A 57,671-nucleotide genomic window follows, 5' to 3' on the forward strand; every position below is an offset into this window, starting at 1 on the left:
AACGAAGAGCTGTCAGAGGTGTGCGCGATTAAATCCTCTGCAATATCCTTCGTTATCGTTCCCTCTTCACCAACATACATTGCTATTTTCTTCAGTTCGCTTTCCAAAAGCTGAAGATTTGTTGATAGTTCTGTTTCAAAAATCTCATATGCATCATTCGCAATGGAAATATTTAACTGATCTGCCAGGTTATTAATCCATTTTGTCAATTCATACTCTTTAATCGGATTGCACACGGCAACAGTTGCATTTTTTTTAAGCAATTTGCTTATTTTTTTCCGTTCATCAATTTTTTCATATGGTGCAATAATGACGAGTATCGAATACTCCACAGGTGATTCCAAATAACGCTCCAGCGAAGCCAAATCATGCTCAAAGGATAGTTTATCCGGTTTCGCCTTCAGAAAACCTGGATTACTGGCCAAAATCAGTTTCTTTTCTCCAAAAAAAGGATATGTTTCCGCATCCGCAATCACCTCTTGAATAGGCGATTCTTCAAGATCATATGTAGATAAGTTCTCCTCATCCTCTGTCAATACCGCTTTCGAAATGTATTTTTTTAAATTATTAATAAAGTACGATTCTGATCCGTACAGTAAAAAAACCGGGGAAATCTGCTTCCTTTTAACTTGTTTCAATACTTCCATATATGACATGCTATCCACTCCAATATTTATAATAATAATGGTAAAACGGATCCCATGGAATAGCAAGAAATTTTATAAGGGGGAATTTTTTTATTCAACTCCCCCTTCAATCTATATAAACGTTTTAATTACAGCCCTAGAAACTGAAATCAAAACGATATTTGTCTACCTATAGATTTTCCCGTCTAAGTAAAAGTATAGATGTTAAGTCTTTCTAAATATGGAGAAAAAGAATTATGGAACAAATATCATCCATCGGTGGATTTTTTTTATTATTTAATTTATACTAATGATGATATAGGAGGGGTTAAGTATGAACGAATTCGAAAAAAATACACAGTCTAAAAATCATGATGTGGCCGATTCTATTATGGGCTTTACTGGCTCGTTTATTTTCTTTTTCCTGATTTTTGCTATCGGTGTTGTTATTAGTATCGTTACCCGCTAAAAACAAGTTGCTCCTTTAGAGACGATTAAATGAATAACGAAAGAGACTGAATAATTGCAGTCTCTTTTTGTATTTCTTCATTTCTAGATTAGCCTATGGTAAATATTTAAAAAAGGTTCCATTATTATATTTAAACCGGTATTGAACAGCACCGTGTTCATCCGTTCTCAATATAATCACTTCCTCTTTATCCAATATCTCCAGCACTTGAGCTGTCGGATGTCCAAATGAATTATTTTCTCCCACAGAAATGAGAGCATATTCGGGATTAATATGTGATATAAAATCCTCGTCTGTTGACGTATTGCTTCCATGGTGGGCCACTTTCAACACATCTGTTTGTAAATATGGATACGTACGGCTTAGCTCTTTTTCTTCATTTATTCCTATATCCCCTGTAAAAAGCCAATTCTTCCCGCCAAGCTCTGTATATAACACAAGTGAATTTTCATTCGGGGATAAATTATTTTTATATGGTGCAAGTACATGAAAAAGTTGTTCTCCTATTCGAATTGTATCATCGCGTGTAACCTGCGATACTTCGATATCATTGCTTTCCCATGATTGAGCTGTTTCATTTGTTAATTCATAAAACTTACTGAGTATAACCTTCTCGACATCAATTTCCTCAATTATATACGAAAGCGAACCGTTATGATCTATATCTTCATGCGTTAAAAAAACTGCATCGATTTTACTGATTCCCCGTGAATATAAATATGGTTTAATCATTTGTTTATATACATTTTCGGTCGGCTTCATGTCTTCAAATGAAAATGTTGAGCCTGCATCAATTAAAATAACACCTTCACGATAAGGCAATTCAATAATAAATGCATCACCCTGTCCAATATCCAACATTGTAACTGTTCCTGACGGCGAAAAATATGGCTTGATAGCGATACATATAATCAATATTACAATCCCAATACCATATTGGAATGCATGTTTTAAATTTCCCGGCTGCAGGTTTTTCATCAAGGCGAAAAACAGGATGTAGTATACCAAAACAAATAAAAGTGGCAACGGTCCCATTATCCAAGGAAAATCAGCGTGGGCATCAACAAATTCAATAAAACCTATAACCTCTTTGTTAAGCAGAACGAATATCGTATCAAAAACACTGGTAAAGTAGGATGGGAGTGGTGTTAACAGCAGTAATATGAACATTAAAGGAATAACAAAAAGCGAAAAATATGGAACGATTAACCAATTTAAAATAATTGACAATGGTTGAAATAAGGAAAAATACGCAAATAAAAGTGGTAATATCATCATTTGGGATACAAATCCTATTTGCAGGATCTGAAAAAAGGAGGAGTCAGTTTCAGTTATCCATTTTCGGGATAAAATTAATGCTAGAGTTACAAGAAATGATAACTGAAACCCAACATGATATACGATATATTCATCGAGTAAAATAAGAATTAGAAATGAGATGCTTAAAACATCTGTTACACTGAATTTCAATTTTACTTTGTTTATTATGATAAATATCAAAACCATTGCGCTCGCCCTTAGGACAGAGGGTTCTCCTCCGGCAATTAAAGCATAAACAGGCAGAAATACAAGCATCACCAATTGTGCTTTTTCTTTCGTCAACAAATTAAGTTTTATGAGTAAAAAATAGATTAAAGCGACTATCAAACCGATATGCAGGCCTGATATTGCCAATATATGTGATAAACTCCATTTTTGAAACAATTCGATGGTATCTTCGCTTATTTGAGAATCTTCTCCTAATACCAAGGCAATTAACCATGCAGATGTATATTGGCTTACATTTTTGTTTACATTGGCCATTAAATCAGTACGAAGTTTGAAGATCCGATGAAGAAATGTGGAGCCTTCACATTGAATTTCATCCAGTGACTGGACAACAAGCTGGTATGAAATTCCTTGTGTCAATAAGTAATTACCATAATCGAACTGACCGGGGTTCCTGCCTTCAGGTGGCATTTCCATTTTTCCAATGATCTTACATGCAGCTCCATATTTAATATCTGAAGGAATGATAGGAGGAGAGTTTTTCGTATCTTCATCAGGAAAGTAGATGATAGATACCTTATTCTCTGATTGGTCTTCAAATAGGAATTCAAGCTTTTCGTTTGTTGAAGTAACCGGACCGGTAATGTGTCCGGAATGCTGAATGCTTTGGGGAGGTGATGGTATATTAGTTTCATCAATCGAAGGGATATACAATATAAAAAAAAGAAAGAAGGTCAGGGAGATGGTGATAGGGATTTTCCCTAACCGTTCCTTAAAATATAAATAGAATAACCATAAGAGTAGTCCTGCTATAAACCAGTAATTATCAGAGATGACAGTGAGAATACTAATTGCTACCGAAATTGCAGTAAAATGCCAATATCCTTTCACTTATTTACTCACCTTTTATCATTAAAATTTAAACAGCTTTTCTGCTTCACTTTTTACAACAGATAATTGCGCCTCATCATTTGTTTCTGTATCAAGTTTCTCTATCAACGCTTTTACAAACGCTGTTTTCTCCTTGTAATTGGTATCCACTGCCAAGTAATCCAGTTGCACTTTCTTTGTCTGTACTCCAGCCTCCTGGAATAATTCAATGGCATACGGATGATTATGGTAGTCTTCTGCATAATATACTGTATTAATGCCACTTTGAATCAACTGCTTACAACACTGAAGACATGGAAAGTGTGTAACGTAAATATCAGCATTTTCAGTCGGAACACCAAATTTTGCACATTGCAAGAGTGCATTTGCTTCCGCATGTACAGTACGAACACAATGACCGTCAATGACGTAACATCCATCATCGATGCAGTGCACACTTCCGGAAACACTGCCATTGTAACCGCCGGCAATTATTCGTTTTTCCCTAACGATTGTTGCTCCCACCATAAGTCTTGTACATGTACTCCTAAGTGCTAATAAATGGCTTTGTGCCATAAAATATTGGTCCCATGATATTCTTTCCATATCGTATTCCCCTTTTACTGTCGTTTTTTTATCTAGTTTACATTTTTCTCATAATACTCGTCAATCAACTAAGGCACTTGTATATCTTCCCGAAGGTTTTCCAATGTTTTCTCTCCAATTCCGGAAACCTCCAACAGATCTTCTATTGATTGAAAGTGTCCATTCTCATCCCTGTATTCTATGATAGCCTGTGCTTTCGAAGGGCCTATTCCACTTAAATTTTCTATTTCTGTTTGCGTTGCATGATTTATCCGTATCTTATCTGAATTATTACTGTTAATGCTCTCTCCTCCCTCCTCCGACATTTCTCCTTTTTCTGGTATAATAATAATCATTTCGTCCTGAACTTTCTGGGCAAGATTCACTTGTGACTGATCAGCATCTGAAGTGAATCCTTCTGCTTTTTGGATTACATCATTGACCCGTGAATCTATGTCCATTTCATAAACTCCCGGATTGCCTACAGCACCCTTCACATCGACGATGGCTATCATTTCCCCTGAAGTATTGTCTTCTTCCTTTTTCATTATATTCTGAGAAGGTACTACAGCATTTGAAGCCGCATTGCTATCTTCCATTTCCTTATCGTTTGTAATAAACAAAAATGCAATAATCACAATTGCCAATACGATGAAAAATGAATATTTTTTGAGTGGTTTGATCAATGGGGGGTCACATCCTTAGATAGTTTTCGGGGAATTCAAGAGGAAAAGAGAGGTTATTATATATAATACCACAATTTGACAAGAAATCCTTCTATTAGAAACTTGGCTTTTCACTAGGTACTTGTGGCAAAAGGCCAAAGTCCACGAGTAACGCAGTCTCAAATCTTTTAGAAAACAATTTTCTAGTTAAATTAGCTGTTTTTATTAAAGATGGTGACTGCATGCTCTTAACCGCCATGTTGGTTTCTTAACTGCTAAAAAAGATCGGAAATATTTTGTTATTCCGACCTTTTTTCTGTAATAAAAAAAATCCTCTCTGCATTTTCAAGTGAATTATTATCCAGCTGAAAATCAGCGTAAATTCGTGTATTTTGAAAACCTGATTCATTCAATAACCTTTGAAAAAATTCAACAGGATATGTTCGCTGGTGATGATATTCATCAAACCTTTCATAATTTTCTCCGGATAAGGTAAAAAATGTAAGGTCATGATACATCTCACCAGTATTTTCTCCCTCTGTGCAAAACCAGATATAGGAAGCATCATCCGTCACATCGGCGAACGTGTGATTTTTCAGTTTCTCTTCTACATAATTCATGGAGTGTACATCAAATAAAAACATACCGCCCTCTTTTAAAGCACTCGCTACGCTTTTAAAAACCGCTTTTAATTCATCTTGGGCTGTAATATAATTTATAACATCACAATAACTTACGGCCGCATCTAAATTAGTCAGTCCTTGAATTTCTCTCAAATCCTGACAAATCCACTGAATGGAATAATTCGTTTCACTTGCTTTCTGTTGGGCATATGTGAGCATCTCTTCAGAATAGTCAACCCCGGTCATATTGTATCCGGCTTCAGCCAATTTCATGGTTATTTCACCAGTACCACATCCCAGGTCGGCTATTTTTTTTATGTGCTTGCCTGATCGCTCAAAAGCTTTTTGGGTAAATGCAGCCCATTCATCATACGGTGCATGATCCATTAATTTGTCATATAAATAAGCCATCTGCTGATATACCATGGTTCACCCTTCTTGACCTACATGTAATTCAATGTGTGATGAATCACCCCAAAGGCGTTCCAGATTATAATAATACCGCTCGTCTTTATGGAAAACATGGCATACAATGTCACCAATATCAACTAGAACCCAGCGCGCCTGATCAATACCTTCTATACGTTCCACATGAATATCTTGTTCATCCATCGTCTCTTTAATGGCTCTTGCGATTGCCTGAACCTGACGTTCATTATTACCATGACAAATCAAAAAATAATCTGCAACAAGCGATACCTGATTCATATCTAATGCAATAATATCCTCAGCTCTTTTATCATCACAGGCATCCGCAGCAGCTTGAAGAATTTCTTCACTTTTCATTAATTAATGACCCCCATTTAATTTTTTTGTTAAATCATTATATGCATGGAATGTATCCGGATAGACAGGTACATTTTTTTTCATTAAATATTGTATCGTATTTTTGGATGTCATCCAACATGCTTGTATTAGATCTTGCTCCGCCATTTCCCTTACTTCATCGATTCCTGGAAAACTTCTTCCTGGTTCAATATAATCCGCTAAAAAAATAATCAATTCCAATTTGCTCATGTTTGCTCTTCCAGTAGTATGGTAGTGAACGGAATTTTGTATGGATTTGTCATTTATTCCCAATTCTTTTTCTAACAAAAGAGCCCCGACTGGGCCATGCCATAATTCATGATGAAATTGAAGTAAATCCTTTGGTAAAGAACTTTCCAAAATCTGCTTTTTCATTTTTTCCAGAGGGCGGTATTTACAATAATCATGACAAACCCCAGCAAGCTCAGCTTTCTCCTCTGATTCATCATATAATTTTGCAAGTTTGACTGCTGTTTCAGCAACCCTCAGTGAATGTTCAAATCGTTCTTTTGTTAATAAAGGTTTTACATAGTTTATGGCTTCATCTATTTTCATACAAATGATTCTCCTTAATATAGGCATTAACCTTGTCCGGAATTAGATAATTAACTGATGTTCGATCTGCTAAACGCTCCCTTATAAAGGTAGATGAAATATCAATCACTGGTACTTCTACTTCAGTAACAGGATAAGGTGAATCCAGTTGATGCCCTTTTCGCTTAACACCTACGAACTGAACAAGGTTAGTGAGTTTGTCAATTCGATCCCAATGCGGCAGATATTCAACCATATCTGCTCCAATAATAAACCGGAAATCAATATCGGGATGATCATTGACCAGTGCTGACATGGTGTCAAAAGTATACGATTTTCCTAAGCGCTCTATTTCTATTGTATTCATTTTAAACGAAGGATTACCATCAATCGCTTTTTTCAACATATTCATTCTGTCTTTTGCACTGGACTTCGCTTTATCTTTATGCGGAGGGGTGTAGGATGGAATGAACCATATTTCATCCAGTTCCAGTGCCAGCCTTGTTTCTTCAGCAATGATCAGATGTCCAGTGTGCGGCGGATCAAAAGTCCCTCCTAAAATACCTACGCTACGCATGATTGTCTCCTTTAAGGTAACTCGATTTGTTTGTTTTCCTCTGATTCTTTATACAACACAATATTATTCCCGATAATCTGAACGATTTCAGCTTCCGTTCCTTCACTTAACTGATCTGCAACTGTATTTTTGTCGTCCATACAATTTTGCAGAATACTAACTTTAATTAACTCACGTTTTTCCAAAGCCTCGTTTATTTGTTGCACCATATTTTCATTCACACCTGTTTTTCCAACTTGAAAAATTGGTTTTAAATGATGTGCTTCCGAACGTAAAAATCTTTTTTGTTTACCTGTTAACATATTATCTTCCTTCCAAAATAAGTTGTAGTTGCTCGTCCATATTGCCAATTGGCACTCTCTTACCTGTCCAGATTTCAAATGCGTACTGGGCCTGGTACAAAAGCATAGTATGCCCAAAGTGTACCTGAGCTCCTGCTGCTTTTGCCTGTTTCAAAAATGTTGTATCGATAGGCTGATAAATGATATCACTGACGATACTGGAAGTTTTCAGCTCTGAGATTGGAAAAATAATTTTCTCATATGCTGGTTTCATACCAACAGAAGTTGTCTGGATAATGACATCATAGTTTATTATTTGTTTCTGGACCTCTTCCAATGAATAAACAGTTGTTTTTGTATTCTCTTTTTTCAGATTGACCAACCCTTCAGCTTTTTCAGGCGTTCGGTTGGAGATATCAATATTCAAGAAGCCCGCTTCTGAGAGTGCATAGTAAATTCCTCGTGTCGCCCCTCCCGAACCAATCAACAGAATATGCTTTGTTTTATCTGTAAAAAAATCCGGAAATTTACTATCCAATGATCGTAAATACCCTATTCCATCTGTATTATAACCTACCCATTTCCCATGATTATTAACGACTGTATTGACCGCTCCAATTTTGCTCGCACCCTCATCAATTTCATCCAACAAAGGAATGATTTTTTCTTTATAGGGAACGGTTACGTTAAAGCCATCTACACCCTCTCTTTTCAACTGTTCCACTTTTTCTGTAAAAGAATCTTCAGGTTTAATTTCATTAAGTTTGTACTCTCCGGAAAGATTCGCTTGTTTTATGAATTTTTCATGAATCCATGGCGACAGTGAATGCTGGATAGGATAACCAATTAGTGCAAAACGATAATCCATTAAAAAACGCCTCCTAAAGCAGTGATTTTCTGACAGAGACTGCTACATTTTTCGGACTGTGTGCAGCTACAGTGACATCTCGTCCAGTAATACTTACCCAACCAAGCCCAGGAAAAACAATGTCCATCTTATTCTCTGTTATTCTAAACGTACTCTCTGTTAAATCCGGCAGTTTGTCCATTGTTTCATCATCTGGGGGTGATAAAAGTTCCCCAATATGGTTTTCATAAAGTGTGTCAGCATTATCCAACTTTGTCCGATGGATTGGAAGCTGGTTGGAAAAATAACATACAAATGACTGTTTTTCTCCTTTAATAAAATCCAGCCGTGCCAATCCGCCAAAAAATAATGTCTGATGTTCATCCAACTGGTATATCCTCGGTTTGATTTCCTTATTTGGTGTAATTAATTTTAAATCCTGATTCGAAACATAGTGAGCCATTTGTTGCTTATTAACAATACCGGGTGTATCAATTAATGCAGTGTCGTCATCTAACGGGATTTCAATAAAGCCCAAAGTCGTCCCTGGAAAATAGGATGTTGTAATAACATCCTCGATGCCATTTGATTGTTTAATCAAACGGTTAATAAATGTTGATTTCCCGACATTTGTAGTACCTACTATATAAACATCTTTATTTTCTCGGTAATGTTCAATTTCAGTAGTCAGTTCTTCTATTCCGAAACCTTTTGAAGATGAAATGAGGAAGACATCCTTCACCTTAATTCCGGCTTCCTTTGCAGAGGATCTGAGCCATTGAATAAGTTTTCTGTTATTGGTTGATTTTGGTAGTAAGTCAATTTTATTACCGACCAGAATAATTGGATTGTTACCGATAATACGAGGCAGACTCTTTATTAAACTTCCATCAACATCAAATATATCAATCACATGAACGACCAGGCCTTGCGCATCCCTGATACTGCTTACCATTTTCAGAAAGTCATCGTCCGTAATGGAAACATCCTGTATTTCATTATAATGTTTCAATCGGAAGCATCTTTTACATAACAGGTTTTCTTTATTAAGTGATGATTGCGGTGTGTAACCAGGTGCGCCCGAATCTGATGTTTGAATCTCAATACCGCAGCCCTGACAAAATATTTTTTCCACCATTATTCCTCCCAGCTAATTTTACCTTTTTTACGCATATAGTTTAAAATGCGACGTTCTATTTTACGGTTTATTTTCGTTATTTTTCCATCGGTTTGTACAATCGGTATGACTAACATTGTATAAAATCCGGCAAAATTACCACCGAGAACGTCTGTCAATACCTGATCGCCGATTACCACAACTTCTTCTTTCTTTAAACCCATCTGCTTGGCTACCGTTTTAAATGCCCGACTTAATGGTTTTCGGGCACTATACACAAATGGTGTTTTCAATGGATCCGAAAAGATTTTTACACGTTCTTGATTATTATTTGAAATAATCGTCACTTTTATATCATGGTCCCTCATCAATTCAAACCACTGAACCACTTCAGGAGTAGCATCTTTAACATCCCATGCTACAAGCGTGTTATCTAAATCAGTAATAATCCCTTTGATTCCTTTCTGTTTTAAAATTGCCGGCTGAATATCAAATACGCTCTTCACATGTTCATTCGGCAAAAAAAACTTCAACATACACTACACCTCATTCTCACCTGACTATTGCCTCAAGACCCGTATATCTCTTGCTAATACCTAATCCTATAATAACTTAATCCAATAATAAAGTGAAACTTCCTTCAAAAGTAAGAAGAATTTTGTTTAAGTGGTGTCGACTTAGCAAGCATGTGACAAATTGTTGTAACTTTATGTATGATTCCAATAGCTTTTGCAAAAATCGTTCGACAAATTCCTTCAAATCACGCATTGTGGATAACTTTATACACAATAAATTAGCTGATACCACACTACCAATAATAAATTATCACTGCTTGTACACAAGTTATCTACAGGTTGATGTAGATAACTCTCGCCTTGTACTGGGTTTGGAATCATGGTAAATTATAAATACTTCAAAACATAATGAAGTTAAATTTAGGAGGGCTCTATTTATGGAACATTTGTCGGATGAATTATTGATTGAATCTTATCACAAAGCAAATGAGTTAAATTTAAGCCCTGATTTTCTATCTTTAATTGAAGAAGAAATTCTCAGAAGATGTTTATCTTACAAAATAAAAAGCTCAAAATCAGGTTAAAGTTAAATAATACTTAAATAAGAAGAAAAGTGTTAACCCCTCTGAATTTCTTGATTCAGAGGGGTTATTTATTTTTCTTCAAACAATATTATGTTAAACTATTGCTTGGATAATTGGCTTTAGATTATCATTGAAAAGTATTATTGTATCATCTAAAAATACTTACATATTCTAGAGTTGGAGAGAATTGTTCGCAAAACATCAATAAAAGAAGGTCCGAAAAATTTGTTTGGCATTACAACATAAAATTTTGATCGATTAAGGAGGAACACCATTAGATGATATTCGCAGTATTAGGTCCATTACTTATTGCTTGTTTCATTCCACTATTAAGCAAAATGAAAGATAAAATACATACAGGCTATTTCGTATTTTTCGTCCCTTTTATCATTTTCCTTTATTTTATCCAATTCACAGGAAATGATTTTACCCCAATTACTGAAACATATAACTGGATACCTTCTTTAGGTATAAATTTTGATTTTCATCTTGATGGATTAAGTTTGCTATTTGTTTTACTAATCAGTGGTATCGGGGCACTTGTGGTACTTTATTCAATTTATTACTTGGATAAAGCAGAAAGTTTGGGACATTTCTATGTTTATTTACTGATGTTTATGACAGCGATGCTCGGTATTGTCTTATCCGATAATGTTTTTGTTCTGTACACCTTTTGGGAATTGACCTCGATTTCTTCATTCCTGTTAATCGGGTATTGGCATTTTAAAGAACGCTCAAGGTACGGTGCGTTAAAATCAATGATGATAACAATTTTTGGTGGTTTAAGTATGCTTGGGGGCTTTGTTCTGCTGTATGTAATCACTGGAACTGCAAGCATCCAGGGCATGATCGATCAGACGGAGGTTATTTTAAATAACAATTTCCTACCAATTATACTTGTTTTAATTCTTCTAGGTGCATTTACGAAATCTGCACAGTTTCCATTTCATATCTGGTTACCGGATGCGATGGAAGCACCAACCCCGGTCAGTGCATATCTCCATTCTGCAACAATGGTTAAAGCAGGTATATTCTTAATCGCTCGTTTTTCACCAATTTTCTCAACCTATGAATGGTTCTTTATCACGGTTAGCCTTGTGGGGATTATTACATTATGCTGGGCTTCCTATATGGCTGTCAGACAAACCGATCTTAAAGCGATTTTGGCTTTTTCTACGATAAGTCAGTTGGGTATGATTATGGCTATGCTGGGATTTGGTACAGAAGCCGCAGTTTTCGCCGCAGTTTTCCATATACTCAACCATGCAACGTTTAAAGGAAGCTTATTTATGATTGCAGGGATTATCGATCATGAAACAGGGACAAGAGATATTCGAAAACTCGGTGGTTTAATGACATTTATGCCGATGACAGCAACACTTGCTTTATTTGGTACCTTTTCAATGGCCGGTGTCCCCCTGCCGTTCTTAAATGGTTTCTATAGTAAAGAATTATTTTTTGACTCTACGTTAGGTTTAAATGGAGCAAATATTTTAAGTCAGGCAATTCCATATCTGGCAGTGCTTGGAAGTATTTTTACATTTGCTTATTCCATGTACTTCTTTTTCGGTGTATTTACAGGGCCAAAGAAGTTGAATCAATTACCTAAGAAACCGCATGAAGCACCGTTTGGCATGTTAGTTTCACCAATCATACTTGTTCTAGGTGTCGTTTTAATCGGCCTGTTCCCAAATATGGTTAACGGTCCGTTCCTCCAGCATGCCGCAGAATCTGTCAATAATGCTGTAGCCTATCAGGAGATCAGTTTTTGGCATGGGTTCAACACACCTTTAATGATGTCTCTGATAGTTGTAGGGGTTGGTACTTTACTTTTCCTTACCCGTAATAAATGGAATGGGGTTTATAACATACTCCCTGGAAAATTAAGTTTCAATCGGGTTTACAATGCAATCATTGAAAAAATTGAAACATATTCAGCTGGTATCACAAATTTCTATATGAATGGTTCCCTGAAATTATATATGTCAATTATATTAGGAACTATGCTGATTGTTACACTTGTATACATGCTTATTTCAGACGGTTTCACAATCAATTTTGACAACACAGCTGAAATATCAATCATTGAACTGGCTATTGTACTGATTATGATATGTGCTGCTGTAGCTACTATTTTCACAAAGAACAATATTGCTGCCATTTTAGTTGTAGGTGTAGTAGGATACGGTGTTGCAATGTTGTTTGTTATTTACCGTGCACCTGATATAGCACTTACTCAGTTCGTTGTGGAAACAATTACAGTTGCATTATTTCTACTTTGTTTCTACCACTTGCCAAAGCTGCGTAAGCGGGCAGAACCAGCGAAATCTAAAATTGTTAATGCTACCATTTCTATCGGGTTTGGTGTCATGATAACTTTAGTAGCAATATCCGCACATAGTACGGATTTGTTTGATTCAATTTCCGAATACTTCCTGGAAACATCCTATACACTTGGTGGCGGTGACAATGTTGTTAACGTGATTTTAGTTGACATGCGCGGACTGGATACATTGTTTGAAATCGCTGTGCTTGGTATCGCAGCACTTGCCATCTTCAGCCTCATTAAACTAAAGAATAATAAGGAGGCAGAATAAATGGAAATAGTTATATCTATACTTTCAGGTGTTTTATTTGCTACTGCAATATACAACCTGTTACAAAAACAATTACTGCGAATAATTATTGGAACTGTATTACTGACGCATGGAGCCCATCTTCTGATTTTAACGATGGGCAAGTTAAAGACCGGACAACCTCCTGTGTTAACCGATGGCGTTTCGGAGTATACCGATCCACTGCCACAAGCACTAATTCTTACATCCATTGTGATTAGTTTTGGTGTTACCAGCCTTCTTCTGGTACTTGCTTACAGGACATCACAGGAAAATGGTACAGATAATATGGAACAGTTAAGGGGAAAATCAAATGAGTAATTTAGCCGTATTACCAATCATCATTCCATTGATATCAGCTATCGCTCTGATATTCTTCAATTCAAAAATAAATGTATCACGAGTATTGACAAAGTTATTTTCATTAATTGGTTTGGGCGTGTCAGGTTATATCGCATGGCTTGTAGCAGAAAATGGATCAATTATATTGGAAACCGGGGAATGGATTGCCCCATACGGGATTATTCTAGTCGTAGATTCACTTGCAGCTATTCTTGTCCTGACAACAAATATCATTGCAACAGCATGTGCGTTTTACGCACCACATGCTGGATTGGGTGATAAAGAAAGGTTTTATTTCTATCCCTTTTTCTTCTTCTTGATAACAGGGGTTTCTGGTGCTTTTATAACCGGTGATTTGTTTAACCTTTTCGTGTTTTTTGAGGTTCTGTTAATGGCCTCCTATGCGTTAATTGTTCTTGGCGGTGAAAAGGTCCAGCTCAGGGAGTCGATTAAATATTTATTGATTAACCTATTTTCTTCCATGCTATTCGTAACTGCCGTTGCACTTCTTTATGGGGTTGTGGGGACCGTCAATATGGCTCATATAGCCGAGCGTGTTCAACAAGTTGATCAGCAAGGAATCCTGACAACAATTGGAATTCTGTTGTTTTTTGTATTTGCTACAAAAGCTGCCGTCTTTCCTCTCTATTATTGGCTACCTAATTCATATATCCAGCCTAACCCTGTAATTTCAGCATTGTTTGGAGCTTTATTGACAAAGGTAGGAATATACTCAATACTAAGGATTTTCTCTTTAGTCTTTGTTTATAGACTCGATCAGACACATGAGATGTTCATCTGGGTTGCAGGTCTGTCCATGGTCTTTGGTGTAATTGGTGCCCTTTCAACAAATAATATTAAGCTGATTATAGCATATAACATTATACCTGCTGTTGGTTTCATTATTATGGGTATTGGTGTTTTCAATCAGGATGCTTTAAGCGGATCGGTTTATTATTTAGTACATGATATGATTATCAAATCAGCTTTATTCTTACTTGTTGGAGTAATAGCTTATGTAGCAGGAACTTCCGATTTGCGTAAAATGGGGGGATTAATTCATCACTATCCCCTATTAGGATGGCTTTTATTTATTGCCGGCCTAGTTCTTGCTGGCATACCTCCTTTCAGCGGTTTTATAGGAAAATTACTGCTTTTACAGGGGGCTGCCAGGGATAGTGATATTGTAATTATCATTATTGCTTTGCTTACAAGCCTGTTGATTCTCTATACCATCATGAAAATTTTCATAAGAGGATTTTGGGGTGAAAATAACGCACCTGAAGGCTTTGAAAAGAAATCCACTAAAGGATTAATATCACCAATTGTATTCTTATTGGCATTGTCTGTTATATTAGGAATAGGGGCGGAGTTTTTCTATCCGCTGATTGACTCTATTTCAACAGATTTGCTTGATCCACAAATTTATATTGATTCCGTGTTAAAGGAGTAATCGATTATGGCATTTCAAATTGTTATCAATTTAATCATTTCCGTTATGTGGATGTTCTTAAGTGAATCTTATACAGTACCGAGTTTCATTACCGGCTTTATACTGGGTGTTCTTCTCTTATTCCTGCTAAGGAAGTTCATTCCGGGTACTTTTTACTTAACAAGGGCTTTTAGTATAATTAAATTGATTCTTTTATTTATCAAAGAATTGATTGGTTCCAACATTGAAATGGTGAAATACATCTATACGCCAAAACTGGACGTTGAGCCTGGTATCTTTGAGTTACCACTGGATGTAACAACAGACTGGGAAATTAACTTATTGGCAAATTTCATTTCTCTGACTCCAGGTACATTAACTGTTGCTGTATCAGAAGATAATACAAAATTATATATCCATGCAATGCATATAGAAAATGAAGAAGATGAAATCCGGTCAATAAAAGATTCGTTTGAAAAAGCAATTATGGAGGTGACACGATGACAGCATTTTTAGAGGTAACAGAAAATCTCCTTGATATTTCTGTAATCATAGGATTTGTAGGAATCTCTATAGCACTTGCCTTATTATTGTACCGAATAATAGCCGGACCTACACAGGCTGACCGCGCAGTAGCTTTGGACGCAATGGGTATTAACCTGATGGGGCTGGCTGGACTGTCATCTATTTACCTGGTGACCGCTCATTTAAATGATGTTGTTCTGCTCATCGGTATTCTTGCTTTTCTAGGTACACTTGCCATTGCAAAATATATGGAAAAGGGTGTTATTATTGATAGAGATTTGGACTAGCATCATTGTTAACATTTTAATAATACTGTTCATATTGATCGGAACATTTTTTGTTTTATCTGCTGCTATAGGCATTGTTCGTTTCCCTGATATTTATACAAGATTGCACGCTGCTACCAAAGCCGCGACATTGGGTGTTGCAACTATTTTGATTGGGGCATTTTTATTTTTATATCTGACCGAATCAATCGTAAGTGGAAAATTACTATTAGCTATCGGATTTATCTTATTAACTTCGCCGGTAGCTGCACATGTGCTTGGCAGAGCTGCACATGCCAAAGGAATAAAGCCGATCCTGCGACATAGGTCTGATGCGTACCAGGATGCACTTGATAGGCGTAAAATGAAATAATGAATAAATAACCAATGAAAAGCGACTGATAAAATCAGTCGCTTTTTTATATTTAGACTTTTTAAAGAAGGACAGACACGAAAGGCTCTTATACGTCATACAGATGTTATATAGGCAATTACCTAGAGGAGGTGTACGCGTTTGTCCGGGATATTAAGTATGCTGGCACTGCTTATAAAAGAAGCTCTCTTTTTTGTATCCTATGTAAAAAATCATGCCTTTCCACAGCCATTACCACCGGAGGAAGAAGCGAAATATCTCAAAGAAATGCAACAGGGAAGCGAGGATGCGAGAAATAAACTCATCGAACATAATTTACGTTTGGTTGCACATATTGTAAAAAAATTCGAGAATACCGGCGAAGATCTAGAGGATCTGATATCTATTGGAACTATCGGATTAATTAAAGGGGTTGAAAGCTTCTCAGTTGATAAAGGAACGAAGCTTGCAACATATGCCGCACGCTGTATTGAAAATGAAATCCTGATGCACTTACGAGCGTTAAAAAAGGTGAAAAAAGATGTTTCTTTGCACGATCCTATAGGCCAGGATAAAGAAGGAAACGAAATAAGTTTGATTGATATTCTGGAGGCGGAAAATGACAATGTCATTGAATATATTCAATTAAACATGGAAATTGCGAAAATGCAGGATTATTTTTCCATTCTTGATAATCGGGAAAGAGAGGTCATTGTTTACCGTTATGGTTTGAATGAATACAAAGAACTGACACAACGGGAAATTGCCGAGAAGTTAAATATATCAAGAAGCTATGTATCAAGAATTGAAAAAAGAGCTTTAATGAAAGTATTTCATGAGTACTACCGCAAAGAAAGAAAAAGTTAAAAACAATGAGCGCAATTATCTTAACTTAGCGCTCATTGTTTTAAACTACATTTCTTTAATCATAGTCATAATTAATTTTGCAGCATTATTGGCTGCCTTATGGAGAAAAGCGTCAAATGAAACAGCAGATTTTTTTCCTGCAATATCTGATAATGCACGAATGACGACGAATGGCTTATTGTATTGATAACAGACCTGGGCGACAGCTGTGGCTTCCATTTCCGATGCAAGCATTGTCGGGAATTTTTCGTTAACAAAAGCCACGCGGTCCGGGTCTTCCATAAAAGAGTCCCCTGTTGCAATAATTCCTTCCTCGTATTGAACGTCTAATTCTTTTATTGCTGTTATTGTTTTTGTAATTAATTCCGTATCAGCATCAAACATCGCAGGCATTCCTGGTACCTGCCCATAAGCATAATCAAAGGAGGTAACATCTACATCGTGGTAAACAACTTGAGTAGAAATAACAATATCTCCAATCTCCAACCCCTCAGCAAATCCTCCTGCAGATCCAGTATTGATTACATGAGACGGTGAAAAACGCTCATGCATAATAGTGGCTGACATAGCTGCATTCACTTTTCCTATTCCGGATTTTAATAATACTACGTCTTTTTCATGGAGTTTACCTTCTACAAACAGACAATTGGCAACTGTCGTTTCCTTTTTGTCTGTCATTTTATCTTTTAATAAAGCCACTTCTTCATCCATTGCCCCAATAATTCCAATTGTCATCTTACATCCTCCTGCTTCGCTACCTTATTGACTCAATTCATTTAATTCTTCAACTTTTGTCGGTTGCCAACCCTCGCCATCTACCCAGGTAAGAAACACACGGTAAATTTCGGATAAATCACTGCTTGCCACTGTTGTCCTGACCTTTTGTGGACTATTGTCGTTTCCAACCCAATGGGTTATCATGTCATCCGGATTTAGGCCTGTAACCATTCCTGCCGCTTCAGCAATTTCAATCCGGTCCTGGGAACCGTCACTATAATTCGTAGTATGCGAGCCTTGTTGCTCCGTTCCAATCGGGTCCCAATTACCAGTGTATGCCTCTTTGACATTTTCTCCTGATGGTTCCACTTCTTCCGTTTCTACGTTGTCATTATTCTCCTCATCTTGGTTTTTTTCTTCATTCGATTCCTCATCATTTGATTCCTCTTCTTCTGATTCTTCCCCATCTGGAGAAGCATTTTCTTCATCCTGAGCTGACTCTTCATCATCAGTATCATCATTAATGATAAAACCAGAGTCTGATGATTGTTCTTCACTTGCATCCTCAGATGATGACTCCTCATTATTGCCATTGCCGCCAAAAATCCATAAACCGATTAATATGAGAAGTAGAATACCACTGATTATGAGCAAAACGGAGATTGATTTGGTGTTTTTTCTGCGTTTCTCAAATTTATTCAAGCGTGACCCTTTGTCTGATGGACTCATTGATATTCCCTCCCTGTTATTTCTCTACTATAATACCATATTATTGTTATAAATTTACATACTAAAAGTTTCACCGATTCATTAAAATGTTACTGACTATGTAAAGCTGTTGATTACCATCTTTTTCCAGATAGATAAAAAAGCGGGATATTTCCCGCTTTTTTATTTCATCTAATCGACTTTTACAATCTGTACCTGTATATCGCCACCCGGTGTTACTACGGAGACTTCTGTGCCGATTTCATGGCCTAACAAACTTTTAGCCATTGGTGAATCGTTTGAAATTTTCCCCTCGAATGGGTCAGCCTCTGCACTTCCTACAATTGTATAAGTTTCTTCTTCTCCGTCAGGGATTTCTTTAAATGTTACAGATTTACCTAGCGCAACCACATCTTGATTCTCATTATCATTTTCTATAATAACTGCATTTCTAATCATTTTTTCAACTTGTGCAATTCGAGATTCAACAAATGCTTGTTCATCCTTCGCTGCATCATACTCGGAATTCTCCGATAAATCTCCAAAGTCACGTGCTATTTTTATACGCTCTACGACTTCTTGCCGTTTGTCCGTTTTTAAAAAGTGGAGTTCCTGTTCCATTTTTTCTAATCCTTCATCTGTCATGTAATAACTTTTCTCTATTGCCATCTTTACATACACTCCTTTTTATCTTTCCATAGATAAAATGAGCAATACTTTCGAATGCCCATTTAACCATATTTATTAAATATATAAACAATACTATGGCAGAATTCACTTAACTTTTCAATACTTTTCATCAATTATTTATCACGGTTTTTAGACAAAATTGTTTCTATTTTGGATGCCATAATATCAATTGCTACAAGATTTTGTCCACCTTCTGGAATAATAATATCCGCATAACGCTTGGTTGGTTCGATAAATTGTAAATGGGATGGCCGAACATTGTTGGTATATTGTTCAATTACAGAATCCAATGTTCTGCCCCGTTCTTTTATATCCCGCAAAAGGCGACGGATGATTCGAACATCGGCATCTGTATCTACAAAAACTTTTATATCCATTAAATCAACTAGTCTGGGGTCATCTAATATAAGAATTCCCTCTAGAATGATAACATCTTTTGGCTCTACCGCAATCACCTTATCAGATCGCGTATGTATTCGGTAATCATACACAGGTTTTTCAATTGATCTATGCTGTAATAATTCATGAAGATGTTCAATCAATAAATCATTATCAAACGCAAGTGGATGATCATAATTTGTGTTTAATCTTTCTTCCAAAGGCAGGTGACTTTGATCTTTATAATAATAATCCTGTTCAATAACAAGAATTGTCTGATCAGAAAAACGTTTGCAGATGGAATGAGTGACAGATGTCTTCCCACTTCCACTACCACCAGCAACACCTATAACAACTGGTTTATCGCGCATGAAATATCCTACTCCTTCCTATTCTTTTTTTAGACTGATTGCTATTCCGTCCCCGATAGGTACAATGGAAGTGAGGAATTCTGGATGGTTTGCCAGCCAATCATTGTAGTTTCTTATTTTTTCAACCATTTTTTTGTGTCTTGCATGCGCATTTTCCGGATTGACTACATGTCCTCTGAACAATACATTATCAGAAATAATGATTCCATCATTGACTAACAATGGGTTTGCAAGTTCAAAAAAGTGTTTATACTGACCTTTTGCAGCATCAATAAAAACAAGATCAAATCGTTGATTGTATTTTGTCATTTCACTCAATTCTTCTAATGCATCCCCATGAATAACAGTTATCCGCTCTTCTTTCTTTTGTTCTTTTATGTTTTCAAGCGCGTGCACGTATCTTTCTTCATTTTTTTCAATTGTGACAATCGATGTACTTGGATTTGCCTCAACCATACGTAATGCAGAATAACCAATTGCTGTTCCAATTTCAAGTATTCTATTTGGTTTCAATAATCTTATTAACTGCATCATGAAATTAATACTTACCGGGTCCATGATTGGAATACTTTCTTCTTTAGCCTGCTCCTCCATTTGTGAGACCCAATCTTCCTTAGGAGGAAGCAGACTAGTTAAATAATTTGTCAATCTTTGATCCATATGTTTCCCCCATTTTTATAAACATAGTTAGAAAACCTGGCTTATCGTCAAGCCTTGAGTTAATAGGGAAGTTTTATATGATTACCTGCTAAAAATGGAAAATGCGAACCTGTCTCACATTTCTTTTGCGTTTTAATCCATATGTTCTTCTCTATTTTGTAAATGCTCATCATACGATTCAGCATAATGAATATTCCCCTTGTCGTCATGAAGGAAATACAAATAATCCGATTCACTCGGGTTAACCACCGCCTCCAGCGAACTCTCCGCATAATTTGCAATTGGTCCAATTGGTAAGGCTTCAATTACATACGTATTATACGGGGATTCAATTTCCAGATCTTCATACAAGACCTGATCTTTATGTTCACCTAAAGCATATAAAACGGTGGGATCTGTCTGTAAAGGCATGTCTTCTTCCATCCGATTATAAAACACACCTGCAATCTCATTACGCTGTTCTACTTCTCCTGATTCCATTTCCACTAAAGACGCGAAGGTGACAGCCTCATGAATGGAAAGTCCCTGCTCATCTATTTCATCGATATAGGAATACACCACAGTTTCTGTCTGTGTAAGCATCTTTTCAATAATTGATTCAATCCCCGGCTCTTCTTCGTAAAAATCATAGGTTGCCGCAAATAAATAGCCTTCTAAAGGTGTCCGGATCTCTTCATCCAAAATATCATCTGACAATATATCCGGATACTCGTCAATTAACTGTTCAATATATGAAGTATCATTTACCTTATCCAAAAATTCATCCTTACTGAAATGCAGATTTTCTGCGTAAATTTCAGCTATCTGGTCAATGGAAAGACCTTCCGGAATTGTTATTGTATGAACTGGGTCTGCTATCACCCGACCATTTTTGATTGATTGAATAAGTTCATCTACATTCATGGATGGTGTAAAAGTATATTCTCCCGCCTGAAAGTCAGATTCATTATTAAATTGAACATAGAAGCGAAAGACACGAGCATCCTTGATTAGCCCGTTTTCTTCCAAAATAGAAGCAATCGTGGATGAAGACGAACCGATGGGTATCTCAATTTTCACTTCATCCTCACTGTCCGGATCGACAGGTTCTAACGCAGATTTAATATACAAAAATAGTGAAATACTTCCAATCACAATAATAATAATTAATGCGATAAATACAATTGTTGCAATTTTTCGTACCGTTTTTGCTTCCTCGCTTCGAGAAATGAGGTTGTCCTTATACTTGCTTTTCTTTTTTCTTTTGGACATATACTATCCCCCTTTCATTCGATATATTATACTAAAAGTCAGCAGGATATTCCATTGATTCAGTTAGAAACATTTGCTGAAAATTTGGCTTTACATGAGACCCTCGTTCTTAAAAAAGAAAAGCTGATGCCGTCAATTGACATCAGCTAATCCAGCAATATGCTATAATCATGCATCGTTTTCCTCATCTGCCAATGTATGAAGCATTTCTTCAACCATTTCCCATTCTTCATCCGATTCAATTGGAAAAAGCGATAAATCATCGTCATCCTTAGCTTTTTCCTCGTAGCGAAATGCGTATACTTCAACTTCTTCCTCTTCTGACTGCTCTGTTGGTACTACAGCAATATACGAATGATTTGTTTCATCTACATCAAACGTGAACAAAACTTCAAATAAATGTTCTTCGCCATTTTCATCGGGAATGATGATTCGTTCTTTTTCTTCCAATGCCATTATGTCACTCCTTTACTTTTGATCAAGATACCCCTGCAATATCATGACCGCAGCCATTTTGTCAATCACTTTTTTTCTTTTCTTTCTGCTCATATCAGCTTCCAATAGTACCCGTTCTGCAGCAACTGTTGTTAATCGTTCATCCCATAGAACAGTTGGGATATTGTAGACAGCTTCAATATGCTTTGCAAATCTTTGCGAAGCTTCCCCGCGTTCCCCTATCGTGCCATTCATATTTTTCGGTAATCCAATAATAGCCTTCCCTATCTCATGCTCAACTATTATTTTTTTTAGTTCTTCATCTGCAGAATTAAGTTCATTTTCATTCCACTTGATTGTTGTTAACCCTTGAGCCGTCCAGCCAAGAGCGTCACTAACCGCAACGCCTATCGTTTTCGAACCAACATCCATTCCAATGATTTTCATCTGTTTTCCTTATGCTGGTCTAAATAAAATTTCACCAATTCTTCAATGACTTCATCACGTTCAATTTTACGGATTAAATTGCGAGCATCCTTATGCCTTGGGATATAGGCAGGATCACCAGATAACAAATAACCCACGATTTGATTAATTGGATTATATCCTTTCTCCTGCAATGCTTCATGAACAGTAAAGAGGATCTCTTTAATATCCTGATCAAATGGTTCCTCTGAAAAATTGAATTTCATCGTTTTATCAATAGAGCTCATAGTGACACCTCGTTCTTAGAATAACTTGTCATTTACCTAATTAGAATTAGCAAATGGCAGCGTTTTTTTACTGGAAATGTTGGGTTACCTTTTTAACTTATTCTAACATGTTTCCGCAGTTTATTATATCTTTTTCATCCAACATGTGATGAACTTTGAATTTATTTCACATTTTCTGTTACATATTGCTTAGCGAATTGCAGTGCCTCTTCTATTTTTTCTGGGTTTTTTCCCCCAGCCTGGGCCATATCGGGACGTCCGCCCCCACCGCCGCCACAAACTGAAGCTGCCTGCTTAATCAAATTACCTGCATGAAGTCCCCGTTCAATCAAATCTTTGGAAACTCCCGCTGCCAGTTGTACTTTTTGATTATTTTCAGCTGCTAACAATATTATACCCGAATCAAGCTTTTGTTTTAATTCATCCACCATATTTCTTAACTGGTTCATATCTTTGACATTGACCTTTTGCGCTAACAACTGTACATCATTTATTGATTCAGCTCTATCCAATATGGATGCAGCTTCCAGGTTAGACATTTTAGCTCTTAATGATTCATTTTCTTTTTCTAAGGCTTTTATTTCCTGAAACAGGCTATCAATCCGTTCTGGAAGCTTCTCTTCATGTGTCTTGACTAATTGTGCCGATCTCTGCAGCAAATCAAATTTATTATTTAAAAATTCATAGGCGTCTTTACTTGTAACGGCTTCAATTCTTCTTGTTCCGGCTCCTATACCTCCTTCAGAAACAATCTTAAATAAACCTATTTCTGAAGTATTCCCAACATGGCATCCCCCGCAAAGTTCAATACTGTAATCACCTATCTGTACCACGCGGACGATATCTCCATATTTCTCACCGAATAACGCCATCGCCCCCATTTCTTTTGCTTCTTCTATTTTTTTATGGTTTATAACCAGTGAAATGGAGTTCCAGACTTTTTCATTTACAATTTGTTCAATTCTTTCCAGCTCATCTTTTGAAACTGCACTGAAATGTGAAAAATCAAAACGCAGGCGATCCGGCATTACAAGTGACCCTGCCTGATTGACATGATCGCCAAGTGTATCCTTCAGTGCCTGATGAAGCAAATGGGTAGCTGTGTGATTTTTGATAACCGTCGTACGGAACCTGCTATCGACAATCGCTTTCACCTGATCTCCTGTGTGAAAAACTCCATCCTTTACAGAAACTTTATGAATATGCTGCCCCTTCGGAGATTTTTGCACGTCTTCTACATATGCAGATGCGTTATCTGTATAAATCCAACCCTGGTCCGCTACCTGTCCACCACTTTCTGCATAGAATGGTGTTTCCTTCAAGAATAAGAATACCTCACTGTCTGTATCAGCTGCTTCCACCACTTGTTTGCCATCAATGAGTGCACCAATTGCAGTTTCTGTTTCCAACATTTCATAACCTGCAAATTCACTTTCTACTTCGATGTCACCTAACACCCCGTCCTGTACTTGCATGGAATCAACCTTCTGCCTGGCATTTCTAGCACGTTCACGCTGTTTTTCCATTTCCTGATGAAATCCTTCTTCATCAATGGTAAAACCCTGCGCATCCACATATTCTTCCGTCAGTTCTTTAGGAAATCCATAGGTATCATATAAGCGAAAAACTTCTACACCTGGAAAGACATTATTACCTTTCTTTTTTTCTTTTTCCATGATGGAAGTCAATATCTCCAAGCCATCATTTAGCGTTTCATGGAAACGTTCTTCTTCCCCTTTTACAATCGCTTCTATAAAGTCCGCTTGTTTAAGCACTTCTGGATAGAAGTCTTTCATAATTTCCCCCACTGTTTGAACCAATTCATACATAAACGGTTTGTTTATGCCAATTTCCTTTGCAAAACGAACAGCTCTGCGTAGTAGTCTTCTTAATACATACCCTCTTCCTTCATTAGAAGGGACTGCACCATCACCTACCGCAAAACTAACCGTACGTATATGGTCTGCAATTACTTTAAATGCAGTATCAATTTCTTTGTTCTTGCCATATTGCTCTGTTGCAAGTGCTTCGGTCTTACGGATAATTGGCATAAAAAGATCTGTTTCAAAATTTGTTGGGACATCCTGAATCACAGATACAATCCGTTCAAGCCCCATACCTGTATCAATATTCTTCTTTGGAAGAGGTGTGTACGTATCATCCGGATTATGGTTGAACTGGGAAAATACTAAATTCCAGATTTCAAGATAACGTTCATTTTCTCCACCCGGATACAGTTCAGGATCACTTGGATCGTCACCATATTTTTCACCACGGTCATAGAATATTTCTGTGTTTGGTCCACTTGGGCCTTCTCCTATATCCCAGAAATTTTCTTCCAGACGGATGATACGTTCCTTGGGAATTTTCATATCGTTTAACCAAATGTTGTAAGCTTCATCATCCTCCGGGTGTACGGTTACAGATAATAGAGTTTCGTCAAAGCCGATCCATTTATCACTCGTTAAAAACTCCCAGGCCCATTCAATGGCTTCTTCTTTAAAATATTCACCGATTGAAAAATTCCCGAGCATTTCAAAAAAAGTATGATGTCTTGCTGTAAAGCCCACGTTTTCAATATCGTTCGTCCTGATTGATTTTTGTACATTGACAATTCTTGGATTATCGGGAATAACACGACCATCAAAATATTTTTTTAATGTTGCTACCCCACTGTTTATCCACAGAAGAGTGGGGTCATCTTTAGGAACGAGTGATGCACTTGGTTCCACACGATGTCCTTTTTCCTTAAAAAAATCAATAAACATTTGTCTTACTTCTGCTGATGTTAGCCGTTTCATTTAATTGTCCTCCTTCAATTCCTAAGCCTAACATATACGTTTCCTGACCAAATAAAAAATCCCATCTCTGCATATGCAGGGACGAGATTGTATCGCGGTACCACCCTATTTATGAATAATAAAAAATCATTCACCACTTATCCATGGTAACGGTATGAAACCGACGGGTATTAACCGTACTCCAGTTTAGCTTTCCATGAAACTGCATTTAGGATTTCTCTCAGCCGATTGGAAATCCCTCTCTTGAAAATCGTTTCTCATGTACTTATAACCTTCGGCGCTTTTTCGACTATAGCTATTTAGCGATATTATAAAAAACTTTAAGTCCAATGTCAATTATAACTTTTATATACTCTCATATGATTTAGTATAACTCTCATAATGGTAAGCAATGGCACAGCGACAATCAATCCTACAACGCCAAATAATTGGCCACCGAGCAATAGTGCGAATATGATCGCAACTGGATGTATATTAATACTTTTTCCTACAATATATGGAGCTAATAAATTCCCCTCAATAACCTGAATCGCAAATATGGCTAATATAACAAAGATCACCTGATGTCCAGGCATGGTAAACGTAATTGCCACGGCTGGTAACGCCCCGATAATTGGCCCAAAATAAGGAATGATATTTGTTACTCCCATAATAATCGCCAGCAGTAATGCGTATTTTATATTTAATACTTGAAAAACAATCCACGAGGCGAGCCCCACAAATAAACAGACAAGCAGTTGTCCGCGAATATACTTCCCTAAACTCTCATCAATTGCATAAATCATCTTACTTGTCTGTTTCCGATATCTAGCAGGAATGAAATGTTTTAGGTAACCTTTAATCTTTTGATAGTCCTTAATAAAGTAAAACACCAATACAGGAATGACAGTAAGAAATATAATCATATCAAAAATTCGAGCAAATCCACCAATCAAATTCTCCAAAATGTTCCCCAAACCTGATTCAATTCGTGTAACAAGCTGATCCATTTTGTCATGAACCATTTCAGGAAGAAAAGACGTATATTCGTATAATTGATAAATCAAACCTTCATACATGTTGATAAAAACCGGCAACTGCTCATTTAAATCATGGAGCTGATGTACTACCGCAGGATATACACGGTAAATCAGATAAGCAGATCCACCAAAGAATGCAATATAAATAAAAAGAATGGCAAAACTTCGAGGTATATTAAGCTTGTGCAATTTGCTGACGACGGGATATATCAGATACGCGATCAAACAGGAAACGAGAAAAGGAGAGAGCAGTTTTAAAAGAAAGGAAAAAATAGACCCATACAACGGAAAAAGCTTGTAGAGTAAATAGATGAATAGAAATACAAGAATACCAATGATAATCCAGTAAAGTAAACTTAGCGCTTTTTTATTTCGAAACATCCCATCTCTCCTTAGCACACAATATTACCCTGCTTAGGCAGCTAAGGATTACCATTGTATTTTTCTCTCCTCATCTGAAAACAAATCATCAAGAGAGCTTAATGACCCATCCACTTCCACTTGATGTACAGCTAATTGATTATTGACGACAGACATTTCAATGAAACATGTCCAGCAATAATACTGCTGTGTACCAATTTTTCCTAAATCCTTTCCGTTGCAATTCGGGCATCGCATAATCATCCGTATAACACCTCAAAAAAGTAAATTATTATGCTATGCTTGCCCGATAAGAGATAAATTATACATTTTTACATGAAATCATATGGTGTTATTTCTTCTTCATCGTTTCCCGCTCCAGGGACCACCGGATTGTTTTGGATTCTTTCCTTTAATTGTTCTTTTAATGTAGTGTACCTTTTATTTGTATCCATTGTTCGAATACCCCGTAAAAATGCCTGCTCCTGTCCACAAATAATCAAAGATTGCTTGCTTCTTGTAATGGCAGTATATAACAGGTTTTTTCTGAGCATTCGGTTATATGCCGAAACAACAGGAAGAATAACAATCGGAAATTCACTGCCTTGTGATTTATGAATGGAAATGCAATATGCATGCATGATATTGACATAGTCCTTGCGTTCATAAACCACTTCTTTATCCTCAAAAAGGATAACCAGCTGCTCTACATTCTCTTTATTCTCATCTTCTTCAAAAATGGCCACAACTTCTCCAATATCCCCATTATAAACTCCATTTTCCGGCTGGTTGACAAGCTGAAGCACTTTATCCCCGACACGAAATACAGCATCCTTTGTCCTTACCTCCCGTTTTCTTGGTGTTTTAGGATTAATTAACTGCTGTAATTCTTTATTTATCATTGTAATCCCTGCTTGTGAGCGATACATCGGGGCAAGGACTTGCATATCTTTCAGATCAATCCCTTTGTCTTTTGCTCTAGTGAAAATTTCCATTATTACATCAAGCATTTGATTTTCAAAGCACCTAATAAAACTGAAATCTCTATCATTTTGTAATTCAGTAGCTGCGTTATTTTTTATTTCATGGGCGAGTTGAATAATCTTTGAACCTTGTTTCTGGCGATATACTTCGTTAAGACTCACATATGGAAGTAATTCACTGCTTAGTAAATCAGATAAAACTTGACCAGGTCCAACAGAAGGAAGCTGATCCTCATCCCCTACCAGAAGGACCTGCATGTCATCCGGTATTGCTTTGAACAAGTGATTGGCAAGCCAGATATCTACCATGGAAAACTCATCAACGATTAAATACTTACCAGTCAATTGCTCATTTTGGTTTTTTTCAAACCCACTCTTCCCATCCCATCCCAATAAACGATGGATGGTGACGGCAGACAGGCCGGTAGACTCGTTTAATCGTTTCGCAGCTCTTCCGGTAGGTGCAGTTAAAACAAACGGATATTCTGATTTATCATCATACGCTTGTGGGTCAAGCTCCATATTATGAATTGCAGCATATGCATTAATGATACCCTTGACGACCGTTGTTTTTCCTGTGCCTGGACCACCAGTTAAAATCATAACCTTGGAATGAAGTGCCTGATTTATGGCAGTAAACTGCTCTTTTCCATAACTTAACACCTCCGCTTCCTCGATGTCGCCAGTGATTTTCATTAATTCTGCCAAGGTCGTCTGGTCTTCAATGGGATTATTGATCAGTCTTTTTAAATTGGAAGCAAAGCCATCCTCTGCATAATATAATGAGGGTAAATAAATATTCCCATTCTGGATAATAATTGTTTTATTCGTATTTAATTCATTCAATCTTTCAGAAATGATTTCCCCTGTCAAGTTGTTGCTGGATAAAAGGTTCAACATCTGATGGACACAGTCTTCCAATGGCAGATAAACATGTCCTTCCTGTATGCTCCTTTGCAAAACATAAATACACCCAGCACCAATACGATTAGGGTGTGTTAAGGACAAGCCGTTAAGCCGTGCTATTTCGTCTGCAGTCTGAAAGCCAAAGCCTTCTATATCAAAAACATACCGGTATGGATCTTCCTCTAAAATGTCAATTGCTTCCTCTTTGTATTCCTGATATATTTTTTGAGCCATTTTCAAACCAATACCGTACTTGGATAAATAGATGACAATGTGTTCAAACCCCTGATTTTCCCGGAGTTTTCCAATCATCAGCTCCCTGGTTTCTTTCTTTATTCCCGGTACTTCTGCCAATTCCTCAGGATCCCTTAGGATTTTCGAGATGGCATGCTCACCAAGTTGTTCTACAATTTTAGTTGCTGTTTTCTCACCGACACCATAGAATAAATCACTCGATAAATATGCGATAAGTCCATCTCTCGTATCAGGAATATAAGTTTGATAGGAATTCACTTTATAATGCAGGCCGAATTTGAAATGTCTCTCAAATTCACCATAAAAACAGTAGGTGGTTTGTTCCTGAAGGTTGGAAAAATATCCTTTGGCAACAATTTCTTTTTCTTTATAATCTTCATTTGTTGCCTGCACTTTTATTTTCACAATTGAAAAATGTTCATTTTCATTGTGAAAAATGGTATACAGAAGTTCGCCTTTAATATATCCTTTTTCTTCATTGGATTGTTTATCCATTCCCATCAAAAAACAACCTCGCTATCCTACTTTTCATTCATTATGTCTTCTGTATTTTTCTTCCCATTTGTTGCAAGCACATGATCCGGCTGGATACGAAGTGCTTCATCAAAATGATTTAAAGCCAGCATTGCGTCATCATTAAAGAGTGCGATGACTCCAAGATTATAATGAGCATCACTATGATCTGCATTTCTTTCCAATACCGCTTTAAAAACATTCGCTGCATCAGTAATATAATCACTCTGTGCAAGTGAAAGTCCATATTGAAATAGAATTTCTCCATCTTCCGGTGCCAACTCGCTGGCTCTTAAAAGATAGGGTTGGGCAAGTTTATGCTGCTCATCCTGCTGAAAACTCATGCCCAACATGAAATATACATCACTTTCATCAAGACCTAGATCAATCGCTTTCTGAAAATTCACTTTTGCCTTTGAAAAATTTGATTGTTCAAAGTATAGGTTACCTAACCCGTAATAGGCTGTGGCGGTTTTTTCATCCAGATCAACAGCCCTTTCAAAAAAACGCTGTGCATGTTCAGGGTCATTTACATGTAAAAGCAGATTACCAAAGTTTACATATCCAACTGGATCCGTCGGGTTTTCTTCAATAATTTCATTAAAAAGTTTTGCTGCATCTTCGAATTTATTTTCTTTCATATAATTTATAGCCTGTGTATTTTTATCCATGAGAAAACTCCTTACTTATCCGACATAGTCCAGTGCATGATTATTCTTAATTATTTCATCAATGGTCCCACCGCCCAGGCATACCTCGCCATTATAAAAAACAACTGCCTGACCAGGTGTAATTGCCCGTTCGCTCTCGGCAAATTCCACATGCACTTTTCCATCATCCAAAAGATTAACCGTTACTTTACTGTCTTTTTGGCGGTAACGGAATTTCGCCGTACAGGTGAATTTTTCATTGATAACATCAGAATTTATCCAGTTCAAATCTGTTGCAATCAAACCGTCAGAATATAATTTCTCATTACTGTACCCCTGTTCGACATATAACAGATTATCTTTCAAGTTTTTCCCTACTACAAACCATGGATCTCCAGCTCCGCCAATTCCAAGCCCCTGACGCTGCCCAAGTGTATAATACATCAACCCATCATGACGCCCTTTAACAACACCATCTAATGTCGTCATTTCACCTGGCTGTGCCGGCAAATATTCGCTCAGAAAATCTTTGAAATTTCTTTCTCCAATAAAACAGATTCCTGTACTGTCTTTTTTTGCGGCTGTTGCCAGCTCATGTTCTTTGGCAATTTCCCTTACTTTGGATTTTGGCATATGTCCTAATGGGAACATTACTTTTGCCAATACATCTTCAGACAGTTGATTAAGAAAATAGGTCTGATCTTTGTTATCATCCACACCACGAAGCATTTCATAACGTCCGTCAGTTTCTTGTACTTGTGCATAATGTCCCGTTGCCAAATAATCTGCTCCCAATGACATGGCATGGTCTAAAAATGCTTTGAATTTTATTTCCTTATTACACATGACATCCGGGTTTGGTGTCCTCCCTGCCTTATATTCATCCAGGAAGTAAGTAAATACTTTGTCCCAATATTGTTTTTCAAAGTTAACAGCATAGTATGGGATATCCAGTTGGTTACATACGCGGACAACATCATCAAAGTCCTCTGTAGCTGTACACACACCAAACTCATCGGTATCATCCCAGTTTTTCATAAAAATACCTACAACGTCATAACCTTGTTCTTTCAGGAGTAGAGCTGCAACGGATGAATCCACTCCACCGCTCATTCCAACTACTACGCGTATATCTTCATTGTTTTTCATTTTATTCACTTTCCCTTTTTACGTTAATCGTTTTACAACTTTTGCAACCCGCCTGGCTGCTTCCGTTATATTTTCCATCGTATTATAAATTCCAAAACTAAAACGAATCGAGTTCGTTGTACATTCATTATTTTTGCCAAACATAGCAGACAATACATGCGATGGCTCTACAGACCCTGCCGTACAGGCACTACCACTGGAGGCTGCAATACCATCAAGATCAAAATTGGTTAGCAGTGTTTCAACATTCATCCCCGGAAAACTCAGATTTACAATCGAAGCAATCGATGCGTCATAATCTCCGTTTACCTCGAATTTCACATCATTTTCTCCAAGCTCTTTTAAAAAATGGTCTTTATAGCTTTGATAAAGCTTTATTCGTTCTTCTTTATGTTTTATCATCAGTTCAACAGCCTTTTTGAAACCAACAGCGCCAACTACATTTTCCGTTCCGGCACGGCGCTTCCTTTCTTGTTCTCCACCGAACTGGAGTGGATTTATTTTCACATCCTCCGAAACATATAAGAATCCAATACCTTTTGGTCCATTTATTTTATGGGATGACACTGTCAGCATGTCAATACCTATTTCCTTAACATCTATATCCAGCAGTCCAAATGCCTGAACTGCGTCTGTATGGAAATATGCTTGATGATCTTTTAAAAGCTTCCCAGCCTCTTCAATTGGTTGAATCACGCCGGTCTCATTATTCACATACATAACAGATACCAATATCGTCTCATCTTTCAATTCTTTTTTCAGATCATCCAATGAAATTTTCCCATCTTCATATACTGGTAAATACGTAACATTAAACCCTTGCTTCTCAAGATTTTCCGCTGTATGAAGTGTTGCATGATGTTCTTGGGCTGTGATAATTATATGATTTCCTTTCGCACGGTTGCCCATCGCGGTCCCGATAAGTGCAAGATTATCCGATTCCGTTCCACCACTTGTGAAAATAATCTCTTTTTCATTCGCATGAATACTACGTGCCATTACATGTCTTGCTTCATCCAGCAGCTGTCTCGCTTTTCGGCCGAAGGAATGGACACTGGACGGATTTCCAAACACTTCTTGATATACAGGATACATGGCATCAATAACTTCTCTGTCCATCGGAGTCGTTGCTGCATGATCCATATAAATTTGTTCCATACGTACCTTTCCTTCCTATTTAAAACAATCAGTTAAATGTAAAACATATATGCTTTCTGTGGTTCATCATCATTATGATGGCTTAAATCATCTAAAGTAGTCGTGTCAAGCACATCTTTTACAGCATCACGCACTCGTCCCCACAATGCCTGCTTTGCCGGTTCTTCATCTTCAATTCCTTCAACCGGCGTAATAGGACCCTCAAGTACACGAATAATGTCACCAGCAGTAATTTCATTGGGTTTTTTGGCCAGAATATATCCGCCATATGCCCCGCGAATGCTTTTTATTAATCCCGCATTTCTAAGTGGCGACGCTAGCTGTTCCAAATAATGTTCGGACAGATTGTTGTCACGCGCAATTGATTTAAGGGAGGTCGGACCCTCTCCACTTTTTTTTGCTAATTCTATCATAATGGTTAGTCCATACTTTCCTTTAGTTGAAATCTTCATTTACTCCACCTCTATTTATGTTAAGTGCTTTTGCATTGATCACTACTAATTCATTAATACATGATATTATAGCATGAAATCAATACTTCTTGCATTTTATCAGTATTACATTTACGGTAAAATATATAAGTTTTTATTATAATACAAAGGAAGATAAAAAATGAAACAAAAACCACTCGCTTTTCGAATGAGACCTTCGCATATTAATGAAATCATCGGCCAGGAACACTTGGTAGGTGAGGGTAAAATATTAAATCGCATGATAAAAGCAGAGCGATTGGCATCAATGATTCTTTTCGGACCACCTGGTACCGGTAAAACCTCCATGGCAGTCGCATTAGCCGGTAGTCTGGGTAAATCTGTTAAAAAGCTTAATGCAGTTGCAGATAAAAAAAAGGATATGGAAATTGTAGTGGAAGAGGCAAAAATGATGGGCCAGGTGGTTTTAGTCCTGGATGAAGTCCATCGCCTTGACAAAGCAAAACAAGATTTCTTGCTACCACATCTGGAAAGTAACTTAATTACATTAATCGGATGTACAACAAGCAACCCATACCACTCCATTAATCCGGCAATCAGAAGCAGATGTCATTTATTTGAATTGCATTCTCTCACTGTCGAAAATGTAAAAACAGCCATAAAACGGGCTACAAACGATGAAACTAATGGATTGGGACAAGTGAATGTTACGATCACTGATGATGCGTTAGATCATTTTGCCATCAGTGCAAATGGAGATATGCGCTCAGCTCTAAATGGCCTTGAACTTGCTGTCTCCTCCACACCAAAAAGGGAAAATGAACAAATTATAATAAATCTGGAAACCGCTGAAGAATGTATGCAGAAAAAAAGTTTTTCTCATGATAAAGGAGGAGATGCCCATTATGATGTGCTCTCAGCTTTTCAAAAGTCGATTCGTGGCAGTGATGTCGATGCAGCGCTTCATTATCTGGGCAGATTGATTGAAGCAGGAGATTTGGATAGCATTGCACGTCGCATGATTGTTATTGCCTATGAAGATATCGGCCTCGCAAATCCGCAGGCAGGCCCACGGGCAATTGCTGCTGTTCAGGCTGCCGAACGATTAGGTTTTCCGGAAGCACGCATTCCACTGGCTGTAGCCATAGTGGAATTGGCACTCTCTCCAAAATCAAATACTGCATATAAAGCACTTGATGAAGCATTGTCTGATATTCGCAGTGGCAAAAGTGGTGATATCCCTGCACACTTGAAAGACTCACATTATCAGGGTGCACAAACATTAGGCAGAGGTGTCGATTACAAATATCCACATAACTATGAAGGTGCTTGGGTAAACCAGCAATATTTGCCTGATTCTATAAAAAACAAACACTATTATAGCCCAAAAAACTCTGGCAAATTCGAAAAAGCTATGAAACAGGTATATGAAAAAATCCAGAATGATAAAGCCAACCATGTATAATTCCTCTTTATACGGTAACAATAGATATAAATATCCGAAAACTATTTATTTATTGGTATCCGAAAAAGGAGTTGAATATAATGGTGAAAGTCAGGCAGGATGCATGGTCCCACGAAGATGACTTATTGCTCGCAGAAACGGTGTTGCGCCACATTAGAGAAGGAAGCACTCAATTAAACGCATTTGATGAAGTTGGTGACAAACTAAATCGTACTTCTGCAGCTTGTGGTTTTCGATGGAATGCAGAAGTGCGTATGAAATATGATAATGCTATTGATCTTGCAAAGAGACAGCGAAAAGAGAAAAAACGGGCAATGGTTGCGAATACGAAAACCCCAGCCCTGAGAAAACCTGTAATAGAGATTCCCCAAAGCAATGAAGAGCAACCGGACGCTAATACATCACCTGGAGCAGAAGAATCTTCGATAACAATGGATATGGTTATTCGCTTTTTAAAAGAAGTAAAAAAAGACTATCATGCTTCCAATCAATCAAAAGTATCGATGGGAAAAATGCAAAAGGAAAATATGGATTTGAAAGAACAAGTAAATCAATTAGAAAAACAGCTGGAGCAAACAAAAAATCAGTTATCCACGATACAGGAAGATTATCAGGTATTTATCCAAATTATGGACAGGGCCAGGAAAATGACGGTACTTGATGATCAAGGTTCAATGTCAACGCCTGCTTTTAGAATGGATAAAAACGGAAATTTAGAACAGCTTGCACAAGGAAACTAATAAGCAAAAACGAACCCGATTACACCATGAGGTAATCGGGTTCGTTTTCTTATGTATACTATCAATCCCAATCGTGCCGTCTAAGTCAAGTTTTGATCCCGCTTTTGGCAGGTGGGTGTTCTGCTTTATGTTTCTTATGCTACCTCAGATTAAGTAAAATGAGGTGTGCATGCACCATAAAAACCAATCGAACTCCCAAGTATATAATTGTTCGGTCAAAATACTTTTAATAGACGAACACATCAGGATTGGTAGTTATCTATTTATTTTGTAAATTTATCTTAACATAGCAATTATTTTATTTCAAGTACTGTAATTATAAAATATCCAGTATAACCTTACGGGCTACTACCGTGTTAAACATTCAGTCTTTTTTTTCGTGTAGCTGAATATTTAATTCTTGAAGTTGTGTTTCTGTCACTTCACTTGGCGCATCCGTTAATAAATCTGAAGCTGAAGCAGTTTTCGGGAATAAAATAGTATCTCTTAGATTTGATCTCCCTGAAAGCAGCATGATAATACGATCAAGGCCCAGTGCGACTCCTCCATGAGGCGGTGCACCATATTCCAATGCCTCAAGTAAGAAACCGAATTGTTCATGCACTTCTTTCTGTGTAAATCCCAATGCCTTAAACATTTGATCCTGCAGTTCTTTTTTATGAATTCTTACAGAGCCTCCACCTAACTCATAACCATTTAATACAAGATCATACGCATTTGCACGGACATTTGCAGGATCTGTTGTTAATTCAGGAATATCCTCTTCAACCGGAGATGTGAATGGATGATGAGCAGCAAAATATCTGCCAAGTTCTTCATCATACTCCAACAGTGGCCAATCCGTCACCCAAAGGAAGTTAAATTTCGATTCATCAATCAGTTCCAATTCTTTACCAAGCTTTAAGCGTAGCGCTCCTAAGCTGTCGTATACCACAGGCGTCTTATCTGCTACAAATAACAATAAATCCCCGTTCGTTGCATTGGCTCTCGAAAGAAGTCCCGATTTTTCCTCGTCTGTCAAAAACTTGGCTATCGGCCCCTTCACTTCATCATCTTCCACTTTCAACCATGCAAGACCCTTTGCACCATATATTTTTACAAATTCAGTCAGCTTATCGATTTCCTTGCGTGAATAGTGACCTGCCTGTCCCTGGACATTCAACAATGCTACTTTTCCACCTGCATTAATTGCCCCTTCGAATACTTTAAATGTCGAGTTGCCAAGAATATCCGATACATGGATCAGTTCCATACCAAATCTCGTATCCGGTTTATCCGATCCGAAACGTTCCATCGCCTCGTCATATGGCATTCGCTTCAAAGGTAGTGAAATATTAATATTCTTAACTTCTTTCAAAACATGCTGCATCATTTTCTCCGTCATTTCCATGATCTCATCACTTGTTAAGAAAGATGTTTCGATGTCTATTTGCGTAAATTCCGGCTGACGGTCAGCCCTAAGATCTTCATCACGGAAACATCGTGCAATCTGATAGTATTTTTCAAAGCCACCCATCATAATCAATTGCTTAAATAGCTGTGGAGATTGCGGAAGTGCATAGAATTCTCCCCCATGCACGCGGCTTGGAACCAGGTAGTCACGAGCTCCTTCCGGGGTGCTTTTCGTCAGAATTGGTGTTTCCATTTCAAGAAATCCATCATTATTCAAAAAGGTACGTACCGCCTGTGTCGTCTGGTGTCGAAGCTTGAAAATCTTTTGCATTGGTGCTCTGCGTAAATCCAAATATCGATATTTAAGACGAAGGTCTTCTGCCACATCTGTTTCATCCTTTATTGTAAGAGGTGGTGTTTTGGATTTATTAAGTATTTTAATGTCAGAGACCATAACTTCAATTGCACCCGTATCCATTTTGGGGTTTACTGTTGATTTATCCCGCTGTACAACCTTACCTTGTACTTCGATTACAAATTCTGTTCTGACAGTATCCGCAATTTCCAACGCCTCTTTGGAATTATCAGGATTAAAAACAATTTGGACCACACCGGATTTATCACGTAAATCAATGAATATTAATCCACCCAAGTCTCGGCGTGTCTGTACCCACCCTTTTAATAATACAGTCTGGTCTATGTTTGTTTCACGTAATGTACCGGCCTCGACCCGTTTACTCATTGTCATTTCCTCCTCGAAGTTTTTTCTGCATGCTTTCAACTAACTGCGAAATAGGAAGTTCGGTTTGTTCGCCGGTTTCCATTGACTTTACATTTATAACCTGCCGTTGAAGCTCATCCTCACCTAAAATCAAAACATATTTTGCCCTAAATCGATCGGCTGCTTTAATTTGAGCCTTCATTTTACGTCCCAGATAATCTTTATCCACCTGGATACCACTACTTCTCAATTCATGAACAAGTCGAACAGCTTCCTTTTCTTCCTTCTGTCCTGCTGCCACAAAAAAGCAATCTAACTTATCATCAACCGGGATTTTAACATTTTCTGCCTCCAAGGCCATTAATAATCTTTCAAGGCCCATTCCAAATCCGATTCCTGGTGTATCAGGACCTCCCAATTCTTCGGTGAGACCATTATATCTTCCGCCCCCGGCTAATGTTGTAATGGCACCAAATCCGTCTGCTTCACTCATGATTTCAAAAGCTGTATGATTATAATAGTCGAGTCCCCGAACTAAATTTTTATCTACTACATACTCGATTCCCATCATTGTCAAATAATCTTTTACCTGTGTAAAATATTCTTTCGACTCTTCATTTAAGTAATCCAAAATGGAAGGAGCTGTTTTCATTGATGGATGATCACGATCTTTCTTGCAATCGAGAATACGCAATGGATTCTGCGTCAGTCTGGTCTGACAGTCCTGACAAAGTTCATGTTTATGTGGCGAAAAATGATTCACCAATGCTTCGCGGTGATTGTTTCTGCTTTCATTATCCCCGAGTGAATTTATAACCAATTTTAAGGATTTCAATCCAAGCTCCTGATAACATTTCATTGCCAGATCAATCACCTCTGCATCCACAGCCGGGTTAGCACTTCCTAATACTTCCACACCAAATTGATTTAATTGGCGCATTCTTCCTTTTTGTGGACGCTCGTATCGAAACATTTGGGCAAAATAATAAAGTTTAACCGGCTGTTTAGGGTCGCCAAACAGTTTATTCTCCACAAAAGCCCGTACAACAGATGCTGTACCTTCCGGGCGTAATGTCAGACTTCTCCCGCCCCTGTCTTCAAACGTGTACATTTCTTTTTGCACGATATCTGTGGAATCACCAACCCCACGCTGAAAAACTTCAGTATGTTCAAATAGTGGTGTACGTATTTCATTAAAATGATATCGATCACAAAGGTCTTTGATTTTTTCCTCTACAAATTGCCATTTCCTTACATCAACCGGTAAAATATCAACGGTCCCTCGTGGTGCTTTCATCGTCATTTGGAGTCCCCCCTAATTCTTTCGTAAATACAAAAAAAACCCTTATCCCCTAAAATATAAAGGGACGAGAGTTTACCCGCGTTGCCACCCTAGTTGACGCTATTCTTTTATTAGCATCCGCTCTTCACAGTTAACGCCTGCAAAACGTCTGTATCTACTATCGATTCGATACAGAGCCTCTGGAGTGTCTTTCATTGGACCAGTCTCTCGCGAAAATGTTTTCAGCCAATGACATTTTCTCTCTTCTCCAAGTGGTATCCAATTACTTTTTCCTTCACCGGTTTTGACTTCTATACATTCGAATGTCTATTATCTTAATAGCTTGATGTTTGAATGTCAAGCACGATTAATTTTTTTCTTTAACATTTTAACTTCCCCTAGAGTAATCCCGAATTCTTCAGCTATTTCCATGTGGTTTGCATGTCCTTGCAATTCCATAAAGTGGTGTAAATCAACACCTGTTACTTCTTTACTCATAGACACATTCCATTGTTTATCATTAGATCGCATAACAATCATACCTCCTCAACTATATATTAGCTTTGCCTAATCCACAAGTTTTTATTATACTTGGAGTAGAAAACCAATCCATATAAGGGGGACATTTGTTTGCATTTTAAAAGAACAACATTATGTATGTTCAGTATCTATGTAGTGCTTCTATTTTTTTCACCCCCCGTTCTTGCAAATGAGGCTGTTGTTAATGAGGATAATTTAAATATCCGCAGTGGCCCTGGAACTGATTATGACCAAATAGGACAGGCAGCTGCCGGAGATGTCTATACAATCATTCAGACACGGAAGGATTGGGTGGAAATTGAACTGGATAAGGAGCATTCAGGCTGGGTTACTAAAGAATACATAACAATTAACAGTGAGGATGGAGTGGAAGAAGTTAACGGACAGTCTATTACCATTCAATATGATAATACACATCTGCGCAGTGCCCCTTCAACGGACTCCGACATTATCCATTTCGCCAAAAAGGGAGAAGACTACCAAATAATTGGCCGAAAGGGAGAATGGGCTGAAATAAAACAGGATGACACCACTGGTTTTGTTTTAAATAAGTTTGTTGATAAGCGAAAGAGTAAATCTTCCTCTGACGGCGGCTTCACCAATAAAACTATTGTTATTGATGCAGGACATGGGGGACGTGATGTAGGAGCTATAGGCGCCACCGGGGTATTTGAAAAAGACATAGCTTATCTGACAGCTCGCGAACTGGAGCATGAGCTTACAATGCTTGGAGCAAATGTTTTATTGACCAGATCAGAGGATGAATTTATATCTCTTGGAAGCAGGACAAGCTACGGGAACCATATGGATACAGACGCATTTATAAGTATTCATTATAACAGTACACCTTCATTACCTGATGTCACAGGGATCGAAACCTATTATTACCATGATCAGCATAAAACACTTGCGGAATATATCCAAACAGAGTTAATTAAAGAAACAGAGGGACAGGACCGCGGAATAACATTTGGGGATTATTTAGTAATCAGGCAAACCTTTAAACCCGCTGTATTATTGGAATTGGGTTTTATATCCAACCCGGAGCATGAAGCGCTCCTGAAAACCACCACTCATCAAAAGAAAATAGTAACAGGAATTATCAATGGGTTAGGGAAATACTTCGCAAATGACTAAAGGGATGGTCTAAATCCATCCCTTTTATTTATCCCTGCTGTCCAGGATTAACGTTACCGGACCAGCATTAGTAAATTGTACATCCATCATTTCCCCGAATTCACCTGTTTGTACATTTACGCCCTTATCTATTAACAATTGATTAAATTTTTCATATAGTTCCTTCGCATGAGCTGGCTTAGCTGCCTGCATAAAGTTTGGTCTTCTCCCTTTACGTGTATCACCATATAATGTGAATTGCGAAATGGACAGAATGCTTCCGGCAACATCCTCCAAAGATAGATTCATTTTCTCATTTTCATCCTCAAAAATACGTAAATGAATAATTTTATTTATAAGATATTTTACATCTTCAATAGTGTCTTCATGTGTTACTCCAAGTAGAACAACCAATCCGTTTTCGATTTCCCCCACTGTTTTTTCATTTACGTTAACACATCCGTTTTTCGCCCGCTGAATAACTGTTTTCATTTATAGAATCCCCTTTAAATTCCTTTTACAACTAGTGCACTGTTCTTGTTACAGTGTATACATCTTTGATTTGTTTGACCCGCTCAACAATCTTCCTTAAATGACCAGTATTATGAATGAGAATGGTTAATTGGATAATCGCCATTTTATTTCTATCCGACCTGCCGTTTACATGGGTTATATTTGTTTTCATTTCATTTAATGCCTGCAGCACTTCATTAAGTAGTCCTCTTCGGTCATAACCAGATATTTCCAAGTCGACATGGTATTGTTTTTGGGCATGCTGGTCACCTTCCCATTCTACATGTAAATAACGCTGTTTCGCTTCTTCTGTCTGTACATTTGGACAATCAGCACGGTGAACGGAAACACCTCTGCCTTTTGTGATATAACCAACAATTGCATCACCCGGTACTGGATTACAGCATTTTGCCAGCCGAACTAAAAGGTTGTCCACACCTTCAACCCGAACACCGGAATCTCCTTTTGGTGACTTCTTTTGTTTGAAGTCGGTATTTACTTCTTCGATCGTTTTTGCAAGATCCTGCTCTTTTTGTTTCCTCTGGCGAATTTTATCTGTAAGGCGTGTTGCTATAATTGCAGCAGTTATCCCTTGGTAACCTACTGCTGCATACATATCATCCTCACTTGAAAAATTAAATTTTTCCATGACGCGTTCAAGATTTTCCTGTGTTAATACATCCTTTGGTTCAAGTGACAGATCATGTATTTCTTTATCAACTGCCTCTTTACCTTTTATGATGTTTTCTTCACGTCGTTGTTTTTTGAAAAACTGTCTTATTTTATTCTTCGCCTGTGAAGTCTGTGTGATTTTCAGCCAGTCCTGTGAAGGCCCATAGGAATGTTTAGATGTCATGACCTCAATAATATCGCCATTCTTCAGTTGATAATCAAGCGGCTCCATCTTACCGTTGATTTTTGCTCCTATTGTTTTATTTCCAATTTCCGTATGAATTTTGTAAGCAAAATCAAGTGGAATGGAACCAGAAGGAAGTTCAATTACGTCTCCTTTTGGAGTAAAAACATAGACCATATCGGAAAATAAATCGACTTTAAGGGACTCCATGAATTCCTCAGCATCATTTGTTTCACTCTGCCAATCCAGGATTTCCCTGAACCAAGTCAATTTTTCTTCAAAAGACTTTTTGCTATTTTTTATCTGGCGCCCCTCTTTATATGCCCAATGCGCAGCAATCCCATATTCTGCAATTTCATGCATTTCCTTTGTCCTGATTTGTACTTCGAGCGGATCACCCTTGGGTCCTATTACCGTTGTGTGCAAAGACTGATAAAGATTTTGTTTTGGCATGGCAATGTAATCTTTAAACCTTCCAGGCATCGGTTTCCAACATGTATGAATAATGCCCAAAACGGCATAGCAATCTTTAATGCTGTCAACAATTATACGTACTGCCAACAAATCATAAATTTCATTAAATTGCTTGTTTTGCTTGGCCATTTTTTGATAAATACTATATAAATGCTTTGGTCTTCCTGACATATCCGCTTCGATATTAACATCTTTAAGCTGTGCATCTACTTCAGTCATTACTTCTTTAATATAGGATTCACGCTGTTCTCTTTTTTGCTTCATTAGTTGGACAATACGGTAATACTGCTGTGGGTTCAAATATCGTAATGCTGTATCTTCTAATTCCCATTTAATCGTTGAGATTCCTAAGCGATGTGCCAATGGAGCAAAAATTTCCAGTGTTTCATTAGAAATACGCCGCTGCTTATCAGGCCTTAAATGCTTTAACGTTCGCATATTGTGCAATCGATCCGCAAGTTTTATTAAGATTACACGAATGTCCTTTGCCATTGCCACAAACATTTTCCGATGATTTTCGGCCTGTAATGCTTCCTTGGATTTATATTTAATCTTACCCAGTTTTGTCACACCATCAACAAGCATCGCTACTTCATGATTGAATGTTTCCTCTAATTCTTTAAATGTAACTGTTGTATCTTCAATAACATCATGTAACAGACCGCCGGCAATTGTCTCTGCATCCATTTCCAGATCAACCAGAATCCCTGCTACCTGAACAGGATGAATGATATAAGGCTCCCCCGATTTTCGATACTGATCCTTGTGTTCATGCGCTGCATAGTTATATGCACGAGAAATCAGATCAGTATCTTCTTCAGTTAGGAACTCTCCAGCTTTACTCATAATGTCATCTATTGTTAATATATTATCTTTTGCCATGTAATCACCTTTACTCACTCGCTGTCTGAAATGTTTAATATATATACATTCTATAGTACCAAAATAATTGTCTAAATGTACAGACAAACCCAATGTATTTACGTCGTCTGGAAAAATATATAATAAGAGGTCTGATGATATCGAAGTTTATCATCAGACCTTTAAATGTTATATACTAATATTGCATTAATGTTAAAACATCGTAGCCGTCCAGTTTTTCCATTCCATCAAGATAGCTGAGCTCAATGATAAATGCACACCCGGCTACTATTCCCCCAAGTTCTTCCACTAAATTGATGGTCGCTTCAATTGTACCTCCTGTGGCCAGCAGGTCATCTGTGATCAATACACGTTGCCCTGGTTTAATGGCATCTTTATGTATGGTTAGAACGTTTGATCCATATTCCAATCCATACTCTGTTTTAATAACTTCACGTGGGAGTTTTCCCTCTTTTCTTACAGGGGCAAACCCGACTTCCATTGCATAAGAAACAGGGCATCCGATGATGAATCCACGCGCTTCGGGTCCTACAACAACGTCAATTTCTTTCTCACGGGCATATTCTACAATTTCATCAACCGCAGATTTAAACGCTTTTCCATTATCCATCAGTGGGGTAATATCTTTAAATTTAATTCCTTCTTTTGGCCAGTCTTCTACAATTTTAACATATTTTTTATAATCCATATGTTTGCTCCTCCTTGGGTCTTTCCAAATAATCCATACAAGTTGTAAACCATTTTTTCAGTTCCATGTAGTTGGAATAATATAATATCTTTTCTATTTCAGCTTGAGCCAGTCTCTCCTGATATGCATTTGATTCCTGCAAATCCTTTTTTAATGGGTGCGGATTTAATTCAATAACGCCATTTTCTATCTTAACAAAACCAAGTTCAAAAAATACCTTTGAAAGGAAGATGATACGATCTTTATTCCATCCTTTTGCTTTCATAATCGCCGATATTTCCTTTTTCAAGTCAATTGATTTTCTTTTTAAAATAAGTGCATAAAACCATTTAAATTCATCCCTGGACGGAAATGCAGTCAAATACGTACTTTCTTCTACATAATAACATGCATGGATATTGACCGGCTTTGTAATCCGGATAATTTCTTTTAATCTTTCCAGCGTTACAGGTAAATCAAATATATATAATTCATCTATTTCAGGCAGACTTCCTATATCTGTATCATATGTTATTTGCCGAACCTCAGCCGGAAGTATCCCCTTTTTATTACTAATGGCTAAATTTCTGTTATTTGATGCAATTGAATGCGTGTCTACACTATTTTTACCTCGGTGATCGAATAGTTGCCATTCCTCAATCTTCATATCCTGTATAATAATTTGTGCTTTTTTATTTCCATTCCATTCATTGATGCCGAGTTCTCCTGCAATCGTAACCGGTGTATGTGGTGAAATGTGCGGATGTAAATCGCCCATCCCAAAACCGATTCCATCTAATAATACACCGTCTTGTCTGAATTGGAGTTTCAGGTGGTTTCGTTTACTCCCAATTTGACGAACTTGGGATGGATTCTCCTTTAATTCAAAAACAGGCTTTGGATTTTTCATACCAAATGGTGCAAGTTGATTAATTTCATTAACTAGTTCTTCACTTATTTCAGGAAGATTGATTGTATGACTGATTTCTATTTCCTGCTTGAAGTCTTCTTCTGTAAGCTGTTCGTTAATTAATGTCTCAAGCGCTTCCTGTACGGTTTGCAAGTTTTCGTCCGGTATTGTCATCCCGGCAGCTTGAGAATGACCACCAAAATGTGTGAAATGTTCTCTTATTTTCATACAGTTTTGAAAAAGATCAAAAGCAGGAATACTTCTTGCAGACCCCTTTACTTGAGAAGTATCAGGCTTGATTGCTAATACAATTGCCGGTCGTTCATATTTTCGTACAAGTTTTGAGGCAACAATTCCAAGCACACCTTCATTCCAGCCTTCTTTTGCAACAATAATTACGTTATTCTCTTTATTGACCATTTCTTCAGCTTCTTTAACGATATTAGAAACGATTTGTTGTCTCTGTAAATTTAACTGCTGAATCTCTTGGGCGATATATTCTGCTTCCTCCTGTTCGTCTGTCATTAAAAGCTGTACAGCTAAATCTGCATCTTGAAGTCTGCCAACTGCATTTAACCTTGGCCCAATTAAAAATCCCACGTCTTCTTCTGTAACATTTCCCTCTATTTTACATATATGCTTTAATGCTTTTATTCCAGGATTATTCGTTGCTGTAAGTGCACGCAATCCATAAAAAGCAAGGATTCTGTTTTCATTTACCAGTGGAACCAGATCGGCAATCGTACCAATTGCAACAAAATCCAGCAAGTGTTTTGGAAAATAGCCCAGCAAGTGTTCTGCAAATTTAAATGCTACACCCACTCCTGCAAGTTCCTTAAAGAAATAACCCGGAGAACATTTCGGGTGCAGGATTGCAAAGGCGTCCGGTAATTCATCCTGTACTTCATGATGATCCGTAATGATTAAATCGATTCCCAATTGTTTGGCAATAGCTGCTTCCCGTACTGCAGCAATTCCATTATCAACAGTAATGATTAAATGGAAGCCATTTTCATATGCTTTTCTGAAGGCTTCTTCATTTGGACCGTAGCCTTCGGTAAAACGATTCGGTATATAATAATCATAATCGGCTCCAAGCTCCTGTAATGTTTTTAACAGTACAGTTGTAGAGCTTACCCCGTCTGCATCATAGTCTCCATATACTAGAATCTTCTCCTGTTGATCAATCGCTTTATGAACACGCTCGCACGCTTCCTCAATTGAATCAAGTTTAGCTGCGCTATATAAATCTTCTATATCAGGTGAGAGAAATTTTGCGGCTTCCTTTGCCGTTGTCACACCTCTTTGCAACAAAAGCTCTTTTATGACCGGTGAAAGACTGGTTGAATCATCCATCAATTTGACCGTGTCATCCTGTATTGTTGTATATTTCCAAATTGCCTTACTCTGTAACATAAATTCACCCCTGACTAATCTATTATACACATAGTTAACCAGAGGGAGCAATTAGATTTATTTCGTAGTTTATTTTTTTACAGATTTATTTTTTTCCTTTTTTCTTTCCTCCACCTTTAATCCGTTTTCCTGCAGTTTATTTTTCATTTTTTTATTTTCATCCTGCAATGATTTTATCTGACGCTGCAGTTGATATACTTTTACTACACCTGCAGCAGCTGTAATAATCCCGCCCATTAATACGGAAAACAGGATAATCAGGATCAGCGGAGATTCTCCACTCCAAAATAAATAATTCACTTCAACAGGATCCACATTTGTCACAGCAAATATCGCAACAATTATAACTACAATGATTGCCAGAATAACATAATATTGTCCCTTCATCCTTTTCCTCCTCATTTATATGTATTGTATTACTGCTAGTTAAATTACCCTGTTTCTTCATTTTTTAAGCATAGAACAAAAGCTCGGGGGAGGTTTGATGGGACGAGTAATCGCAGTCCCACTGTTTAGAGAACAGTCTCCTGGTTAAATTAGCTGTGTTTTCATGATAGATGGTGGCGGTATGCTCTTAGCCGCTATGTTGGTTTCTTAACGAACGAACAAATCCCCGGCACGTGTCATGTACCAGGGATTTATTAAACAAATTATACCTGCGGCCCTTCCACACGCTTTTTCTTTGTGAAATCAACCGGTCTTTTCTTAATCATTTTACCGCGCCAAACAAGCCATAACTGTGCGGCAATAAATAAGGAAGAGTAAGATCCCGCCAGCAGTCCAACCGCAAGTGCAATTGCAAATCCAGAAATCGATTCAGCCCCAAGAAACAGGAACGCCAGTACAGCTACCACTGTCGTTACCGTTGTATTGATACTGCGGGTAAATGACTGTACAATACTCCGATTTACAACACTTGCAAGCTGCTTAAAGGAAGTAATTCGTTTTTTATCTCTTAGATTTTCTCTAATTCTGTCAAAGATTACAATCGTGTCATTAATTGAATAACCGACGATTGTCAGCACTGCTGCAATGATGGTTACATCAAATTCAATCCGGGTAAAACTGAACACTGCCAGCAAGATAAACACATTATGCAACAGCGTAAGAATTGCTGTTAATGCAAAGAATAATTCAAAACGGAACGCTACATAAATAATCATTGCTACTGCAGCTATTGCAACTGAATAAATAGCATTTTTTACAAGTTCCTGCCCGACAATTGGCGAAACAACACTTACACTTGGATTCATTCCATATTTATCATTGAAAAATTGCTGTACTTCAGCAACTCTTGTATCGGAAAGAACCGTATCAAATCGCGTTACTGCAATTTCGTTATTTTCACCTGAAAGTACAATGGATTGTGCTTCTAAATCAAGCTGTTCCAGTCCTTCCTCAACTTCTTCAGTAGTTAAGCTCGATTCGGATACGATTTCAACTCGTGAACCACTTGTAAAATCAACTCCAGGATTCAACTGAAATAAAGCAAAGGAAACCGAGCCGAGTATAACCAGAATAATGGAAGCCATAAAGAATTTTTTCCTATGTTGTACAACATTAATCTCACGGTTAAAAATCTTTGGTTCTACTTGCGTATTATCAGCTATATCTTTAATATCCTTCTGTTTCACACCAAGCCAGCTTTTTCTTTCTTTCAGGAATTTGCTTTTTACCCATAGCCCCAACAGAAGCCTCGTTCCAAAGACTGCTGTCAGAAAACTGATTAATATACTGATAATCAGCATTGTCGCAAATCCTTTTACAGAGCTTGTACCGAAAATGAACAGAATTGCCGCTGCTAATAATGTTGTAATATTGGCATCGAATATGGTTGACAGGGAATTTTTCGTACCTGTTTTGAAAGATGCCATCACAGATTTACCTGTTCTTAGCTCCTCTTTCATTCTTTCAAAGGTAATCACATTGGCATCAACAGCCATACCAACTCCTAAGATTAATGCTGCCAATCCTGGAAGTGTCAATACACCATTCATTAAATTAAATACCAGTAAAACAAGGAATATGTAAATACATAAATTAATGGCAGCTATAATTCCAGAAAAGCGATAAACCACTATCATAAACAGAAAAATTAAACCAATTCCGACAAACGCGGCAAAAACAGTTTCATTTAATGCCTGCTCCCCAAATTGTGCTCCCACAGAGGTAGAATATATTTCTGTCATATCAACAGGCAATGAACCGGAATTGATAATATCTGCAAGCTGCTGCGCTGATTCTACTGTGAAGTCTCCACTGATTTGTACATTTGTGGTGTTTAATCGTTCACTAACGCCAGGGGCAGAAACAAATTTAGGATCTTCTTTCGTCATTTCCTCTTTATAGGAATCCCCTTCCTGATAATCCATCCAGATTACCAAACGGTTATCCGGAAAACCCATCTCCTGTATCTGTTGTGTAACTTCACCAAACAAAGAGGCATCCTGTAATTGTAAGGTAACTACAGGTGCATTGGTATTGGGATCGAAATCCTGTCTGGCACTGCCTTCCTGGATATCAGACCCATCCAATAATTCATTATCATTTACGTCACGGAAGGAGAGTCTAGCCGAGGTTGAGAGAATTTCCCGAGCTTCTGCCTGGTTTTCAACTCCAGCCAATTGAACCCGGATTCTATCCTCACCTTCAATATTAATTACAGCTTCACTGATTCCGAGTCGATTGACACGATCATTTAATGTTGAAACCGTACCTTCCAATAAGCTTCTAGTAACTTCTTCTCCTTCATCTACAGGCTCAATTTCGTATAATACTTCAAATCCGCCCTGAAGATCCAGACCTAAATTTATATCTTTTGTAATTCCTGTGACCGTTGTTCCAATCGTCCCCGCAAACACGAATACAATTAGAAAAAAGGCAACAATTCTGCCTCTGTTTTTCATTTACACTTTTCCTCCCTTTAATTACTCGGGTAAAATGTCAGGTACATTATTTTAAGCCTCTTTGCCATTTTCCTTTGTCAAAGCGGAAATAGACGCCATTAAGTCATCATTTTTATAGGCATTAACAGTCAAATAACTCAAGTAAATATTTGATCCGAGATGAAAAATATCCTGAACGATTTCATACAGCCGTTTTTCAGGATCACCTTTCCAGACTTTTTGAACAAGACAATTCCACACATCTTCACGTGTTACTTTTTCATAACCCATCAGGTGAAATTCACGGGCTTTGCTTTCCAGTGCCGGTTCAATCATTTCTTTCCAGTCACTTGTTTTTTGTATATTTTCCATAATTTCCCTCCTATTGTTGGAGTGATAATTTCTTCTTGTCATGCTTGGCCTACTCAAGCGCATATATATCATTGTATATGATAATTTATTTTTTGAGAAGGCAGGCCTTAAAAGAATGACCAAACAAACATTTTTACAAGGAGCTTTAATTTTAATATTTGCTGGAATGATTACAAGGTTTTTAGGTTTTATTAATCGAATTGTAGTTGCCCGTCTAATGGGTGAAGAAGGTGTTGGTCTTTATATGATGGCCCTTCCGACCTTATTTTTGGTAATTACATTAACACAGCTGGGTTTACCTGTTGCCATATCAAAGCGTGTTGCTGAAGCAGAAGCAATGAATGATCAGATGAAAGTGAAAAAAATTCTAATTGTATCCCTGATTATCACCTCATTATCCAGCATTTTTTTAATGTTGGGAATGATTTTCGCAGCTCCGTTTATAGCAACTACATTGCTTACAGATGAGCGTACGATGTATCCATTAGTTGCTATTAGTCCCATTGTTCCAATTGTAGCAATATCTTCGGTCTTAAAGGGATATTTTCAAGGAAAACAAAATATGAAGCCCCAAAGCTATGCCCAGGTGATTGAGCAGATTGTCCGAATTGCCTGCGTTGCATTTTTCGTTAACCTGCTACTTCCATATGGCGTGGAATTTGCTGCGGCAGGTGCCATGTTCAGTGTCATCCTCGGGGAATTTGTTTCGTTGCTGTATATCGGGCATTTATTCAAAAGAAAAAAAGTAATAAAAATCCGGACACGCTTTTTCGCTTATCTAAAGTCTAGTAAGCAGACACTGAGAGAGCTATTTTCCATTGCACTCCCTAGTACCGGAAGCCGTATGATTGGATCATTATCAAATTTTCTTGAACCAATCATAGTTGCTCAAAGTTTAGCACTTGCAGGAATTTCAAGTTCCATCGTGACAAAACAATACGGGGAATTAACAGGCTATGTACTTCCCTTACTATTTTTACCGACATTTATAACCCAATCTTTATCAACAGCACTTGTCCCTTCAATTTCAGAGGCCGCAGCACATACGAATAAAAGTTTAATTCATTATCGCATCCATCAGTCTATTCGTATTTCTTTCGCATCAGGTGCCATAGCAACAATTGTCCTGTCGCTTTTTTCCGAGCCAATATTAACATATATGTATGGTACAAGTAACGCAAGTAAATTGTTGGTAATAATGGCACCCTTTTACATTCTACTTTATATTCAGGCGCCATTACAAGCAGCATTACAAGCGCTTGATTTAGCAAAACCGGCAATGTGGAACAGTTTATTCGGTGCAGCATGTAAATTTATTGTACTATTTGCATTAGCCTCAAATCCAAAATTTGGTATTATGGGAGTTGCAATTGCAATGTCCGTTGGCGTTATATTGATAACACTACTGCATTTAGCAACTTTAAATAAGGAAATCCGCTTCTTTATTCCAATTAAAGATGTCATCAAAATGGTTGTGCTCATTATTATGACTTGGGGGATTGGAACATTTCTCAAAAATATATATGGAAATATGGAATCAAACATTATCCTGTTTTTCCTGGTACTGGCCATCTTAACAAGTTGCTATGTTATATTACTTTTCTTATTAAAATTTATTACGAAAGAGGAATTGCAACAAATTCCCCTTATACAAAAATGGTTATAAAAATTGCCGCTTATGTAACGAACATAAGCGGCAGTTTATTGTCCCATATAAGGGAGCAAATAACGGAAATAAATATAAACAGAACAAATAATAAGTGATAACAGGACAAAAGGTATTCCATACAGCATAAAGCGGATAAATGAAATTTTTTGTTTCGCCCCCTCAGCTAAGCCCGCAACGACAACATTGGCAGATGCCCCAACCAGGGTTGTATTTCCTCCAAGACATGCCCCCAAGGCTAATGCCCACCAAATCGGATCTAAATATACCATTCCATAACTTTCAAATTCTTGAACGACGGGGATCATTGCTGCAACAAAAGGTATATTATCTACAACACCTGAAAATAATCCTGAAACCCACAAAATCAATAATGTTGTACTTGAATAATCTCCATCCGTCGAAAGTACAATAGCTCTTGCCATTTCATCTATAAGTCCAACTTCCTCAAGTCCTCCCACTAACGTAAAAAGACCGATAAAGAAAAATAAAGTAACCCACTCAACCTTTTCAAGAATACGTTCTGTGGCTATTTCCTTCTCTGTTAATAATAAAAGTAATACAGCCCCTGTCAGTGCAATTATAGTTAATTCTACATGGAGAAATGCATGGAGCAGAAAACCTGCAATCGTCATTAATAAAACGGTAACTGATTTATAAAGCATAGGCGACTTTATCAAATATGCATTAGCATTAATGTTCATCAACTCTTCAACATTCCTATTTTCGTTCCGTAATGATTTTCGAAAAAGAATAAAAAGAAAACCGATCATGACAACAAATACAATCAGAGCAAGAGGAGCCATATGATTTAAAAACGACAAAAATGTAAGATGTTCGACGGCCTGTCCAATCATAATATTTGGTGGATCGCCAATTAATGTGGCAGCCCCTCCTACATTGGAACTAAAAATAATTGCTAGTAAATAAGGAAATGAAGGTAAATTTAAGATGCTTGTTATTTTTAACATAATGGGAACGAATATCAGAACTGTTGTCACATTATCAAGTAAGGCAGATCCTATTGCTGTTAAAATGCATGCTCCGATTAATAGAGGCATCGGAGACCCATTAACTTTTTGCGCAAAACGAATGGCAATAAAACTGAATAATCCCGTTTTCTCGGTAATTGAAATAAGAACCATCATGGAAAACAATAATGCAATCGTATTCCAATCGATATAATTCATAAAAACATCTTCAGCTGTATATATACCAGTCAATAATAAGAGTGTACCACCTGAAAGTGCTACAACAGCCCGGTTAATCCGCTCAGTCATGATAAAAACATAACTTATCAGAAAAATGACTGCAGCAAGAATTACATCCATAGCATCCCTACTTTCCGACCGCTAATAATTCGGCGGCTTTTTGGACAACTTCTTTTACCACTATATGCAGGGGAAAAACAAATTATTTTCCGTCTATTTTTTGTTGTGATGAATAAAATTAGTATAAATGGACAATCAAGGAGGAATTTTTATGCAAAAAAATCAATTCATTGCTTTGTTGTATGGTTGGATTGCAGTATTAGGTCTTATTCTGATTTCAAGTATTATTCTTGCATTATTGCTGCAGTTTACAAATTTCAACGAACCGACACTAACTTGGGTTACATTGGTTATTGGATTAATAGCATTATTTCTCGGTGGAACGGTTGCGGGCGTGAAAGGGAAAAAGAAAGGTTGGATCATTGGTGGCGTTACAGGGGTAGGGTTTACTCTCTTCACTTTCCTGGTACAGTATTTAGGGTACCAGCAAGGGTTTTCTCTGGAACAGGCCGTCCATCATTTCGGATTTGTCATCGCTGCACTAATCGGTGGTGTTATAGGTGTGAATATCGCAGGTCCAGCTAAAGAATAAAAAAACAACATAAAAAAGAGGACAATACGATGTGTACTGTCCTCTTTTTATATCAAATAAAGCATTTAAAATTCTTCAGTAGAAACTTTATTAGAAAACTTGGCTTTTGCCAATTCTTGCGGCAAAAAAATTAGCCCGCACTTATGCAGTACTAACTGCTAAAAATTCAACTTGTCCACCTTTGACGGTCTGGAAAACGTTGTACTTATGTATACAACATACATAAAATTATAATCTGCTTATTGAATAAAAAACAGTCAGATTGTATAGTGCCTTTGCATCGAAGATTTATTTATTGCTTGACTTCACGGATTGCGGAGCGGTCATATGTCAATTTTGTACCATCACCAGCAGTAATTACAATTGTACCCTCATCAATTGCATGGATGACACCATGAAATCCGCCAATCGTTATAACTGAATCACCTTTTTGCAATTCATTTTGCATTTGTCTCACTTGCTTTTGTCGTTTTTGCTGTGGACGTATTAACAAGAAGTAAAAAATCACAAACATTAAAATAATCGGTGATAATGAAATTAGCATTTCCATTTTCGTCGTTACCCCCTTTCAAGTTATCCTTTAAAAGTTCTTTGGATTTGGATCATTAAGACCATATTGTTCAAAGAATTCTTTTTTAAAGTCTCCAAGTCGATCTTTGCTTATTGCAATTCGCACCTGCTCCATTAATTTTAACAGAAAATGTAGGTTATGATAAGTAGTAAGTCTGAACCCAAATGTTTCGTTACATTTTATTAGATGACGGATGTATGCACGGGTATAATTTTTGCATACATGACAGTCACAATTTTCGTCAATTGGACTGAAATCCCGCTTATATTTTGCGTTTCTTACAACTAGTCTGCCGTTAGATGTCATACAAGTCCCATTACGGGCTATTCTCGTCGGCAACACGCAGTCAAACATATCAACTCCTCGCATGGCTCCATCAATTAGTGCATCCGGTGAGCCTACTCCCATGAGATAGCGTGGTTTATTTGGCGGTAGTAACGGTGTGGTATGCTCCAGCATTCGATTCATTATGTCTTTTGGCTCACCTACAGAAAGTCCTCCGATAGCATAGCCGGGGAAATCCAAAGATACCAGATCATTTGCGCTCATCGTACGTAAGTCTTCATATTCACCTCCCTGGATAATACCGAATAAACCTTGGCTCCCTGTTTGTTCATGTGCATAAAGACATCTTTCTGCCCAGCGTGATGTTCTTTCTACTGAAGACTTCATATAATCATATGACGCAGGGTATGGTGGACATTCATCAAAAGCCATCATGATATCCGATCCAAGTGCATTTTGAATGCTCATAGCTTTTTCGGGAGACAGAAACATTTTCTCTCCGCTTATATGATTACGAAAATGAACACCTTCTTCCTTTATTTCACGCATATCACTTAAACTGAATACCTGAAACCCGCCCGAGTCGGTCAGGATGGCGCCATCCCAATTCATAAATTTATGCAGCCCACCTGCTTCCTGTATAATATCCTCACCCGGACGCAACCAGAGATGATAGGTATTGGAAAGAATAATTCGGGCGTCCATATCCGTTAAATCTTCAGGACTCATTGTTTTCACAGTCGCTAGTGTCCCTACAGGCATAAATGTTGGGGTGTCAAATGAACCATGCGGTGTATGAACCCTCCCAAGCCTTGCACCTGTTTGTTTACATGTTTTAATAAATTCATATGTTATAGCAGTCATTATATTCGTCCCTTATTATAAAATTAACATCGCATCTCCAAAACTGAAAAAACGGTAACGTTCATTTACAGCTTCCTTATATGCTTGTAAGATAGTTTCTCTATCTGTTAAAGCACTGACAAGCATTATTAACGTCGATTTTGGTAAATGAAAGTTGGTTATTAAACCATCAATTGCATTAAATTCATATGGTGGATAGATGAATATATCTGTCCATCCACTTGACTCAACAAATTCCCCGTTATTATCACGTGTGATCGTCTCAAGTGTTCTTGTTGAGGTCGTCCCAACAGAAATAATTCTTCCATTATTCTCTTTTACGCTTGTCAATGTTTCCGCCGTCTCTTTTGACATATGATAAAATTCAGCATGCATTTGATGATCATCAATATTATCTACGCTGACTGGCCGGAAGGTACCCAATCCCACATGTAATGTAATAAAAGCAATGGTAACCCCCATTTCCTTTATTTCATCCAGCAGTTCATCGGTAAAATGTAAACCTGCAGTTGGAGCAGCCGCCGATCCTTCCTCACGGGCAAAAACCGTCTGATATCTTTCCTTATTCGGCAATTGCTCTTTTATATATGGCGGCAAAGGCATTTCTCCAAGCTCATCGAGTATTTCGTAAAAAATTCCATCATAGGTGAATTCCAAAATTCTTCCACCATGATCCTTTGTTGCTGTACAGATTGCGCGCAGTTTACCTTCGCCAAAAACGAGTTCCGTACCTATTTTTACTTTCTTAGCCGGTTTAACCAAAACTTCCCAACTGTCTTCTTCTTTCTGATGGAGCAGTAATATTTCCACATTTGCCCCAGTATCTTTTTTAGCACCGTAGAGCCTTGCCGGGAGCACTCGGGTATCATTTAAAACGAGACAATCTCCTTTTTTCAAATACCTTTTAACATCTGTGAATTTTCTATGATTCACAGCACCAGTTTTACGATTCAGCATGAGTAATCGTGATGCAGCTCGGTCATACAGCGGTGTTTGGGCAATTAATTCCTCCGGCAAATCAAAATCAAAGTCTTCTATATTCATCTCAATCTCCTTACAAGGGCTGTTCAAAAAATCACCAAATTATTAACGATGATTCTCTTCGTCGGCAATATCTGTAACTTTTTAAACACCATTTATTCTAACTTAACGAAACCTGCCTATAATATAAAAAATAAGCGACAGGATAATACTGACCACAATCGAGGTCACGATTGGAAAATGAAAGGAAAAATTCCCCCGTTTAAAACTGATATCGCCAGGCAGTCTTCCGATAAACGTCCATATTAAACCAATCAACAAAAAGACAATGCCGATTATGATAAACAACTTACCCATATTCACACTTCATCATCTACTTTTCGCCCGAAATGATGGTATGCTTTCTGTGTAACGATTCTTCCTCTTGGTGTACGTTGGATAAAGCCGATTTGCAATAAATAAGGTTCATACACATCTTCTATCGTCTGGGATTCTTCTCCAATAGTTGCTGCAATTGTATCCAGTCCAACCGGTCCGCCTTGAAAACTTTCAATAATACTCTTCAGAAGCTTATGATCAACATGATCCAGACCTGCGTCATCGACTTGAAGCATCTCCAATGCAAGATCCGTTGTTTCCAGACTAATTTCTTTTTCTTTTTTGACTTGGGAGATGTCACGGATTCTTTTTAACAATCGATTCGCAATTCGTGGCGTCCCCCTTGACCTGCGGGCAACCTCAACTGCTGCATCTTTTGTAATCCTTGTTTCAAATATATCTGCAGTTCGTTCCACAATGGAACATAAGTCCCTTGTTTCGTAAAATTCGAGTCTGCTTAAAACCCCAAATCGATCCCTTAGTGGTGCAGATAGAAGACCTGCTCTTGTAGTCGCACCAACTAATGTAAACGGCGGCAAATCAATTCGAACAGATCTGGCACTTGGCCCTGTTCCGATCACAATATCGAGGAAAAAATCTTCCATCGCCGGATATAAGACTTCTTCCACGGCTCTTGGAAGTCTATGAACTTCATCAATAAAAAGTACGTCGCCAGGTTCAAGTGAGGAAAGGATTGCTGCAAGGTCCCCCGCTCTTTCGATAGCCGGTCCTGAAGTAGACCGAAACTGGACGCCCATTTCATTTGCGATAATAGCCGCCAGCGTCGTCTTTCCAAGGCCGGGCGGTCCATATAACAATACATGATCAAGCGCTTCCTCACGCATTTTTGCTGCCTGGATAAAAATACTCAAATTCTCTTTTATCTTTTGCTGACCTATATATTGCTTCAGGACGTGCGGCCGGAGGCTTAGCTCCATTGAAGATTCCTCATTCTGCAGTTCTCCTGTAACCATCCGTTCTTCCATTATTATTCCCCCCTTCCTATTTTTTAACTAGTAAAGCGAAACCTTTGCGGATAATTTCATCCGTACTGCCACCCTCCATTTTTTGCAATTCAGGAGTGATAGCTTTAATTTCTTTATCTGAATAACCAAGTGACTTTAATGCTGCCTGTGCTTCCTGTAATTCTTCTGTTGCTAGTGGTACACTGTTTGTGCCGGTAGCTGATTCGGTGGATATTGAGAGCATTGTAGTCAATTTTCCTTTCAAATCGAGAATGATCTGTCTGGCGGTCTTCTTACCAACACCAGGGAAACTTGTCAGAAATTTGTCATCTTCCCGCTCGATTGCAGAAACAAAACCATCCACATCAACCGCTCCTAAAATTGCCAACGCGCCCTTTGGACCAATCCCCGAGACTGATATGAGTTTTGTAAACAAATATTTTTCATCTTCATTTTTGAAACCGTACAAAACCTGTATATCTTCTCTAACATAATGATATGTATTGATTTGTATTTCGTTATTTAAAGCCGATTGAAATACAAAAGGGTTGGCACAAACAATCTCATAGCCGACACCCTGGACATCCACAATTACTGATTCATCTTTTATATATGTAAGACTACCCTTTATATATGCAATCATTCTACCTTCTCCTTTACATGCACTCCTTATTTTACCATAACCAAAGAACATGAACAAAAACTCAAGGTGTCTCACTCATCACCGGTAAC

General features: G+C 37.6%; 60 protein-coding genes, 1 other RNA gene and 2 other annotated features (1 of these 63 only partly in view). Of the genes, 14 read left to right on the top strand and 47 right to left on the bottom strand.

What is annotated here, in order from left to right; genetic code table 11:
• On the bottom strand, positions 1 to 656 hold the 5' portion of the coding sequence (holA, locus tag ACZ427_RS09835; RefSeq protein ID WP_461177568.1) for a DNA polymerase III subunit delta. It extends 364 nt beyond the left edge of the window; 656 of the gene's 1,020 nt are visible here — the first part of the coding sequence; the start codon lies at positions 654 to 656; the stop codon falls past the left edge of the window.
• A gap of 304 nt (positions 657 to 960) precedes the next feature.
• On the opposite strand from holA, the gene ACZ427_RS09840 reads away from it, so the two are divergent.
• On the top strand, positions 961 to 1,095 hold the full coding sequence (locus ACZ427_RS09840) for a YqzM family protein (RefSeq protein ID WP_461177567.1): 135 nt from the start codon (positions 961 to 963) through the stop codon (positions 1,093 to 1,095).
• Positions 1,096 to 1,188: 93 nt separating this feature from the next.
• On the opposite strand, the gene ACZ427_RS09845 is transcribed toward ACZ427_RS09840, so the two are convergent.
• The 11 genes from ACZ427_RS09845 to ACZ427_RS09895 form a co-directional block, all read right to left on the bottom strand.
• Positions 1,189 to 3,474, bottom strand: coding sequence for a DNA internalization-related competence protein ComEC/Rec2 (locus ACZ427_RS09845; RefSeq protein ID WP_461177566.1), 2,286 nt, complete (start codon positions 3,472 to 3,474; stop codon positions 1,189 to 1,191).
• Positions 3,475 to 3,495: 21 nt separating this feature from the next.
• Positions 3,496 to 4,059, bottom strand: a complete 564-nt coding sequence (locus ACZ427_RS09850) for a ComE operon protein 2 (RefSeq protein ID WP_461177565.1) — start codon at positions 4,057 to 4,059, stop codon at positions 3,496 to 3,498.
• 68 nt (positions 4,060 to 4,127) lie between these two features.
• Positions 4,128 to 4,724, bottom strand: a complete 597-nt coding sequence (locus ACZ427_RS09855) for a helix-hairpin-helix domain-containing protein (protein ID WP_461177564.1) — start codon at positions 4,722 to 4,724, stop codon at positions 4,128 to 4,130.
• Between the two features lie 278 nt (positions 4,725 to 5,002).
• On the bottom strand, positions 5,003 to 5,752 hold the full coding sequence (locus tag ACZ427_RS09860; protein ID WP_464883417.1) for a class I SAM-dependent DNA methyltransferase: 750 nt from the start codon (positions 5,750 to 5,752) through the stop codon (positions 5,003 to 5,005).
• Between the two features lie 3 nt (positions 5,753 to 5,755).
• Entirely contained in the window at positions 5,756 to 6,112 is a 357-nt protein-coding gene (rsfS, locus tag ACZ427_RS09865) for a ribosome silencing factor (RefSeq protein ID WP_461177562.1), read from the bottom strand.
• A 3-nt stretch (positions 6,113 to 6,115) separates the two neighbouring features.
• On the bottom strand, positions 6,116 to 6,688 hold the full coding sequence (yqeK, locus tag ACZ427_RS09870; protein ID WP_461177561.1) for a bis(5'-nucleosyl)-tetraphosphatase (symmetrical) YqeK: 573 nt from the start codon (positions 6,686 to 6,688) through the stop codon (positions 6,116 to 6,118).
• Positions 6,675 to 7,244: a nicotinate-nucleotide adenylyltransferase gene (locus ACZ427_RS09875; RefSeq protein WP_461177560.1), complete on the bottom strand. Its 570-nt coding sequence runs from the start codon at positions 7,242 to 7,244 to the stop codon at positions 6,675 to 6,677. Before ACZ427_RS09875 ends, yqeK begins: the two co-directional genes overlap by 14 nt.
• An 11-nt stretch (positions 7,245 to 7,255) precedes the next feature.
• Entirely contained in the window at positions 7,256 to 7,546 is a 291-nt protein-coding gene (yhbY, locus tag ACZ427_RS09880) for a ribosome assembly RNA-binding protein YhbY (protein ID WP_461177559.1), read from the bottom strand.
• Position 7,547: 1 nt separating this feature from the next.
• Entirely contained in the window at positions 7,548 to 8,393 is an 846-nt protein-coding gene (gene aroE / locus ACZ427_RS09885) for a shikimate dehydrogenase (protein ID WP_461177558.1), read from the bottom strand.
• Positions 8,394 to 8,406: 13 nt separating this feature from the next.
• On the bottom strand, positions 8,407 to 9,507 hold the full coding sequence (yqeH, locus tag ACZ427_RS09890; RefSeq protein WP_461177557.1) for a ribosome biogenesis GTPase YqeH: 1,101 nt from the start codon (positions 9,505 to 9,507) through the stop codon (positions 8,407 to 8,409).
• Positions 9,508 to 9,509: 2 nt separating this feature from the next.
• Positions 9,510 to 10,025, bottom strand: coding sequence for a YqeG family HAD IIIA-type phosphatase (locus tag ACZ427_RS09895; RefSeq protein WP_461177556.1), 516 nt, complete (start codon positions 10,023 to 10,025; stop codon positions 9,510 to 9,512).
• A gap of 416 nt (positions 10,026 to 10,441) precedes the next feature.
• Here ACZ427_RS09895 and sda point away from each other — a divergent pair, with 416 nt between their 5' ends.
• The 8 genes from sda (at position 10,442) to sigK (ending at position 16,987) form a co-directional block, all read left to right on the top strand.
• On the top strand, positions 10,442 to 10,588 hold the full coding sequence (gene sda / locus ACZ427_RS09900) for a sporulation histidine kinase inhibitor Sda (protein WP_461177555.1): 147 nt from the start codon (positions 10,442 to 10,444) through the stop codon (positions 10,586 to 10,588).
• Positions 10,589 to 10,866: 278 nt separating this feature from the next.
• A complete protein-coding gene (locus ACZ427_RS09905; RefSeq protein WP_461177554.1) occupies positions 10,867 to 13,185 on the top strand; it encodes a Na+/H+ antiporter subunit A in 2,319 nt (772 codons plus the stop codon).
• Positions 13,186 to 13,524: a Na(+)/H(+) antiporter subunit C gene (locus ACZ427_RS09910; RefSeq protein WP_461177553.1), complete on the top strand. Its 339-nt coding sequence runs from the start codon at positions 13,186 to 13,188 to the stop codon at positions 13,522 to 13,524.
• Positions 13,517 to 14,998, top strand: coding sequence for a Na+/H+ antiporter subunit D (locus tag ACZ427_RS09915; protein WP_461177552.1), 1,482 nt, complete (start codon positions 13,517 to 13,519; stop codon positions 14,996 to 14,998). Before ACZ427_RS09910 ends, ACZ427_RS09915 begins: the two co-directional genes overlap by 8 nt.
• A 6-nt stretch (positions 14,999 to 15,004) precedes the next feature.
• Positions 15,005 to 15,481 (top strand): Na+/H+ antiporter subunit E, encoded by a 477-nt coding sequence (locus ACZ427_RS09920; protein ID WP_461177551.1) that lies wholly within the window; start codon positions 15,005 to 15,007, stop codon positions 15,479 to 15,481.
• A complete protein-coding gene (locus ACZ427_RS09925) occupies positions 15,478 to 15,789 on the top strand; it encodes a Na(+)/H(+) antiporter subunit F1 (protein ID WP_461177550.1) in 312 nt (103 codons plus the stop codon). Before ACZ427_RS09920 ends, ACZ427_RS09925 begins: the two co-directional genes overlap by 4 nt.
• Positions 15,770 to 16,141, top strand: coding sequence for a monovalent cation/H(+) antiporter subunit G (gene mnhG / locus ACZ427_RS09930; protein WP_461177549.1), 372 nt, complete (start codon positions 15,770 to 15,772; stop codon positions 16,139 to 16,141). The genes ACZ427_RS09925 and mnhG overlap by 20 nt, the downstream gene beginning before the upstream one ends.
• Before the next feature lie 141 nt (positions 16,142 to 16,282).
• Positions 16,283 to 16,987 carry an RNA polymerase sporulation sigma factor SigK gene (gene sigK / locus ACZ427_RS09935; RefSeq protein WP_461177548.1) on the top strand — a complete coding sequence of 235 codons (705 nt, stop codon included), beginning with the start codon at positions 16,283 to 16,285 and terminating at the stop codon, positions 16,985 to 16,987.
• Between the two features lie 45 nt (positions 16,988 to 17,032).
• On the opposite strand, the gene mtnN is transcribed toward sigK, so the two are convergent.
• From mtnN to cymR, 17 genes are all read right to left on the bottom strand, one after another.
• On the bottom strand, positions 17,033 to 17,722 hold the full coding sequence (gene mtnN, locus ACZ427_RS09940; protein WP_461177547.1) for a 5'-methylthioadenosine/S-adenosylhomocysteine nucleosidase: 690 nt from the start codon (positions 17,720 to 17,722) through the stop codon (positions 17,033 to 17,035).
• A gap of 24 nt (positions 17,723 to 17,746) precedes the next feature.
• Positions 17,747 to 18,433, bottom strand: a complete 687-nt coding sequence (locus ACZ427_RS09945; protein WP_461177546.1) for a YrrS family protein — start codon at positions 18,431 to 18,433, stop codon at positions 17,747 to 17,749.
• A gap of 171 nt (positions 18,434 to 18,604) precedes the next feature.
• Entirely contained in the window at positions 18,605 to 19,081 is a 477-nt protein-coding gene (gene greA / locus ACZ427_RS09950; RefSeq protein ID WP_461177545.1) for a transcription elongation factor GreA, read from the bottom strand.
• 134 nt (positions 19,082 to 19,215) lie between these two features.
• The gene (gene udk, locus ACZ427_RS09955; protein ID WP_461177544.1) at positions 19,216 to 19,851 is read right to left on the bottom strand and encodes a uridine kinase; all 636 of its coding nucleotides are present in this window, start codon (positions 19,849 to 19,851) and stop codon (positions 19,216 to 19,218) included.
• An 18-nt stretch (positions 19,852 to 19,869) separates the two neighbouring features.
• Entirely contained in the window at positions 19,870 to 20,511 is a 642-nt protein-coding gene (locus ACZ427_RS09960) for an O-methyltransferase (RefSeq protein WP_461177543.1), read from the bottom strand.
• A gap of 132 nt (positions 20,512 to 20,643) precedes the next feature.
• The gene (gene mltG / locus ACZ427_RS09965; RefSeq protein WP_461177542.1) at positions 20,644 to 21,762 is read right to left on the bottom strand and encodes an endolytic transglycosylase MltG; all 1,119 of its coding nucleotides are present in this window, start codon (positions 21,760 to 21,762) and stop codon (positions 20,644 to 20,646) included.
• A 168-nt stretch (positions 21,763 to 21,930) separates the two neighbouring features.
• Positions 21,931 to 22,218, bottom strand: coding sequence for a DUF1292 domain-containing protein (locus tag ACZ427_RS09970; protein ID WP_461177541.1), 288 nt, complete (start codon positions 22,216 to 22,218; stop codon positions 21,931 to 21,933).
• A 12-nt stretch (positions 22,219 to 22,230) separates the two neighbouring features.
• Positions 22,231 to 22,644 carry a Holliday junction resolvase RuvX gene (gene ruvX / locus ACZ427_RS09975; protein ID WP_461177540.1) on the bottom strand — a complete coding sequence of 138 codons (414 nt, stop codon included), beginning with the start codon at positions 22,642 to 22,644 and terminating at the stop codon, positions 22,231 to 22,233.
• A complete protein-coding gene (locus ACZ427_RS09980) occupies positions 22,641 to 22,910 on the bottom strand; it encodes an IreB family regulatory phosphoprotein (RefSeq protein ID WP_461177539.1) in 270 nt (89 codons plus the stop codon). Before ACZ427_RS09980 ends, ruvX begins: the two co-directional genes overlap by 4 nt.
• A 161-nt stretch (positions 22,911 to 23,071) precedes the next feature.
• A complete protein-coding gene (gene alaS, locus ACZ427_RS09985) occupies positions 23,072 to 25,711 on the bottom strand; it encodes an alanine--tRNA ligase (RefSeq protein WP_461177538.1) in 2,640 nt (879 codons plus the stop codon).
• A 74-nt stretch (positions 25,712 to 25,785) separates the two neighbouring features.
• Positions 25,786 to 25,998, bottom strand: a binding site (T-box leader).
• Between the two features lie 45 nt (positions 25,999 to 26,043).
• Positions 26,044 to 27,111, bottom strand: coding sequence for an AI-2E family transporter (locus ACZ427_RS09990; protein WP_461177537.1), 1,068 nt, complete (start codon positions 27,109 to 27,111; stop codon positions 26,044 to 26,046).
• A 48-nt stretch (positions 27,112 to 27,159) separates the two neighbouring features.
• On the bottom strand, positions 27,160 to 27,348 hold the full coding sequence (locus ACZ427_RS09995; RefSeq protein WP_461177863.1) for a hypothetical protein: 189 nt from the start codon (positions 27,346 to 27,348) through the stop codon (positions 27,160 to 27,162).
• Between the two features lie 74 nt (positions 27,349 to 27,422).
• Positions 27,423 to 29,735, bottom strand: a complete 2,313-nt coding sequence (gene recD2, locus ACZ427_RS10000) for an SF1B family DNA helicase RecD2 (protein ID WP_461177536.1) — start codon at positions 29,733 to 29,735, stop codon at positions 27,423 to 27,425.
• 20 nt (positions 29,736 to 29,755) lie between these two features.
• Positions 29,756 to 30,418, bottom strand: a complete 663-nt coding sequence (locus ACZ427_RS10005) for a tetratricopeptide repeat protein (protein ID WP_461177535.1) — start codon at positions 30,416 to 30,418, stop codon at positions 29,756 to 29,758.
• A 15-nt stretch (positions 30,419 to 30,433) separates the two neighbouring features.
• Positions 30,434 to 31,546 (bottom strand): tRNA 2-thiouridine(34) synthase MnmA, encoded by a 1,113-nt coding sequence (gene mnmA, locus ACZ427_RS10010; RefSeq protein ID WP_461177534.1) that lies wholly within the window; start codon positions 31,544 to 31,546, stop codon positions 30,434 to 30,436.
• 18 nt (positions 31,547 to 31,564) lie between these two features.
• The gene (locus ACZ427_RS10015; protein ID WP_461177533.1) at positions 31,565 to 32,704 is read right to left on the bottom strand and encodes a cysteine desulfurase family protein; all 1,140 of its coding nucleotides are present in this window, start codon (positions 32,702 to 32,704) and stop codon (positions 31,565 to 31,567) included.
• A gap of 32 nt (positions 32,705 to 32,736) precedes the next feature.
• A complete protein-coding gene (cymR, locus tag ACZ427_RS10020) occupies positions 32,737 to 33,156 on the bottom strand; it encodes a cysteine metabolism transcriptional regulator CymR (protein WP_461177532.1) in 420 nt (139 codons plus the stop codon).
• A 160-nt stretch (positions 33,157 to 33,316) separates the two neighbouring features.
• Between cymR and ACZ427_RS10025 the strand changes: the two genes are divergently transcribed.
• Together ACZ427_RS10025 and ACZ427_RS10030 are read left to right on the top strand one after the other, a co-directional pair.
• Entirely contained in the window at positions 33,317 to 34,600 is a 1,284-nt protein-coding gene (locus ACZ427_RS10025; protein ID WP_461177531.1) for a replication-associated recombination protein A, read from the top strand.
• An 80-nt stretch (positions 34,601 to 34,680) separates the two neighbouring features.
• Positions 34,681 to 35,340, top strand: a complete 660-nt coding sequence (locus ACZ427_RS10030) for an RsfA family transcriptional regulator (protein WP_461177530.1) — start codon at positions 34,681 to 34,683, stop codon at positions 35,338 to 35,340.
• A gap of 60 nt (positions 35,341 to 35,400) precedes the next feature.
• On the opposite strand, the gene ssrS is transcribed toward ACZ427_RS10030, so the two are convergent.
• The 4 genes from ssrS to ACZ427_RS10050 form a co-directional block, all read right to left on the bottom strand.
• A non-coding RNA gene (gene ssrS / locus ACZ427_RS10035) (6S RNA) lies at positions 35,401 to 35,592 on the bottom strand.
• 112 nt (positions 35,593 to 35,704) lie between these two features.
• Entirely contained in the window at positions 35,705 to 37,474 is a 1,770-nt protein-coding gene (gene aspS, locus ACZ427_RS10040) for an aspartate--tRNA ligase (RefSeq protein ID WP_461177529.1), read from the bottom strand.
• The gene (hisS, locus tag ACZ427_RS10045; RefSeq protein WP_461177528.1) at positions 37,467 to 38,756 is read right to left on the bottom strand and encodes a histidine--tRNA ligase; all 1,290 of its coding nucleotides are present in this window, start codon (positions 38,754 to 38,756) and stop codon (positions 37,467 to 37,469) included. The genes aspS and hisS overlap by 8 nt, the downstream gene beginning before the upstream one ends.
• A gap of 57 nt (positions 38,757 to 38,813) precedes the next feature.
• Positions 38,814 to 39,043: a binding site (T-box leader), on the bottom strand.
• 49 nt (positions 39,044 to 39,092) lie between these two features.
• On the bottom strand, positions 39,093 to 39,266 hold the full coding sequence (locus ACZ427_RS10050; protein WP_461177527.1) for a hypothetical protein: 174 nt from the start codon (positions 39,264 to 39,266) through the stop codon (positions 39,093 to 39,095).
• A 99-nt stretch (positions 39,267 to 39,365) separates the two neighbouring features.
• Between ACZ427_RS10050 and ACZ427_RS10055 the strand changes: the two genes are divergently transcribed.
• Positions 39,366 to 40,412 (top strand): N-acetylmuramoyl-L-alanine amidase, encoded by a 1,047-nt coding sequence (locus ACZ427_RS10055; RefSeq protein WP_461177526.1) that lies wholly within the window; start codon positions 39,366 to 39,368, stop codon positions 40,410 to 40,412.
• Between the two features lie 24 nt (positions 40,413 to 40,436).
• Here the strand turns inward: ACZ427_RS10055 and dtd are convergent, their stop codons facing one another.
• The 7 genes from dtd to ACZ427_RS10090 form a co-directional block, all read right to left on the bottom strand.
• Positions 40,437 to 40,883, bottom strand: coding sequence for a D-aminoacyl-tRNA deacylase (gene dtd, locus ACZ427_RS10060; protein WP_461177525.1), 447 nt, complete (start codon positions 40,881 to 40,883; stop codon positions 40,437 to 40,439).
• A gap of 31 nt (positions 40,884 to 40,914) precedes the next feature.
• The gene (locus ACZ427_RS10065) at positions 40,915 to 43,116 is read right to left on the bottom strand and encodes a RelA/SpoT family protein (RefSeq protein WP_461177524.1); all 2,202 of its coding nucleotides are present in this window, start codon (positions 43,114 to 43,116) and stop codon (positions 40,915 to 40,917) included.
• 175 nt (positions 43,117 to 43,291) lie between these two features.
• Positions 43,292 to 43,804, bottom strand: coding sequence for an adenine phosphoribosyltransferase (locus ACZ427_RS10070; RefSeq protein WP_461177523.1), 513 nt, complete (start codon positions 43,802 to 43,804; stop codon positions 43,292 to 43,294).
• Positions 43,794 to 46,109, bottom strand: coding sequence for a single-stranded-DNA-specific exonuclease RecJ (gene recJ / locus ACZ427_RS10075; protein WP_461177522.1), 2,316 nt, complete (start codon positions 46,107 to 46,109; stop codon positions 43,794 to 43,796). The genes ACZ427_RS10070 and recJ overlap by 11 nt, the downstream gene beginning before the upstream one ends.
• A gap of 69 nt (positions 46,110 to 46,178) precedes the next feature.
• Positions 46,179 to 46,496 carry a LapA family protein gene (locus tag ACZ427_RS10080; protein WP_461177521.1) on the bottom strand — a complete coding sequence of 106 codons (318 nt, stop codon included), beginning with the start codon at positions 46,494 to 46,496 and terminating at the stop codon, positions 46,179 to 46,181.
• 263 nt (positions 46,497 to 46,759) lie between these two features.
• The gene (secDF, locus tag ACZ427_RS10085) at positions 46,760 to 49,015 is read right to left on the bottom strand and encodes a protein translocase subunit SecDF (RefSeq protein WP_461177520.1); all 2,256 of its coding nucleotides are present in this window, start codon (positions 49,013 to 49,015) and stop codon (positions 46,760 to 46,762) included.
• A gap of 51 nt (positions 49,016 to 49,066) precedes the next feature.
• The gene (locus ACZ427_RS10090) at positions 49,067 to 49,366 is read right to left on the bottom strand and encodes a post-transcriptional regulator (RefSeq protein WP_461177519.1); all 300 of its coding nucleotides are present in this window, start codon (positions 49,364 to 49,366) and stop codon (positions 49,067 to 49,069) included.
• 115 nt (positions 49,367 to 49,481) lie between these two features.
• On the opposite strand from ACZ427_RS10090, the gene spoVB reads away from it, so the two are divergent.
• Positions 49,482 to 51,032 (top strand): stage V sporulation protein B, encoded by a 1,551-nt coding sequence (gene spoVB, locus ACZ427_RS10095; protein WP_461177518.1) that lies wholly within the window; start codon positions 49,482 to 49,484, stop codon positions 51,030 to 51,032.
• A gap of 35 nt (positions 51,033 to 51,067) precedes the next feature.
• On the opposite strand, the gene ACZ427_RS10100 is transcribed toward spoVB, so the two are convergent.
• Entirely contained in the window at positions 51,068 to 52,363 is a 1,296-nt protein-coding gene (locus ACZ427_RS10100) for an ArsB/NhaD family transporter (protein ID WP_461177517.1), read from the bottom strand.
• A gap of 151 nt (positions 52,364 to 52,514) precedes the next feature.
• Here ACZ427_RS10100 and ACZ427_RS10105 point away from each other — a divergent pair, with 151 nt between their 5' ends.
• Entirely contained in the window at positions 52,515 to 52,895 is a 381-nt protein-coding gene (locus tag ACZ427_RS10105; protein ID WP_461177516.1) for a TIGR04086 family membrane protein, read from the top strand.
• 292 nt (positions 52,896 to 53,187) lie between these two features.
• Here the strand turns inward: ACZ427_RS10105 and yajC are convergent, their stop codons facing one another.
• From yajC to ruvA, 6 genes are all read right to left on the bottom strand, one after another.
• The gene (gene yajC / locus ACZ427_RS10110) at positions 53,188 to 53,445 is read right to left on the bottom strand and encodes a preprotein translocase subunit YajC (RefSeq protein WP_461177515.1); all 258 of its coding nucleotides are present in this window, start codon (positions 53,443 to 53,445) and stop codon (positions 53,188 to 53,190) included.
• Between the two features lie 30 nt (positions 53,446 to 53,475).
• Entirely contained in the window at positions 53,476 to 54,615 is a 1,140-nt protein-coding gene (tgt, locus tag ACZ427_RS10115) for a tRNA guanosine(34) transglycosylase Tgt (protein ID WP_461177514.1), read from the bottom strand.
• Positions 54,616 to 54,630: 15 nt separating this feature from the next.
• Positions 54,631 to 55,659: a tRNA preQ1(34) S-adenosylmethionine ribosyltransferase-isomerase QueA gene (queA, locus tag ACZ427_RS10120; RefSeq protein WP_461177513.1), complete on the bottom strand. Its 1,029-nt coding sequence runs from the start codon at positions 55,657 to 55,659 to the stop codon at positions 54,631 to 54,633.
• Positions 55,660 to 55,761: 102 nt separating this feature from the next.
• Positions 55,762 to 55,953 (bottom strand): DUF2905 domain-containing protein, encoded by a 192-nt coding sequence (locus tag ACZ427_RS10125; protein ID WP_461177512.1) that lies wholly within the window; start codon positions 55,951 to 55,953, stop codon positions 55,762 to 55,764.
• A 2-nt stretch (positions 55,954 to 55,955) separates the two neighbouring features.
• Positions 55,956 to 56,960: a Holliday junction branch migration DNA helicase RuvB gene (gene ruvB / locus ACZ427_RS10130; RefSeq protein ID WP_461177511.1), complete on the bottom strand. Its 1,005-nt coding sequence runs from the start codon at positions 56,958 to 56,960 to the stop codon at positions 55,956 to 55,958.
• Positions 56,961 to 56,976: 16 nt separating this feature from the next.
• Entirely contained in the window at positions 56,977 to 57,582 is a 606-nt protein-coding gene (ruvA, locus tag ACZ427_RS10135; RefSeq protein WP_461177510.1) for a Holliday junction branch migration protein RuvA, read from the bottom strand.
• Positions 57,583 to 57,671 lie beyond the last annotated feature (89 nt).

It is taken from the genome of Virgibacillus ainsalahensis, assembly GCF_055380755.1.

Coding starts and splice junctions, on each gene's coding strand:
- ACZ427_RS09840 (WP_461177567.1), top strand. CDS start 961: ATGAACGAATTCGAAAAAAATACACAGTCTAAAAATCATGATGTGGCC.
- ACZ427_RS09850 (WP_461177565.1), bottom strand. CDS start 4,059: ATGGAAAGAATATCATGGGACCAATATTTTATGGCACAAAGCCATTTA.
- ACZ427_RS09860 (WP_464883417.1), bottom strand. CDS start 5,752: ATGGTATATCAGCAGATGGCTTATTTATATGACAAATTAATGGATCAT.
- rsfS (WP_461177562.1), bottom strand. CDS start 6,112: ATGAAAAGTGAAGAAATTCTTCAAGCTGCTGCGGATGCCTGTGATGAT.
- yqeK (WP_461177561.1), bottom strand. CDS start 6,688: ATGAAAATAGATGAAGCCATAAACTATGTAAAACCTTTATTAACAAAA.
- ACZ427_RS09875 (WP_461177560.1), bottom strand. CDS start 7,244: ATGCGTAGCGTAGGTATTTTAGGAGGGACTTTTGATCCGCCGCACACT.
- yhbY (WP_461177559.1), bottom strand. CDS start 7,546: ATGTTAACAGGTAAACAAAAAAGATTTTTACGTTCGGAAGCACATCAT.
- aroE (WP_461177558.1), bottom strand. CDS start 8,393: ATGGATTATCGTTTTGCACTAATTGGTTATCCTATCCAGCATTCACTG.
- ACZ427_RS09895 (WP_461177556.1), bottom strand. CDS start 10,025: ATGTTGAAGTTTTTTTTGCCGAATGAACATGTGAAGAGCGTATTTGAT.
- sda (WP_461177555.1), top strand. CDS start 10,442: ATGGAACATTTGTCGGATGAATTATTGATTGAATCTTATCACAAAGCA.
- ACZ427_RS09905 (WP_461177554.1), top strand. CDS start 10,867: ATGATATTCGCAGTATTAGGTCCATTACTTATTGCTTGTTTCATTCCA.
- ACZ427_RS09910 (WP_461177553.1), top strand. CDS start 13,186: ATGGAAATAGTTATATCTATACTTTCAGGTGTTTTATTTGCTACTGCA.
- ACZ427_RS09915 (WP_461177552.1), top strand. CDS start 13,517: ATGAGTAATTTAGCCGTATTACCAATCATCATTCCATTGATATCAGCT.
- ACZ427_RS09920 (WP_461177551.1), top strand. CDS start 15,005: ATGGCATTTCAAATTGTTATCAATTTAATCATTTCCGTTATGTGGATG.
- ACZ427_RS09925 (WP_461177550.1), top strand. CDS start 15,478: ATGACAGCATTTTTAGAGGTAACAGAAAATCTCCTTGATATTTCTGTA.
- mtnN (WP_461177547.1), bottom strand. CDS start 17,722: ATGACAATTGGAATTATTGGGGCAATGGATGAAGAAGTGGCTTTATTA.
- ACZ427_RS09945 (WP_461177546.1), bottom strand. CDS start 18,433: ATGAGTCCATCAGACAAAGGGTCACGCTTGAATAAATTTGAGAAACGC.
- greA (WP_461177545.1), bottom strand. CDS start 19,081: ATGGCAATAGAGAAAAGTTATTACATGACAGATGAAGGATTAGAAAAA.
- udk (WP_461177544.1), bottom strand. CDS start 19,851: ATGCGCGATAAACCAGTTGTTATAGGTGTTGCTGGTGGTAGTGGAAGT.
- ACZ427_RS09960 (WP_461177543.1), bottom strand. CDS start 20,511: ATGGATCAAAGATTGACAAATTATTTAACTAGTCTGCTTCCTCCTAAG.
- mltG (WP_461177542.1), bottom strand. CDS start 21,762: ATGTCCAAAAGAAAAAAGAAAAGCAAGTATAAGGACAACCTCATTTCT.
- ACZ427_RS09970 (WP_461177541.1), bottom strand. CDS start 22,218: ATGGCATTGGAAGAAAAAGAACGAATCATCATTCCCGATGAAAATGGC.
- ruvX (WP_461177540.1), bottom strand. CDS start 22,644: ATGAAAATCATTGGAATGGATGTTGGTTCGAAAACGATAGGCGTTGCG.
- ACZ427_RS09980 (WP_461177539.1), bottom strand. CDS start 22,910: ATGAGCTCTATTGATAAAACGATGAAATTCAATTTTTCAGAGGAACCA.
- alaS (WP_461177538.1), bottom strand. CDS start 25,711: ATGAAACGGCTAACATCAGCAGAAGTAAGACAAATGTTTATTGATTTT.
- ACZ427_RS09990 (WP_461177537.1), bottom strand. CDS start 27,111: ATGTTTCGAAATAAAAAAGCGCTAAGTTTACTTTACTGGATTATCATT.
- ACZ427_RS09995 (WP_461177863.1), bottom strand. CDS start 27,348: ATGCGATGCCCGAATTGCAACGGAAAGGATTTAGGAAAAATTGGTACA.
- recD2 (WP_461177536.1), bottom strand. CDS start 29,735: ATGGGAATGGATAAACAATCCAATGAAGAAAAAGGATATATTAAAGGC.
- ACZ427_RS10005 (WP_461177535.1), bottom strand. CDS start 30,418: ATGGATAAAAATACACAGGCTATAAATTATATGAAAGAAAATAAATTC.
- mnmA (WP_461177534.1), bottom strand. CDS start 31,546: ATGAAAAACAATGAAGATATACGCGTAGTAGTTGGAATGAGCGGTGGA.
- ACZ427_RS10015 (WP_461177533.1), bottom strand. CDS start 32,704: ATGGAACAAATTTATATGGATCATGCAGCAACGACTCCGATGGACAGA.
- cymR (WP_461177532.1), bottom strand. CDS start 33,156: ATGAAGATTTCAACTAAAGGAAAGTATGGACTAACCATTATGATAGAA.
- ACZ427_RS10025 (WP_461177531.1), top strand. CDS start 33,317: ATGAAACAAAAACCACTCGCTTTTCGAATGAGACCTTCGCATATTAAT.
- ACZ427_RS10030 (WP_461177530.1), top strand. CDS start 34,681: ATGGTGAAAGTCAGGCAGGATGCATGGTCCCACGAAGATGACTTATTG.
- aspS (WP_461177529.1), bottom strand. CDS start 37,474: ATGAGTAAACGGGTCGAGGCCGGTACATTACGTGAAACAAACATAGAC.
- hisS (WP_461177528.1), bottom strand. CDS start 38,756: ATGACGATGAAAGCACCACGAGGGACCGTTGATATTTTACCGGTTGAT.
- ACZ427_RS10050 (WP_461177527.1), bottom strand. CDS start 39,266: ATGCGATCTAATGATAAACAATGGAATGTGTCTATGAGTAAAGAAGTA.
- dtd (WP_461177525.1), bottom strand. CDS start 40,883: ATGAAAACAGTTATTCAGCGGGCGAAAAACGGATGTGTTAACGTAAAT.
- ACZ427_RS10065 (WP_461177524.1), bottom strand. CDS start 43,116: ATGGCAAAAGATAATATATTAACAATAGATGACATTATGAGTAAAGCT.
- ACZ427_RS10070 (WP_461177523.1), bottom strand. CDS start 43,804: ATGGATTATAAAAAATATGTTAAAATTGTAGAAGACTGGCCAAAAGAA.
- recJ (WP_461177522.1), bottom strand. CDS start 46,109: ATGTTACAGAGTAAGGCAATTTGGAAATATACAACAATACAGGATGAC.
- ACZ427_RS10080 (WP_461177521.1), bottom strand. CDS start 46,496: ATGAAGGGACAATATTATGTTATTCTGGCAATCATTGTAGTTATAATT.
- secDF (WP_461177520.1), bottom strand. CDS start 49,015: ATGAAAAACAGAGGCAGAATTGTTGCCTTTTTTCTAATTGTATTCGTG.
- ACZ427_RS10090 (WP_461177519.1), bottom strand. CDS start 49,366: ATGGAAAATATACAAAAAACAAGTGACTGGAAAGAAATGATTGAACCG.
- spoVB (WP_461177518.1), top strand. CDS start 49,482: ATGACCAAACAAACATTTTTACAAGGAGCTTTAATTTTAATATTTGCT.
- ACZ427_RS10100 (WP_461177517.1), bottom strand. CDS start 52,363: ATGGATGTAATTCTTGCTGCAGTCATTTTTCTGATAAGTTATGTTTTT.
- ACZ427_RS10105 (WP_461177516.1), top strand. CDS start 52,515: ATGCAAAAAAATCAATTCATTGCTTTGTTGTATGGTTGGATTGCAGTA.
- yajC (WP_461177515.1), bottom strand. CDS start 53,445: ATGGAAATGCTAATTTCATTATCACCGATTATTTTAATGTTTGTGATT.
- tgt (WP_461177514.1), bottom strand. CDS start 54,615: ATGACTGCTATAACATATGAATTTATTAAAACATGTAAACAAACAGGT.
- queA (WP_461177513.1), bottom strand. CDS start 55,659: ATGAATATAGAAGACTTTGATTTTGATTTGCCGGAGGAATTAATTGCC.
- ACZ427_RS10125 (WP_461177512.1), bottom strand. CDS start 55,953: ATGGGTAAGTTGTTTATCATAATCGGCATTGTCTTTTTGTTGATTGGT.
- ruvB (WP_461177511.1), bottom strand. CDS start 56,960: ATGGAAGAACGGATGGTTACAGGAGAACTGCAGAATGAGGAATCTTCA.
- ruvA (WP_461177510.1), bottom strand. CDS start 57,582: ATGATTGCATATATAAAGGGTAGTCTTACATATATAAAAGATGAATCA.